We start from the raw sequence: 55,753 nt of genomic DNA, 5'->3' as shown, positions 1-55,753 counted from the left end.
ACCAGCTGCGCGTCAAGCGGCTGCGCGCGCTCGAGGCGCCGCTGCAGCGGCTCGAGGAGGCGGCGCTGGACCTGTTCGCGTTCGGCCGCGTGCGCGAGCTCGACGAGGTGCTCGCGCGCATCGATGCCGTCGACGCCGCGCAGGTGCGCGCGACGTTCGAGCGGCTGCTCGCCGACGGGCTGTCGGCGGTCGCGGTGGGCAGCGTCGGCCGCGCCGCCGGCGAGCGGCTGCGCCGCGCGCTCGCCCGATGACGGCGGCCGCCCCCCGGGACCCGCGCGACGAGGACGCCGCGCTGCGCGCGGCGCTGATCGTGATCGCCGCCGGCGTGGGCGGCGCGCTGCACGTGGGCAAGCTGCCGCCGGCGATCGCCGCGCTGCAGCAGGCGCTCGGGCTGACGCTGGTGCAGGCCGGCTTCCTGCTGTCGCTCGTGCAGTTCGCCGGCATGGCGCTCGGCGTCGCGTTCGGCGTGCTCGCCGACGGGCTGGGCCTGAAGCGCAGCATGGTGCTGGGGCTCGCGGTGCTCGCGCTGGCGAGCGCCGCGGGCGGCGCGGCCGACGGCGTCGCCGCACTGATGGCGCTGCGCGCGATCGAGGGCTTCGGCTTCCTGCTCGTCGCGCTGCCGGCCCCGGGGCTGATCCGCCAGCTGGTGCCGCCGCAGCGCGTGAGCCTGATGCTCGGGCTGTGGGGCGCCTACATGCCGCTGGCCACCGCGCTGGCGCTGCTCGCCGGCCCGCTGGCGATCGCCGCGTTCGGCTGGCGGCCGTGGTGGGGGCTGCTGGCCGCGGTGTCGGCGCTGGCCGCCGTCGTCGTTGCCCGAGCGGTGCCGGCGCCGCCACCCCCGGCCGGCGGCACCGCGCGCGGCGGCACGACCGCGTGGACCGCGCGCCTCGCGCACACGCTGGGCGCGCGCGGGCCGTGGCTCGTGGCGCTCGCGTTCGCGATGTATTCGGGCCAGTGGCTGGCCGTGATCGGCTTCCTGCCGACGATCTACACCGCCGCCGGCGTCGCAGCCGGCGCGACCGGCCTGCTGACCGCGCTGGCGGCCGGCGTCAACACGCTGGGCAACGTCGCCGCCGGCCGGCTGCTGCACCGCGGCGCGCCGCAGCCGCTGCTGCTGGCGGCCGGCTACGTCGCGATGGCGCTCGCGGCGGCGCTGGCCTTCGCCGGGCCGGCCGACGGCGGCGCGCCGCCGTGGCTGCGCTACGTGGCGGTGCTCGCGTTCTCGATGCTCGGCGGCATGATCCCGGCGACGCTGTTCTCGCTCGCGGTGCGGCTCGCGCCGGGCGAGCACACGCTGTCGACGACGGTGGGCTGGGTGCAGCAGTGGTCGTCGTTCGGCCAGTTCGCCGGCCCGCCGCTGGTGGCGTGGGTGGCCAGCCGCGCCGGCGGCTGGCACTGGACCTGGGCCGTCACCGGCGCGTGCTCGCTCGCCGGGCTGGCGCTGGTGGCGGCATTGCGGCGCGAGATCGCCGCCGCGCCGACCCGCTGAGCGCGGCAACGGCGCGCTTGGCTACCATCCGCGCCGCACGAAGACGAAGCGACAACGACGTGAGGGTGGGGTGAAGACGATCGAACTGTTCCTGGAGCGCACGATCCTGGCCGGGCGCTGGCTGCTCGTCATCTTCTACATCGGACTGGGCGTGGCACTCGCGATCTACGCGGTGTCGTTCATCGCCAAGCTCGGCAAGGTGGCGGCCAACGCGCTCGTCTACAGCGACGCCGACATGATCCTCGCGATGCTGGCGCTGATCGACTCGGCGCTGGTGGCCAGCCTGATCGTGATGGTGATGATCGCCAGCTACGAGAACTTCGTCAGCCGCTTCGACGAGGGCGAGAGTGACATCGCGTGGCTCGGCAAGCTCAACGCCGGCAGCCTGAAGATCAAGGTCGCGTCGTCGATCGTCGCGATCTCGTCGATCCAGCTGCTGCAGGTCTTCCTCAACGCCGCGCAGTACGACGACACGAAGATGATGTGGATGACGATCATCCACGTGACCTTCGTCGTCTCGGCGCTGCTGCTGGGCTACCTCGAGCAGGTGATGGCCAAGCTCAAGTGAGGCCGCGCACCGTGGCGCGGCCCCTCAGCGCCCGGTCGGCAGCGCGATGCCCGACGACGGCGACTCGTGCTTCTTGGCCGAGCTCAGCGGCTCGCCCGACGGCGGCCCGAAGATCTCGCCGAGGTTACCGAACAGCGGCTTGCGTGCGGCCGGCGCAGGTGCCGCCGCGGGCGCCGCCGACGGCGCCGTCGCGGCCCGCGTCGTCGAGCCGGCGGGCACCGCCACCGGCGTGCCCCAGCCCGACGTGGGCGCAGCGGCATTGCCCGCTGCACCGGGTGCGCCAGCCGCCGGCGCGGCCGGCGCGGGGGCTGCCGCCGCGGCCGGCTCGGACTTGCGACCGAAGTCGAACAGCGTGATGCCGCCGGTGCCGTGGATCACGTCGGAGCGCGCGTCGTTGAGGGAGCGCGGACGCTCCTGCGCCACGGCCACGCCGGCCGTGGCCAGCGCGAGGCCCGCAACGAGGAGGAGGGACGACGACTTCATGATGGACGTGCTCGCGGTGGGGTGGGAGGAAGCCATACCGGCGACGTCGGATCGGCCGGTGATGCCGGGGCCTCGATGGCCGCACGCCGTCGGCCGCGCGCCGATTATCCGCCCCGGGGGTCAGCGCCGGGTTGGAGGCCCGAACCGCACCCGGGTTCCGCCCGCCGTCGAGGTGCCGGTGGCGCGGCCATAAACCGGCCCTTCGTGCCGGCAATTCGACATCTCACCGTCACACGCGCCGCGCACAATGCGGGCATCGATGGCGACAACCGGCCGCAACACTGGGCGGACCCCGGAACCCGTACCCGGCGCCTGAGATCCCGTCGCGACCTGCGGGTCGTGTCCGGTCGCAGCAAGGGCCACGCGAGTGGCCCTTGGCGTTTGAGGCGATGGGCCCGCCGCATTCGGGCCGTCGCAGGCCCGATCGGAAGCGGTCACCCGGGCCGAGACTGGGGGCACGGACCGGGCGACGCCGCGATCCGGCGCGCCTGCATCGCGGCCCGCCAGGGGCGTCAAGCCGACCCGCCCGTTGGGCTCGCTGTGCGTGCGATCAACCGATCGTGAGCTTCGGCAGCCAGGTCGACAGCGCCGGCACCGCGGCGATCAGCACCAGGCAGGCCAGCACGGCGGCCAGGAAGGGGACGGTCGCCCTGAACAGCGGGCCCATGCGGATGTCGGCCGCGACCATCGCGATGTACAGGCCCGGGCCGACCGGTGGCGTCACCAGGCCGATCACGGTGGCCACCGTGCAGACGACGCCGAAGTGGATCGGGTCGATGCCCAGCCCCGTGACCACCGGCATCAGCAGCGGCACGACGACGATCAGCACGCTGATGCTCTCGAGGAACATGCCCAGCACCAGCAGCACCGCGATGACGAGCAGCAGGAACGCGGTCGGCGACGTCGTCAGCCCCGACATGAACTCGACCAGCCGGTCGGGCACGCCCTGGAACGCGAGCGCCCAGCTCAGCACCGAGGCCGCCGCGATCAGCCCGGTGATCGTCGCCGTGCTCAGCGCCACCGCGAGGAAGATCGGCCCGAGGTCGCGCAGCCGCAGCTCGCGGTACAGGAAACCGAGCACGAGCGCGATGATCGACGCGACCGCGCCCGACTCGGTCGGCGTCATCACGCCGGCCATGATGCCGACGATGACCACCAGCGGAATCAGCGCCGGCGCGAGTCCCTCGACGAGGATGCGGCCCTTGCTGCCCAGCTCGCGGCCGACGCCCGAGGGCAGCCCCCTGACGACGCCGATGACGAAGATCACCAGCGCGAGCGCGACCACGATCAGCAGCCCCGGCACGATGCCGGCGATGAACAGCGGCGCGATCGGCTGCACCGCGACGACGCCGTAGATGATCATCAGCATCGACGGCGGGATGATGGGCCCGAGCAGCCCGGCCGACACGGTGACGGCGCCCGAGAACGCGCGGTCGTAGCCCTTGCGCTCCATCTCGGGGATCATGACCTTGCTCATCACGCCGATCTGCGCGACCGCCGAGCCGAGGATCGACGCGGCCATCGCGTTGGTCACGAGGTTGGCGTAGGCCAGACCCCCCTTGAGGCCGCCGACCAGCACCTCGGCGACGGCGACGAGCCGCTTCGTCAGCCCGGCGCGATTCATGATCTCGCCGACCAGCATGAACAGCGGAATCGCGAGCAGGCCGTTGATCTCGAGCGCGCCGTAGAGCTGGATCGGGATCGAGTCGTACAGCGCCGCCAGGTCGTTCGTCGCGAGGAAAACGATCGCGCCGGCGAGGATGACGCCGAAGATCGGCAGGCCCGCGAACAGCAGGCCGAAGAACACCGCCAGCGTGATCATCCCGACGCTCCACCGGGCTGTCGCAGCCCACCGAGGTGCCGCACGATCGCCGCGACCTGGTGCCACGCCATGCAGGCGAGCCCGACGGGCAGCACCGCATACGTGGTCCAGCGCGGCAGCTGCGTCGTGGCCGAGAGCTCGAGCCGCACGTCGGGCCGCGAGATCCAGCCCCACGCGAGCCAGGCGACGAAGACGACGATGGCCAGCATCACCGCGCCGAGCGCGGCCATCAGCGTGTGGTGCGCGCGCGGCGACAGCGCACGCGGCACGAAGTCGATGCTCACAAGGTCACCGCGGCGTGTCAGCAGCGACAGCCCGAACACGCTGGCGAACACGAGCAGCTGCACCGAGATCTCCTCGGCCCAGAACAGCGGCGCACCGAAGAAGTAGCGCAGCACGACCTGCGCCATCATGATCGCCGTGATGCCGCCGGTCAGCAGCACCACGAGGATCTGCTCGAGCAGGGCCAGTGCGGCGTCGAGGCGCTCGACGAGCGTCGGGGCGGACATCGGCCTCTCCTTCGATGGCAGCGTCGCGCCGCGGGCTCAGGGCCCCTGCACCTGCTTGTAGAAGTCGGCGATCAGCGGGTTCTTCGCGACGTACTTGTCGCGCACCGGCGCCGCCGCGGCCTGGAAGGCCTTGAGGTCGAACGTGACGACCTTCGTGCCGTCGGCCTGCGCTTTCTTCAGGTTGCTCGCTTCGGCGTCGATGGCCGCCTGCACGCCCCACTTCTCGGCGTCGGCGACGACTTTGCGGATCTGCTCGCGCTCGGCGTCGGTGCGCGCGTCCCACCACTTCTTCGACACCGCGATGACGCCCGGGAACGCCATGTGGTTGGTCAGCGTCAGGTTGGGCGCCTGCTGGTAGAACTTCAGGCCGACCAGGGCGTCGAGGTCGATGTCGACGGCGTCGAGCAGCTTGGTCGTCAGCGACGGCGCGACTTCCGACAGCGGCATCGCCGTCGGCGCGGCGCCGTTGGCCAGCCACCAGTCGTTGTAGACCGGGCTCGGGAACGCGCGGATCTTCTTGCCGGCAAGGTCTTTCGGCGTCGTCACGGGGTTCAGCGACAGCACGTGCCGCATGCCGGCGAACGTGTAGCCCAGGCCGACGAGGCCGCTCGCGTCGAGGCGCTTGAGCATTTCGCGCGCGGCCGGCGTGTCGGCGGCGCGTGCGGCGTGCGCGACGTCCTTGAACACGTAGGGCAGCGACCAGCCGAGCAGCGATTCCTCGCGGTTGGCCAGCCCGCCGACCGTGAACACGGCAAACTGCACCGCGCCGGCCTGCATCAGGTTGACGACCTGCGCTTCGTTGCCGAGCTTCTGCAGCGGGCTGACGGCGATCTTCATCTTGCCGCCGCTGGCCTGCTCGAGGTCGGTGGCGATCTTCTCCGACACCTGGTGCCAGACGTGCGTCGGCGGCGTGATGTGCGCGAGCTTGAGCGCCTGCGCGCGCGCGGCCGGGGCAGCGGTGAGGGCGATCGCGGCGATGGTGGCCGCGGCGAGGCCGGGCAGCGTTTTGAGGACGGGGTTCATCGCAGTCTCCTGGGTGAGGTTCGACCGGCGGGCGGCCGGTTTCGGGGTGGGCGGTGCGGCGGTCAGGCCGCGTCGGCACCGAAGTCGTGGCGCAGCGCCTCGAGGATGCGCCGGTTGTTGACCGGGTGGATGTCGCAGCCGACGACGGCGGCCAGCGCCCGCACGCGCTGGCGCGCGTCGGCATCGCGCGGCAGCAAGGGCGGCTCGAGGTACCGCTCGTCGAGCCACTCGAGGATCGCCGGCGACTGCGTCAGCACGCGGCCGTCGACCTCGAGCGCCGGCACCAGCCCTTGCGGATTGAGGGCGCGGTACGCGTCGCTCAGGTGCTCGTCGCGCCGCAGGTCCACGGGCACGGTCTCGTACGCCAGCCCCTTGAGGTTCAGCGCGATGTGCAGGCGGTGCGAGGTGCCGCTGCGGAAGAAGCCGTAGAGCTTCACGCGGGCGCTCCTGCCGCGTCGTCGAGTTGCACGCGGTGCGCGTGCAGCGCTTCGAAGATCGGCGCGTCGCCGAAGCGGAACAGGTCCAGCGCGGTATCGCCGTCGGCCTGCGCGGAGAACGGCACCCAGGACGGCACGACGAACATGTCGCCGCGACCCACCGTCCACGTGTGCTCGCCGACGCGCACCGTGCCGCGGCCGTCGAAGACCTGGTAGACCGACGAGCCCACCTCGCGCCAGGTGCGCGTCGAGGCGCCGGCGCGCAGGCGGTGCATCTCGGTGCGGATCGTCGGCAGCACGTCGCGACCGCTCGTCGGGTTCGTGAAGCGCACCGCCGCGTGGCCAGGGCTCAGCGTTACGGCGTGGCCCTCCTGCTCGAGCGCGAGCTGTTCGGCGAGCGCGCGGTCGGTGTCGACCCAGCGGTAGGCGAGCAGTGGCGTGGCCGGCAGCGCGTCGGGCTGCGAGACCGGGCGCAGGCCCGGGTAGCCCCACACGCGCTCCGAGCGCGAGCGCTCGGGCGTCGTCATCTCGGCGGGCGTGAGCTTCTCGCGGCCGAACTCGAAGAACTGCGACTCGGTGTAGTACGAAAACGGAATGTCGAGCCCGTCGATCCATGCCATCGGCTTCGTTGCGGCGTTGTGGTGCGCGTGCCAGTTCCAGCCGGCCTGCGGCAGGAAGTCGCCGCGCGACATGCGGATCGGGTCGCCACCGACCACGGTCCACACGCCCTCGCCCTCGACGACGAAGCGGAACGCGTGCTGCGTGTGGCGGTGCTCGGGTGCGTCTTCGCCGGGCATCAGGTACTGGATCGCGGCCCACAGCGTCGGCGTCGCGTAGGGCTTGCCGCCCAGCGACGGGTTGGCCAGCGCGATCGCGCGCCGTTCGCCGCCGCGGCCCACCGGCACCAGGTGCCCGGCCTGGTCGGCGAGCGCCACCAGACGGTCCCACCGCCACAGGTGCGCGCTGGCCTTGCTGCGCGGGTGCGGCGGCATCAGGTCGCCGATCTCGGTCCACAGCGGCACGAGCAGCTCCTGCTCGAAGCCGCGGTACAGCTGCTCGAGCGCGGGCGAGGGCTCGGGCTGGCCCGGGCCGGCCTGCATCGTCAGGCGCACGGGCGACAGGGGCGGGTGGGTACTCATCGGCGTGTCTCCTCGCAGCGGTGTCACTCGGCCGCGCCGACGTGCAGCACGATGCGGCCGACGCCCTCGACGCTGCCGTCGATGCGGTCGCCGGCCACGATTGGGCCGAGGCCTTCGGGTGTGCCGGTGTAGATCACGTCACCCGGCTGCAGGTGGTAGTACGTCGACAGGTCGGCGATCAGCTCGCGGATGTTCCAGATCAGCTTGTCGACGTTCGAGCGCTGGCGCGGCTGGCCATTGACGGTGAGCACGATCTCGCCGCGATCGACGACGACGCCGGGCATCGGCACGATCTCGGAGATCACCGAGCCCTGCTCGATGTCCTTGCCCAGGTCCCAAGGCCGGCCCTTTTCGCGCGCGGCAAGCTGCAGGTCGCGCCGCGTCATGTCGAGGCCGCACGCGTAGCCGTAGATCAGCGCGTGTGCATCGGCCTCGGCCACGCGGAACCCGGGCTTGCCGATCACGACCACCAGTTCCGTTTCGTACTGGTAGTCCCTCGTGCGCGGCGGGTACGGCACGGTGGCGCCCGACTCGACGAGCGTGCACGGCGACTTCGTGAAGTAGAACGGCACTTCCTTCGACTTGTCGACCGGGCGGCCCATCTCGACCGCGTGCGCGTGGTAGTTGCGCCCGACGAAGAACAGGCGGTTGACGGGGGCGCGCTCGGCGCAGCCGCGCACGGGCACCGAGGGCACGGCGGGCGGGGTCCAGAGGTAGGCGGTGGCGGTCACGGGGATCCTCGAGGGGGGTGGGGTGGGCAGCGGCGCGCTCAGGACGCGGCGAGGCAGTTGTCGACTTTCCAGCCGTACAGCCACTCCAGCGCGTCGTAGAAGCGCTCGGGTGTGCGGCCCTGCCACAGGGAGTTGCGCACCAGGCGCTCGACGCCCTTGGCGTGATAGAGACGGCCCATCTCGCGCGAGCTGAGCACGATGCGCGCGGTGCGTGCGACACGCGAGCGCTGGTACAGGTCGAGCGCTCGAGTCCAGTCGTTGTCGTGCACACGCAGCGCCTCGCCGAGCGTGACCGCGTCTTCGAGCGCCATGCAGGCGCCTTGCGCCATGTATTGCGTCGTCGGATGCGCGGCGTCGCCCAGCAGCGTTACGCGGCCGTAGGTCCACTGGCCGATCGGCTCGCGGTCGGCAGTGGCCCAGCGCTTCCAGCTCTTGGGCAGGTCGATGAGTTGCCGCGCCTTCGGGCAGATGCCCTGGAGGTAGCTCTGCACTTCCTCCTTGCTGCCCTCGCGCACGCCCCATTCCTCGCGCTCGCGCGAGTGGAACGTGACGACGACGTTGTACTGCTCGCCGCCGCGCAGCGGGTAGTGCACGAGGTGGCAGTTGGGGCCGGCCCAAAGGCTGGCGGCATTCCACTGCAGGTCGACCGGGAAGTCCTTCTTGTCGACGACGGCGCGGTAGACGACGTGGCCGGTCACGCGCGCCGGGTCGCCGACGTACTGCTGGCGCACGACCGACTTGACGCCGTCGGCGCCGATCAGCGCGATGCCGCGGTGCGCACGCCCCTGCTGGTCGAACACGGTGACGCCGCTGTCGTCCTGCTCGACGCGCTCGACGCGCGTGGAGGTCAGGAACTCGACGCGGCCGGTCTCCTGCGCGCCTTCGAGCAGGCTCAGGTGCACGTCGACGCGGTGGATCACGGCGTACGGGTTGCCGAAGCGCGCGCGGAACGCCTCGCCCGTGGGAATGCGGCCGATCAGGGTTTCGTCGATCGCGTCGTGCATCACCATGCAGTCGGTGTAGACGGCGCGGCCGCGCGCCTTCTCGCCGACGCCGAGCGCGTCGAAGGCCGAGAACGCGTTCGGCCCGAGCTGGATGCCCGCGCCGATCTCGCCGATTTCGGGCGCCTGTTCGAGCACCTTGACGTCGAAGCCGCGACGCACGAGGGCCAGCGCCGCAGCGAGGCCGCCGATGCCACCGCCGGCGACGATCACGGGACGATGCGAGGACGAAGGGTTCATCGCGGTCTCCTGTCTTATGTACACTGATGATGTGTGTACTGACGATTAGTGTAGGAATAAAATGAAATCCATTGCATCAGGGTTAACCCCCGATCCACCGATCATGCCTCGTGCCGACCCCCCGGTTGTCGACCTCGGCGAGTTGCCGGGCCACTTCATTCGCCGCCTGCACCAGATCGCGGTGGCGATCTTTCTGCAGGAAACCGAGGCAGCCGGCGTGACGCCGGTGCAGTACGCGGCGCTGCAGGCGATCGCCAACCAGCCGGGCGTCGACCAGCGCACGCTGGCGCGTTCGATCGGGCTGGACACCTCGACGCTGGCCGGCGTCATCGATCGCCTCGAGGCGCGCGGGCTGGTGCAGCGCAATGCCTCGCCTGACGATCGGCGCGTGCGGCTGCTGACCCCGACCGCCGAGGGACTCGAACTGCTGGCGCAGATCGTGCCGGCGATGCACCGGGCGCAGGCCCGCATCCTCGAGCCGCTGCCACCGGCGCAGCGACGCGAGTTCATGCGCATGCTGCGCACGCTCGTGACCGCGAACAACGAGCTCAGCCGCGCGCCCAGCGAAGCAGGCTGACGGCGCGCGGTGGCGTCGCACCCCGCCGACGGCGCCGGTCGAGGCCGAACGCTATATCGTCAGACGTCGATGTTCGCCGCCCGCAGCGCGTTGGTTTCGATGAAGTCGCGGCGCGGCTCGACGTCGTCGCCCATCAGCATCGTGAAGACGCGGTCGGCCTCGATAGCGTCGTCGATCTGCACCTTCAGCAGCCGCCGCACGGCCGGGTCCATCGTCGTTTCCCACAGCTGTTCGGGGTTCATCTCACCGAGGCCTTTGTAGCGCTGGCGCGAGACGCTGGCTTCGGCCTGCTGCATCAGCCACGCCATCGCGGCGCGGAAGTCGGCCACCTGCTGTTCCTTGCGCCGCTCGCCCTCGCCGCGGCGCACGACGGCACCCGGCCCGAGCAGGCCCTTGAAGGTGAGGCCCGCCTGGCTCAGCGCCTCGTAGTCGGCGCCGTGCACGAAGTCGGCGGTGATGACGCTGGCCTTCACGTTGCCGTGGTGGCGGCGGCTGATGCGCAGCTGGTGCTTGTCGACGCGCGCGTCGAACTCGGCGGCCACGTCGGCGTCGTGCAATGCGGCCTTCAGCGCGGCGGCGCTGGCCTCGGCGTCGGCGGCGGTGTCGAGGTTGAGCACCAGCCCGTCGGCGATCGCGCGCAGCGCCTCGACGTCCATCCACGCCGCGAGGCGGCCGATGACGTTGTTGGCGACCACGTAGCGGCGCGCGAGCTCCTCGAGCGCCGAGCCGGTGATGGCCGGGCGGCCGTCGCCGGGGTCGACCTCGGCGCCGTCGAGCGCCACCTGCAGCAGGTACGCGTCGAGCTCGTGGCCGTCCTTCAGGTACTGCTCGTGCTTGCCGTGCTTGACCTTGTACAGCGGCGGCTGCGCGATGTAGATGTGGCCACGCTCGACGAGCTCGGGCATCTGGCGATAGAAGAACGTCAGCAGCAGCGTGCGGATGTGCGCGCCGTCGACGTCGGCGTCGGTCATGATGATGATGCGGTGGTAGCGCAGCTTGTCGGGGTTGAAGTCGTCGCCACCCATGCCCTTGCCGATGCCGGTGCCCAGTGCGGTGATCAGCGTCAGGATCTCGTTGCTCGTCAGCAGCTTCTCGTAGCGCGCCTTCTCGACGTTGAGGATCTTGCCGCGCAGCGGCAGGATCGCCTGAAACTTGCGATCGCGCCCCTGCTTGGCACTGCCGCCGGCCGAGTCACCCTCGACGATGTAAATCTCGCTGAGCGCCGGGTTCTTCTCCTGGCAGTCGGCGAGCTTGCCGGGCAGGCCGAGCCCGTCGAGCACGCCCTTGCGCCGCGTCATCTCGCGCGCCTTGCGCGCCGCCTCGCGCGCCTTCGCCGCCTCGACGATCTTGCCGCAGACGATCTTCGCGTCGGTCGGGTTCTCGAGCAGCCAGTCGGTGAGCTTGGACGCGACGATGTCCTCGACCGGGCCGCGCACCTCGGAGCTGACGAGCTTGTCCTTGGTCTGGCTCGAGAACTTCGGCTCGGGCACCTTGACGCTGATGACGCACGCCAGCCCCTCGCGCATGTCGTCGCCGCTGATCTCGACCTTGGCCTTCTTCGCGAGCTCGTGGTCGTCGATGTACTTGTTGATCACGCGCGTCATCGCCGCGCGCAGCCCCGTCAGGTGCGTGCCGCCGTCGCGCTGCGGGATGTTGTTGGTGAAGCAAAGGACCGACTCGCTGTAGCCGTCGTTCCACTGCATCGCGACCTCGACGCCGATCGTCGTGCCCTGTTCGCTGACCTTCTCGCCCACCGCGTGGAAGATGTTCGGGTGCAGCGTCTTCTTGCCCTGGTTGATGAACTCGACGAAGCCCTTGACGCCGCCGGCGTAGGCGAAGTTGTCCTCCTTCTGCGTGCGTTCGTCGACGAGGCGGATGCGCACGCCGTTGTTGAGGAACGAGAGCTCGCGCAGCCGCTTGGCGAGGATGTCGTAGTGGAAGTCGGCGTTCTGCTGGAAGATCTCGTCGTCGGGCAGGAAGTGCACCTCGGTGCCGCGCTTCTCGGTCTCGCCGATGACTTTCATCGGGCTGACGGCCACGCCGTCGCGCATCTCGATGACGCGGTCCTGCGGCACGCCCTTGCGGAACTCCATGAAGTGGACCTTGCCGTCCCGGCGCACGGTCAGCCGCAACCACTTCGACAGCGCGTTAACGCAGCTGACGCCCACGCCGTGCAGCCCGCCCGAGACTTTGTAGCTGTTCTGGTTGAATTTGCCACCGGCGTGCAGTTCGGTCAGCGCGATCTCGGCCGCCGAGCGCTTGGGCTCGTGCTTGTCGTCCATCTTGATGCCGGTCGGGATGCCGCGGCCGTTGTCGATGACGCTGATGCTGTTGTCGCTGTGGATCGTGACGATGATGTCGTCGCAGTGGCCCGCGAGCGCCTCGTCGATCGAGTTGTCGACGACCTCGAAGACGAGGTGGTGCAGCCCGGTGCCGTCGGAGGTGTCGCCGATGTACATGCCGGGACGCTTGCGCACCGCTTCCAGCCCCTCGAGGATCTGGATGCTGTTCTCGCCGTAGCCGGTGTCGGCGGGTTTCGGGTCAGGACTCTGGGGGTCGGTCATCGGGGGCATTCGAGGCCGCGCAGCGGCCGGGGGTCTGTCTGACGGGCACCCCCGCTCGGCGGGGGGCAGGGGGTGCGGTGGGTTCCGTGCAACGGATCTGAAGCGCCTTGAAGCGCTTCAGATCCGCATCGGCATCACGACGTACTTGAACCCGGACTGGCCGGGCACGGTGATCAGCGCACTGGCGTTGGCGTCCTGCAGCTCGATCTTGACCATCTCGGCGTCGATGTTGGCCAGCGCGTCGATCAGGTACGTGACGTTGAAGCCGATCTCGATCGCGTCGCCGGCGTAGTCGATCTCGAGTTCTTCCTTCGCTTCTTCCTGCTCGGCATTGCTCGACGCGATGCGCAGCAACCCGGGCTCGAAGTTCAGGCGCACGCCCTTGAACTTCTCGCTCGTGAGGATCGCCGCGCGCTGCAGCGCGGCGAGCAGCGGCTCGCGGCCGAGCGTGACGGCGTTCTTGTGGTTCTTCGGGATCACGCGGTTGTAGTCGGGGAACTTGCCCTCTACCAGCTTGGTGACGAACTCCATGCCCGAGAAGCGGAACTTGGCCTGGTTGCTCGCGAAGCGCATCTCGATCGGTGCGACCTCGGCACCGACCTCGTCCTTCTTGTCGTCCTTGAGCAGCCGCTGCAGCTCGAGCACCGTCTTGCGCGGCAGGATGACTTCCTGCTTCGGAATCTCGGCATCGAGCGTGGCCTGCGCAAGCGCGAGGCGGTGGCCGTCGGTGGCGACCAGCGTCAGCGTCTTGCCCTCGGCGACGAACAGGATGCCGTTGAGGTAGTAGCGGATGTCGTGCACTGCCATCGCGAAGTGCACCTGGTTGATGAGCCCGCGCAGCACGGCCTGCGGCACCGAGAACGCCGGGCCGAACTCGGCCGACTCGTTGACGAGCGGGAAGTCCTCGGCCGGCAGCGTCTGCAGCGTGAAGCGGCTCTTGCCGCCTTGCAGCGTCAGCTTGTTCGCGCTCGACGACAGCGTCACCGTCTGGTCGGGCGGCAGCGAGCGCAGGATGTCGATCAGCTTGCGCGCCCCCACCGTCGTCGCGAACGTCCCGTCGTCGCCGCCGAGCTCGGCGCGCGTGCGCACCTGGATCTCGAGGTCGCTCGTCGTCAGCTCGATCGTCGGGCCGTTCTTGCGCAGCAGCACGTTGGCCAGGATCGGCAGCGTGTGGCGGCGCTCGACGATGCCGGCCACCGACTGCAGCGCGCCCAGCAGTTGTTCTTGTGCTGCTTTCAAGACGATCATGTCTTCCTCTTGGACTGGTGGTTCTGGTAGAGCCGCGCCGGATCTGTGGAGAACGTGATTTTCGCCTTTTCCGACAAGGGCTTGGCGTGCGCTGAACGGTGTGGGGCGAGTCGGTATCGGGCGCGCGACGAACGACGACAACTTCGCTGTTCGGCGCGGGGCTGTGGATGAGGGCGGGCTTGTTCGGAAGTTGTCCCCAGCGTCGCCGGCGGCCCGGGTTCAGCCCTTGAGCGTCTGCTCGAGCACGTGCAGCTGCTGGTTGAGCTCGCCGTTCTTCTGTCGCTCCCCGCCGATCTTGCGCACCGCGTGCAGCACCGTGGTGTGGTCGCGCCCGCCGAACAGCTCGCCGATCTCGGGCAGGCTCTTCTGTGTCATCTCCTTGGCCAGGTACATCGCGATCTGGCGCGGCCGCGCGATCGAGGCCGGGCGCTTCTTGCTGTACATGTCGGCGACCTTGATCTTGTAGAAGTCGGCCACCGTCTTCTGGATGTTCTCGACCGAGACCTGGCGGTTCTGGATCGACAGCAGGTCCTTCAGCGCCTCGCGTGCGAGGCCGATGTTGATCTCCTTCTGGCTGAAGCGGCTGTAGGCGAGCACCTTGCGCAGCGCGCCTTCGAGCTCGCGCACGTTCGCGCGCACGTTTTTCGCGATGAAGAACGCGACGTCCTCGGGCATCTCGGTGCCCTCGGCCTGCGACTTCTTGATCAGGATCGCCACACGCATCTCGAGCTCGGGCGGCTCGATCGCGACCGTCAGCCCGGCGTCGAAGCGGCTGGTGAGCCGCTCGTCGATGTCGACCAGTCCCTTCGGGTAGGTGTCGCTGGTCATGATGATGTGCGCACGCTTGGCCAGCAGCGCCTCGAAGGCGTTGAAGAACTCCTCCTGCGTGCGCTCCTTGCCGGCGAAGAACTGCACGTCGTCGATCAGCAGCAGGTCGAGTGCGTGGTACTTCGCCTTCAGTTCGTCGAAGGTCTTGCGCTGGTAGTTCTTGACGACGTCGCTGATGAACTGCTCGGCGTGCAGGTACAGCACGCGCGCGCTCGGCCGGTCCTTCAGCAGCGCGTTGCCCACGGCGTGGATCAGGTGCGTCTTGCCCAGGCCGACGCCGCCGTAGATGAACAGGGGGTTGTACATCTGCCCCGGCGCGCCGGCCACGTGCAGCGCGGCGGTGCGCGCCATCTGGTTCGCGCGGCCGGCCACCAGCGTGTCGAAGGTCAGCGCCGGGTTCAGGCGGTGCGGTGGCAGCGCCGGCACGCTGATCGCCGCGGCGGTAGGTGCCTGCAGCGCGGCGCTGGCCAGCGTCGGTGGCGACGCGGGTGCCGCCACGGCGGGCGCGGCGGCCGGGCTGCGCGCGGCCAGGTTCAGCTCGAGGCGCACCGGCTTGCCGGCGAGCTCGCTCAACAGCCCCTCGATGCGCGCGCCGTACTGCGAACGGATCCAGTCGAGCTTGAAGCGGTTGGGCACGCTCAGCCTGACGGTGGCGGTGTCGCCGTGGTCGGCGACGTCGGCCGGCGGCAGCGGACGAATCCAGGTGTTGAACTGCTGTTCGGGCAGTTCGGCGGCCAGACGGTCGCAACCGCGCTGCCACAGGTCGGCGTGACGGGGGATTTCCAAGCGGCCCTCTTGTCGATCGGGTGGGGTTCGTTCTTGTGGAGAACGCGCGATGTGCAGCAGCGCATTCTATGCCGGCCAGGGTGCCGAAGCCGTGGTTATCCACAGCGCTGCAATCCGCGTCAAGGCCCTCCGAAGCCGCATGCCGTCGTGCAAGTCGTTGACCGATAACGGGGTTTTTGCTGTAATGCGCAGTTTCCCGAAGTCGAGTGCGGCGCCGCGTCGTGTGCGAGCCGCGTGTCCTCGGGCGGCGCCCCGGGGCGGCTTCGCGGTTGCGCATCACGCCGGCATCACGACCGGATGCGGGCCGAGGCGGTCGCAGCGTGTGCCGCTATCGAAGTCCATGGGCGGTGGCCGTCGAACCGGCAATGACTGTCTTGTCTCGACTGCCGTGGCCCTGCGCAGGCGCTGGACGAACCGATTTGCAGCGAAGGAAGCATCATGAAACGCACCTATCAGCCCTCGAAGACCCGCCGCGCACGCACGCACGGCTTTCTCGTGCGCATGAAGACGCGTGGTGGCCGCAAGGTCCTCAACGCCCGCCGCGCCAAGGGCCGCAAACGTCTGGCCGTCTGAGTGCCGCGGCGCGCCGCATGCCCGGCCGCGTCGTCCACAGCGTCGATTTCCAGCGCGTGCTCGCGACGGCTCCGAAAGCGCGAAGTGCTCACTTCGCTGCTCATCACGTGGCCGATGAGCCGTCGCGCGCGCGAGGGCGGCCGCCAACCGTCTCTGCGGAAAAGTTGTCCACAAAGACCGACCGCGACGCTGCCGAACCTGTGGACAAGTTTCGGCCGGGCCAGTGGCTCGGTCTCGTCGTGCCGAGACGCTTCGCGCGTCGCGCCGTGACGCGGCAACTGCTCAAGCGTCAGATGCGTGCGGCGCTGCAGCGGCACGCGGCGGCGCTGCCGGGCGGGTTGTGGGTGTTGCGCCTGCGCAGCGGCTTCGATTCGCAGCGGTACCCGTCGGCGGCATCGACGGCATTGCGTCAGGCGGTGCGCGGCGAACTCGACGCGCTGCTCGTGGCCGCAGCCGCAGCCACGCGGCGCTGAACGCGAGGCGGTTCGCGATGTCACCGCGCCACTGGCCCCGCCAGCTGCTGATCGGCCTCGTGCGGGCCTATCGGCTGCTGCTCAGCCCCTGGCTGGGCAGCGCGTGCCGTTTCTACCCGACGTGCTCGGCCTATTCGCTCGAGGCGCTCGAGCGCCACGGCGCGCTCGTGGGCAGCTACCTGACCGTTGCGCGCGTGCTGCGTTGCCACCCATGGTGTGACGGCGGCTGCGACCCGGTGCCCGAGTCACCCCCGCGCCTGTTCGGCTTCCTGGCTTCCGATCCGAACCGAAAGATCCCATGACGGATATCCGCCGTACCCTGCTGTGGGTCGTGTTCACGATGTCGCTCGTCCTGCTGTGGGACGCGTGGAACAAGCACACCGGTCAGCCTTCGATCTTCGGCGGCGCGCCGCCGAAGCCCGCCGCGACGGCGCCTGCCGAAGGCATGGTGCCCAACGGGGTGCCGGCGCCCGCGTCGTCGGCCTCGCTGCCGGCGCCGGCGGCTGCGACCGGCACCGGCGCAGCGTCGCCTGCGGCGGCTGCCAGCGCTGCAACGCCCGCAGCGGCTAGCGAGCAGGTGACGCTGACCACCGACTTGCTGCGGGCGACCTTCGACAGCCGTGGCGGCGACCTCGTGCGCGTCGAACTGCTGCAGCAGCGCGACCAGAAGGACCGCAGCCGCCACGTCGTGCTGTTCGACCGCAGCGCCGAGCGGCTGTACCTCGCGCAGACCGGGCTGATCAGTGCACGCGCCGGCGCCGCGCTGCCCAACCACCTGACATTGATGAGCGTCGCACCCGGCGAGCGTGAACTCGCCGCCGGCCGCGACACGCTCGAACTGCGCTTCGATTCGCCCGACGTCGGCGGCAGCAAGCTCGTCAAGACCTACACGCTGCGGCGCGGCGAGTACACGATCGACGTGCGCCACGAGGTCGTCAACACCTCGACCGACGCGACGATCGACCCGCAGCTGTACCTGCAGCTCGTGCGCGACGGCAACCCGCCGCCGGGCGAGTCGTCTTTCTACTTCACGTTCACCGGGCCCGCCGTCTACACCGACGCGGGCAAGTTCCAGAAGATCGACTTCAAGGACATCGCCAAGGGCAGTGCCAAGCACGACCGCAGCGCCGACAACGGCTGGATCGCGATGGTGCAGCACTACTTCGCGTCGGCGTGGCTGGTGCCGCAGGGCCAGACGCGCGAGTTCCGCAGCGCCAAGATCGGCGACAACCTGTACTCGATCGCGATGGTGCTGCCCCTCGGCGAGCTCGCGCCCGGTGCGAGCAAGGTCCATGAAGCGACGCTGTTCGTCGGCCCGCAGGAGGAACGCAGGCTCGCGGCGCTGGCGCCGGGGCTCGACCTCGTCAAGGACTACGGCTGGTTCACGATCCTGGCCAAGCCGCTGTTCTGGCTGCTGTACGAGCTGCACGCGCTGATCGGCAACTGGGGTTGGGCCATCGTCGCGCTCGTCGTGCTGCTGAAGATCGCGTTCTACTGGCTCAACGCCAGCGCCTATCGCAGCATGGCCAAGATGAAGGCCATCGGACCGCGCATGATGGAGATGCGCGAGCGCCTGAAGGACAAGCCGCAGCTGCTGCAGCAGGAGATGATGAAGCTGTACCGCGAGGAGAAGGTCAATCCGCTCGGCGGCTGCCTGCCGATCCTGGTGCAGATGCCGTTCTTCATCGCGCTGTACTGGGTGCTGCTGTCCAGCGTCGAGATGCGCAACGCGCCGTGGATCGGCTGGATCACCGACCTGTCGTCGATCGACCCGTACTTCATCCTGCCGCTGCTGATGACGGCGTCGACCCTGTTCCAGACCTGGCTGAACCCGACGCCACCGGACCCGGTGCAGGCCAAGCTGATGTGGATCATGCCGCTGGTGTTCAGCATCATGTTCTTCTTCTTCCCGGCCGGTCTTGTGCTGTACTGGCTGACCAACAACGTCCTGTCGATCGCGCAGCAGTGGTGGATCAACCGGCAGCTCGGCGTGACGAAGTGAGCGCCTGATCGGCGCATGCGGCGAAGCCCCGCCGGTGCCGCCGCGGGGCTTCGCGCTTTGTGATGCCCGCAAAGCCGCGCGACGCCGTGGCGTAGTGCGCGCGCGGTGCGGTTCCCCGCGGCCGCGGGGTGTAATCCGGCGCGGCGATGCCGACAATGGCTTTGCGGGGCAGACCCGGACCGAGACCGCCTCGGCCGGCTCGGGAGTCGCGCCGACGGGCGATGCACCCCGTCGCGCTCCCCCCGCGCCAACACCCTGCGGCACGGCGGCGACAATCCGCTGCCGTGCTGCCGCGCCTGTCGGACCCCATCGTCGCGATCGCCACCGCCCCCGGGCGCGGTGCGGTGGGCATCGTGCGCGTGTCGGGCCGCGATCTGGCGCCGCTGATCGCTGCGGTGTGCGCGCGCCCGCTGCCGCCGCGAAACGCCGTCTACGGCGCGTTCGTCGATGCGCGCGGCGCCGCGATCGACCACGGGCTGGCGCTGCACTTCCCGGCGCCGGCGAGCTACACCGGCGAAGACGTGCTCGAGCTGCAGGCCCACGGCGGTCCGGTCGTGCTGCAGCTGCTGCTCGCGCGCTGCCTCGAAGCGGCTGCTGAGACGGATCCCGCAACCGGGCGCGAGCGGCTGCCGGGGCTGCGCGTGGCCGAGCCGGGCGAGTTCACGCAGCGCGCGTTCCTCAACGGCAAGATGGACCTCGCGCAGGCCGAGGCGGTGGCCGACCTGATCGACGCCAGCACCGAGGCCGCGGCGCGCTCGGCCGGCCAGTCGCTGTCGGGCGCGTTCTCGCGCGAGGTCGAGGCGCTGCGCGAGCGCATCGTGCGGCTGCGCATGCTCGTCGAGGCGACGCTCGACTTCCCCGAGGAAGACATCGACTTCCTGCGCCAGGCCGACGCCGAGGGGCAGCTCGCGGCGATCGTGCACACGCTCGACGCGACGCTGGAGCGCGCGCGCCAGGGCGCGCTGCTGCGCGAGGGCATCCACGTCGTGCTCGCCGGCCAGCCCAACGTCGGCAAGAGCTCGCTGCTCAACGCGCTGGCCGGCGCCGAGCTGGCCATCGTGACGCCGATCCCGGGCACGACGCGCGACCAGATCGGCCAGACGATCCAGATCGAGGGCGTGCCGCTGCACGTCGTCGACACCGCCGGGCTGCGCGAGACCGCCGACGAGGTCGAGCGCATCGGCGTCGCGCGCAGCTGGCAGGCCATAGCCAACGCCGACGCCGTGCTGTTCCTGCATGACCTGACGCGCCGCGGCCAGCCTGACTACGACGCCGCCGAGGCGGCGATCGCGCAGCGGCTCGGCCTGCCCGCCGCCGAGGCCGGCGACGCGCGCGTGCTGCACGTGTTCAACAAGGCCGACGCGGCGCCGCCGCGCGCGCTGCCCGCCGGGGCGATCGCGCTGTCGGCGCGCAGGGGCGAGGGGCTGGCGACGCTGCGCCGCGCGCTGCTCGAGCACGTGGGCTGGCACGCGGTGCCCGAAGGGGTGTTCATCGCCCGCGCGCGCCACGTGCAGGCGCTCAGGCGCACTGCCGCGCACCTCGCGCGCGCAGGCGAGCATCTGCACGCGGCGAACCCGGCGCTGGACCTGTTCGCCGAAGAGCTGCGCCTGGCGCACGACGCGCTCGGCGAGATCACCGGCCGCATGACGCCCGACGAGCTGCTCGGCGAGATCTTCGCGCGCTTTTGCATCGGCAAGTGAGCGCGCGGCGGCGGCGCGGCGGGCCTCAGTGCCCGGCGAACTCGACCAGCGTGTGCACCGCGAGGCCCGCGTCGCGCAGCTTCTTCGAGCCGCCGAGCTCGGGCAGGTCGACAATCGCGGCACCCTCGATCACGGTCGCGCCGAGGCGCTCGAGCAGCCGCTTGCCGGCCATCATCGTGCCGCCGGTGGCGATCAGGTCGTCGATCAGCACGACGCGCGCGCCCGGCTGCACGGCGTCGGTGTGCATCTCGACGGTGGCGTTGCCGTACTCGAGCTCGTAGGTCTCGGCCACCGTCTCGAACGGCAGCTTGCCCTTCTTGCGGATCGGCACGAAGCCGACGTTGAGTTCGTAGGCCACCACCGCGCCGATGATGAAGCCGCGCGCGTCGAGCCCGGCGATCGCATTGGGGCGGGTGTCGAAGTAACGGTGCACGAACTGGTCGATCAGCACACGGAACACGCGCGGCTGCGCGAGCAGCGGCGTGATGTCGCGGAACATCACGCCGGGCTCGGGCCAGTCGGGCACGGTGCGGATCGTCTGCCGGATCAGGGTGCGCGGGTCCATCGCGCCGCGATGATAGGCGCGCGGCGTGCGGCCGCTTCAGGCGAGGTTCAGCCGCGCGAGCACCTGCGGGCGGCCGCCGTCGGTGGCGGCCTTCAGCAGCAGGCCTTCGGACGACGAGGTCGAGTTGCCGGTCAGGTCGCTGAGCACGAACTGGTGCGTGACCCAGACCTCGAAGCGAGCGGCCGGCACCGCGGCGAGCGCGTCGCGCAGCTGCGCCAGGCGGCGCTCGCGGGTCGCGGCGTCGGCGCCGGTCGGCGACGCGAGCGCGTCCCACACCATGTGGCGGCCGAACGCGAGCTGCGCCGTGTCGATGCAGCGGCACCACGGGCTCGATCGCACCGCCGCGGGCTCGAGCTGGCGGGCGCGGAACCACTCGCCGAGCCGGCGCGCCTGCGCGCGGCCTTCGTCGCTCAGGTTGCGCTGCGTCGCGCAGTCGCCGAGGCGGAACTCCGGCGGGTCGAAGGTGCCCGGCGCCAGCGCGTGGCGGAACGCCGCGACGACACCGCCGGCGCCGCCAGTGCTGCCAGCAGCAGCGGGCGGCGCCGCAGCCCGTCAGGCCACCGGCTGGAACGCATAGCCGTTGCCCGACACCGTCTTGCGGCCGAATGCGGGGAACGGGAAGTGGAAGCCGCCGACGAGCGCGTTGTTGGCGGCCACGCGCGCGAGCATCTCGCGGCGCACCTTGCGCGCCGCCTCGGGGTCCATGTCGAACTGCACGGCCCAGTCGGGGTTGCGCGCGAACAGCACCGGCACGTTGGTCAGGTCGGCGAGGTAGGTGAAGACCTGGCCGGCGGACGCGGCCTCGAACAGCGTGTGGCCCGGCGTGTGGCCGAACGCGGCGATCGACGTGATGCCCGGCAGCACCGCGCTGCCCGGCTCGAAGCGCACCAGCTTGTCGGCCGGCATGCCGTCGAACACGCGGCGCGCGCCCTGGAACGCGCCCTTCAGGCCCTCGGGGGCGGCGGCCATCTTCGCGTCGTCCATCCAGAACGCGTGCTCGACCGAGGGCACGTAGACCTTCGCGTTCGGGAACGTCCAGCTGCCGTCGCGCTTGCGCAGGCCGTTGATGTGGTCGCCGTGGTAGTGGCTGATCAGCACGTGCGTGATGTCGCCCGGCTGCAGGCCGGCGGCGGCGAGGTTCGCGAGGAACTTGCCGGCGGTGGGCGGCGCGAACTCGCCCAGCCCGGTGTCGATCAGGATGCGCTCGGCGCCGCGCACGATCACGAACGGCGTGAACGGGATGTCGATGTAGTCGGTCGACAGGTTCTGCGACGCCAGCATCGCCTTCACTTCGCCGATCGGCGCGTTGCGCACGAACTCCTCGCCCAGCGGGCGGCGCGCGACGCCGTCGTTGACGGCGATGACCTCCATGTCGCCGACCTTCTGCCGCGCGAAGCCCGGGTTCGGCAGCGCCGGCGTGCCGAGGTTCGGCGCGTTCTGCGCCCAGACCGGCACGAAGGGCATCGCGGACCAGGCAGCCGTGACGGCGGCCGCGCCGAGGAAGTGACGTCGTTGCAGCATCTGAACCCCCGAGTGTCGATGCAAACGCTAGAGGCTGAATCGAAACCGATCGGCGCGAGGCCGCCCTCGATCAATGCCCAAGGGGTTTTAGGGGTCTTGGTGCGGGGCGGGTATCGCGACCACCGGTCTCGCTGCCGACACGGGCCGGCTCGCCGCTGCGGCACACTGCGCCCCCATGCCGATCCCGCGCGTCCACGTCAATGTCCCGCTCGCGGCCGGCGCACGCGTCGAACTGCCACCGGCCGCCGCGCGGCACGTGCAGGTGCTGCGTCTGCAGCCGGGCGACGCGCTGACGCTGTTCGACGGCCGTGGCGGCGAATGGGACGCACGCGTTGCCGAGATCGGCCGCCGGCACGTGCTCGCCGAGGTGCAGACGCACCGCGCCGTCGAGCGCGAGCTGCACCGGGCCGTGACGCTCGCGCTGGGCATGCCGGCCAACGAGCGGATGGACGCGCTCGTCGAGAAGGCCGCCGAGCTCGGCGCCGCGGCGGTGCAGCCGCTGGTTGCGCAGCGCTCGGTGCTTCGGCTGGCCGGCGAGCGCGCCGAGCGCCGCTGCGCGCACTGGCAGGCGGTGGCCGTCGCGGCGTGCGAGCAGTGCGGGCGCAACCGCGTGCCCGCCGTCGCGCCGGTGCGCGGGCTCGGCGACTGGCTGCGGGCGCTGCCCGCGGTGTCCCCCGACGAGGCCCGCCTGCTGCTGAGTGTCGCCTCCGACGCCATCGCGCTGCCGTGCGCCGCCACGGGTGCCCGCACGCTGACGCTGCTCAGCGGCCCCGAGGGCGGGCTGGATCCCGACGAAGAACGCGCCGCGTGCGAACGCGGCTTCGTGCCGGTCACGCTCGGTGCGCGCGTGCTGCGCGCCGACACGGCGCCGCTCGCGGCGCTGGCGTGGCTGGCGCTCCAGGACCTTGCATGAACCGACACCTGCTGCTGCTCGCGCTGGCCCAAGGGCTGTACCTGACGAACAACGTCGCGTTCATCGCGATCAACGGGCTGGTCGGCCTCGCGCTGGCGCCGGTGGCGTGGATGGCGACGCTGCCGGTCACCGGCTACGTCGCCGGCGGCGCGCTGGCCACCGGGCTCGTCGCGCGCCACCAGCGCCGCTTCGGGCGCCGCGGCGCGTTCCAGATCGGGCTGGCGGTGGCGATCGTCTCGGCCGGGCTGTGCGCGTGGGCGGCGATGACGCGCAACTTCTGGCTGCTGACGGCCGCGACGATGCTCGCTGGCTACTACAACGCCAACGGGTCGCTGTACCGCTTCGCCGCCGCCGAGCTCGTCGCGCCGTCGTACAAGGAGAAGGCGATCTCGTGGGTGCTGGCCGGCGGCATCCTCGGTGCCGTCGTCGGCCCCAACCTCGCGAGTGCGACGCGCGAGTGGTTCGTGCAGCCATTCGCCGGCGTCTACGTCGCGCTGATGGGCGTGGCGGCGCTCGGGCTCGCGGTGATCTCGCTGATCCGCTTTCCGGCGCTGCCCGGCGCCGGGCGCAGTGCGCCGCAGGGGCGGCCGCTGCGCGAGATCGCGCGCCAGCCGGTGTTCGTCGTCGCGGTGGCCGGCTGCGCGCTTGGCTACGGCGTGATGAACCTGCTGATGGCGGCCACGCCGATCGCGATGGCGCAGTGCGCGCACCCGTTCTCGGCCGCGGCGCTCGTGCTCGAGTGGCACGTGCTCGGCATGTTCGTGCCGAGCTTCTTCACCGGCAGCCTGGTCAAGCGCTTCGGCGCGCTGCCGGTGATGACGGTCGGGTTGTTGCTGAACTTCGTCTGCGTCGCGATCGCGCTGTCGGGCGTCGACCTGATGCACTTCCTCGCCGCGCTGTTCGCGCTCGGCGTGGGCTGGAACTTCCTCTTCATCGGCGGCACGACGCTGGCCACCGAGGCCTACCGCCCCGAGGAGCGCACGACGGCGCAGGCCGGCGTCGACTTCTGGGTCTACCTGACGATGACGCTGACCTCGTTCGGCTCGGGCGCGCTGGTGACCACCGGCGGCTGGACCTTCATGAACATTGGCAGCCTGGTGCCGCTGGCGCTGCTGGCGGCCGCGCTCGGCTGGCTCGCGTGGCTGCGGCGTCGCCCGGCGCCGCGCCCCGCCGCCTGAGCGGGCGATGCGCGACGCCGACGACCGCGCGCACGCGCCGTTCACGCCGATCGCGAACCGGGCAGCGCGAGGCGGCGCCGCCGTGATTCGACCGCATGCCGCCGCTCGCGCGGCAGCCCGCGTGACGACAATGCGCGCATGACTGCCGGCGCGCCGCTGCTCGAGATCGACCGCCTGAGCGTACGCTTCGGCGACGCGACCGTCGTCGACGACGTGTCGTTCTCGATCGCCGCGGGCGAGAAGTTCGCGCTCGTCGGCGAGTCGGGCTCGGGCAAGTCGATCACGGCGCTGTCGATCCTGCGCCTGGTCGACGCGGCGACGACGACGGGCGCGATCCGCTTCGCCGGCGAAGACCTGCTCGCCAAGCCCGAGCGCGCGATGCGCGCGATGCGCGGTGCCGACATCGCGATGATCTTCCAGGAGCCGATGACGGCGCTGAACCCGCTGTACACGGTGGGCAACCAGATCGGCGAGGTGCTCGAGCTGCACGAGGGTCTGCGGCCGAACGCGGCGCGCGCACGCGCGATCGAACTGCTCGCGAAGACGGGCATCCCCGAGCCCGAGCGCCGCGTCGACGCGTACCCGCACCAGCTTTCGGGCGGGCAGCGCCAGCGCGCGATGATCGCGATGGCGCTCGCGGGGCGGCCCCGCCTGCTGATCGCCGACGAGCCGACGACGGCGCTCGACGTGACGATCCAGGCGCAGATCCTCGAGCTGCTCGACGCGCTGCAGCGCGAGATGGGCATGGCGCTGCTGTTCATCACGCACGACCTGAACCTGGTGCGCCGCTTCACGCACCGCGTCGGCGTGATGGAGCGCGGCCGCCTCGTCGAGACCGGGCCGACCGCCGCCGTCTTCGACGCGCCGCAGCATGCCTACACGCGGCGCCTGCTCGCGAGCCGGCCGCAGCGCGTCGCGCCGCCGGTGGCCGACGACGCGCCGGTGCTCGTCGAGGGACGGGGCATCGACGTGACGTTCCCGATCCCGCTGGGGTGGTTTCGCAAGCGCGACTTCGTCGCGGTGCGCCAGGCCACGCTCGAGCTGCGGCGCGGCGAGACGCTGGGCATCGTCGGCGAGTCGGGCTCGGGCAAGACGACGCTGGGCATGGCGCTGCTGGCGCTGCAGCCGATCGCTGCCGGCACCGTGCGCCTGGGCGACGTGCGCCTCGACGACGCGCCGCGCGAGACGCTGCGCCGGCTGCGCCGACGGATGCAGGTCGTGTTCCAGGACCCGTTCGCGAGCCTGAGCCCGCGCATGACGGTGGGCCAGATCGTCGGCGAGGGCCTCGCGCTGCACCGCCCCGAGCTGACGCCGGCCGAGCGCGAGGCCGCGGTGCTCGCGATGCTCGACGAGGTCGGCCTGTCGGAGCGCCACGGCGTGCCGCTCGTGCTGCAGCGCTACCCGCACGAGTTCAGCGGCGGCCAGCGCCAGCGCATCGCGATCGCGCGTGCCGTCGTGCTGCGCCCCGAGCTGCTCGTGCTCGACGAGCCGACCTCGGCGCTCGACGTGTCGGTGCAGCAGCAGGTGCTCGCGCTGCTCGCCGACTTGCAGCGGCGCTACGGCATGAGCTACGTCTTCATCAGCCACGACCTGGCCGTCGTGCGCGCGATGGCGCACCGCGTGCTGGTGATGAAGGACGGCGCCGTCGTCGAGGCGGGCGACGCCGAGCAGGTGTTCGCCGCGCCGCGCGAGGCCTACACGCGCGAGCTGCTGGCCGCCGCGCAGCTCGCCTGATCGCGGCGGGCCGCAGGCGACGGCCGATTCGCGTTACCGTACGGCCGACGGACGACGGGGACACACCGATGACGAAGACGACGATGGCGGCCGCCGTGCTGGTGGCGCTGGGGCTCGCGGGCTGTGCCGTGGAGTGGAGCAACCGCGAGGTCGTGCGCGAGGAGGTGCAGCGCATGGCGCCGCCGGGCTCGGTCTACACCGGCTGGCGGGTGTTCCAGGACAAGTGCGCGAGCTGCCACGGCCCGGCGGCCACCGGCACCGCCGGCGGGCCCGACCTGCTGCCGCGCGTGCGCGAGATGGGCGAGCGCCGCTTCGTCGGCCTCGTGCTGCAGCGCTACGACTGGGGCATGCCCGGCGAGACGGCCCGCGCGAGCGGCCCGGCGCAGGACGCGCTGGTCGAGGACGTCGTGCAGCGCCGCGCCGGTGCGCTCGTGATGCCGGCGTGGCAGAACGAGCCGCGCGTCAATGCGCACATCGTCGACTTGTACGCGTACCTGTCGGCGCGCGCGGCCGGCACGCAGGGCCCCGGGCGGCCGCAGCCTTGACGGCGGCCGCGCCGCGCCCGGGGCGCGCGGCCTACTTCAGCAGGCCCTCGGCGCGCAGTGCTGCCTGCACCGCGGGCCGCGCACCGACACGGGCGACGAAGGCCGTCAGGTTTTGCAGCGGCGCGATATCGACGCCGACGTACTTGCCCCAGCCGGCGACGACGAAGAGGTAGGCGTCGGCGACGCTGAACGTGTCGCCGAGCACGTAGGGGCGGCCGGCGAGTTCGCCGTCGACCCACTGCAGCCGCTGCAGCAGGCGCGTGCGCGCGGCGTCCTTCACCGTGTCGGGCATGGCCGGGTTGAACAGCGGGCTGAAGCCGCCCTTGTGCAGCTCGGTGGCGGTGAAGTTGAGCCACTCGATCAGCCGGTAGCGCGCCATCGTGCCCCAGGCCGGCGCGAGTTGCCGCTGCGGCACCTGGTCGGCGACGTACTGCACGATCGCCGGGCCCTCGCGCAGTCGCTGGCCGTCGTCGAGCTCGAGCAGCGGCACGTAGCCCAGCGGGTTGATCGCGGTGTAGTCGCGCCCGTCGGGCAGCTTCTTCGTCTTCGTCGGCGCGGGCACCGCCTCGAACGGCAGGCCCGACTCGTGCAGCACGATGTGCGGGCTCAGCGAGCAGGCGCCGGGGCTGTAGTACAGCTTCATCGTTCGGTCCGGAAGTGGCAGGGGATGCGAAGATAGTGCAAGCCGCGGCGCCGTGCCGGCGCGTGGCGGCCACGCCTTTCAGGAGACATCGGCATGCCGCGTGCGGTCCTCGACGAATCGAAGCTCCACCCGGCGATCCGCGAGCGCGTCGCCGGGCTGCACGCCGACCTCGTGCGCGAGGTGCAGCAGGCGCTCGCGGCGCACGCGGTGGTCGTCGTCGGGATGGGCGGCAACCCGTTCGTCAGGAAGGCGCGCCGCGCGCTCGATGCCGGCGGCATCGCGCACCACGACCTCGACTACGGCAACTACCTCGGCCCGTGGCGGCGGCGCAATGCGCTGAAGATGTGGACCGGCTGGCCGACGTTTCCGATGGTGTTCGTGCGCGGCACGCTGATCGGCGGCGCGGCCGAGACCGAGGCGCTGCTGGCCAGCGGCGAACTGCAGCGCCTGCTCGCGTGAGCGGTGCGCGGCACTGGCGCGGGCTCGCGGCGGCGGCCGGCGCGGCGCTGCTCGCCGGGGCCGCCGCGGCGCAGACGCTGACGCTGGCGCCGTGCCGCCTGGCCGGCGTCGAGCACGAGGCGCGCTGCGGCCGCCTCGCGCGCCCGCTCGACCCGGCGCGCCCCGACGGGCCGTCGATCGAGCTGCACGTCGCCGTGCTGCCGGCGCTCGCGCGCCATCCGCGGCCCGACCCGGTGCTGTTCCTCGCCGGCGGGCCGGGACAGAGCGCGATCGAACTCGCCGGCCACGTGCAGCGGCTGCTCGGCCCGCTGGGCCGGCGGCGCGACCTCGTGCTCGTCGACCAGCGCGGCACCGGGCGCAGCGCGCCGCTCGCGTGCAGCCGCGGGCCGGGCGAGCTGGCCGGCGTCGACGCGCAGGTCGCGCACCTGCTCGCGTGCCGCGACGCACTCGCGCAGCGCCCCGAACTCGGCGGCCCCGACGGCTTGCGCCACTTCACGACGCCGCGCGCGGCCGAAGACCTCGACGCGGTGCGTCGCGCGCTCGGCGCCGGGCAGGTCAACCTGGTGGCGGTGTCGTACGGCACGCGCGTCGCGCTCGAGGTGATGCGCCGCTTTCCGCAGACGGTGCGCCGCGCCGTGCTCGACGGCGTCGCGCCGCCCGACATGGCGCTGCCGCATGCGTCGGCGCTCGACGCGCAGGCCGCGCTCGACGCGCTGTTCGACGCCTGCGCCGCCGACACCGCGTGCCAGACCCGCCACCCGGCGCTGCGCGCGCAGTGGCAGCGCGCGCTGGCGCGGCTGCCCGCGACGGTGACGCTGGCCGACGCGCGCACCGGGGCGCCGACGCCGACGTGGCTGACACCCGATGCGGCGCTCGCGGCGCTGCGGCTTGCGCTGTACTCGCCGCTGCTCGCGTCGGCGCTGCCGTTCGCGATCGACGAGGCCGCGCAGGGCCGCTGGCAGCCGCTGCTCGGCCTCGGGCAGGCGCTGAGCGCCGGCGCGCGCCAGCCGGTCGTGGCCGCCGGCGCGCACTTCGGTGTCGTCTGCGCCGAGGACGCGCCGCGCGCCGCCGCGCTGCCGCCGCCGGCGACGGCGCTGGGTGCCAGCGTCGCGCGGCTGTACGAGCGGGTCTGCGCGGCGTGGCCGCGGGGCGACCTGCCGGCCGGCTTCGACACGCTCGCGCCGGCGCCGGCACCGGTGCTGCTGCTGTCGGGCGGGCTCGACCCGGTCACGCCGCCGCGCCACGGCGAGCGCGTGCGCGAGGCGCTCGGGCCACAGGCGCGCCACGCGGTGGTGCCGAACGCGGGCCACGGCGTGCTCGCGCTGCCGTGCGTGCGCGATGCGGCGCAGCGCTTCGTCGACGCGACGGGTGCGGCGCAGGCGCTGGCGGTCGACGTCGACTGCGCACGCGCGGTGCCGCGCCCGCCGGTGTGGGCACCCCCCGCGGCGGAGACGTCGCCGTGATCGAGGTGCACGGGCTCGTCAAGCGTTTCGGCGGCACGCGGCGCACGCCCCCGGTAGCCGCCGTCGACGGCGCCACCTGGCGCGCCGACGACGGCCGCATCACGGCGCTGCTCGGCCCCAACGGCGCCGGCAAGACGACGACGCTGCGGCTCGTCGCCGGGCTGATCGCGCCCGACGCCGGCGGCGTGCGCATCGACGGTATCGACGTCGCGGCGCAGCCGGCCGCGGCGCGCGCGCGGCTGGGCGTGCTCGGCGACGCGCGCGGGCTGTACCCGCGGCTGACCGCGCGCGAGAACATCGTCTACTTCGCACGGCTGCACGGCATGGCCACCGCGGCCGCGCACGCGCGCGCCGAGGCGCTGGCCGCGCAGCTGGGCATGGTCGAGCTGCTCGACCGTCGCACCGAGGGCTTCAGCCAGGGCGAGCGGATGAAGACGGCGCTCGCGCGCGCCCTGGTGCACGACCCGCCGAACGTCGTGCTCGACGAGCCGACCAACGGGCTCGACGTCGTCGCGACGCGCGCGCTGCGCGACGTGCTGCGCCGGCTGCGCGACGAGCTGGGCAAGTGCGTCGTCGTCTCGACGCACGTGATGCAGGAGGTCGAGCGGCTGGCCGACCGCGTGATCGTGATGGCGCGCGGCCACACGGTGGCCGAGGGCAGCGTCGCCGCGCTGTGCGCGCGCGCCGGCGAGCGCGACTTCGAGGCGGCTTTCGTGCGGCTGGCCTACGGCGACGCCGCAGTGGGCGGGGAGGCGCGATGACGGGCGCGGTGTGGACCGTGTGGCGCAAGGAGCTGCTCGACGCGTGGCGCGACCGGCGCACGCTGTGGACCGTGCTCGCCAGCGCGGTGGCCGTCGGCCCGCTCGCACTGGTGCTGCTGTCGACGCTGGTCGCCGACCTCGAGGCGCGCGCGCAGGCGCGCGAGGTGTGGGCGGTCGGCCTCGGCCACGCGCCGACGCTGCGCAACTTCCTCGAGCGCCAGACCTGGACGGTGCACGACGCTCCCGCTAGCTATGAGCCGGCGCTGCGCGAGCAGCGGCTCGCGCACCCGGTGCTCGTCGTCGGCGACGACTTCGAGGACGCGCTGGCGCACGGTCGCGCGCCGGTCGTCGAGGTCGTCTCGGCCAGCGGCAACGCGCGCGCCGAGGCCGGCGCGGCGCAGCTGCTGCAGCTGCTCGCCGGTTTCAACCAGGAGCAGGCGACGCTGCGGCTCGCGGTGCGAGGCGTTCCCGCCTCGATGCTCGAGGCCGTGCGCGTGCAGCCGCGCGACGTCGCCGAGCCCGGGCAGCGCGCCGCGCAGCTGACGGCGATGCTGCCGTTCTTCGTGCTGCTGGCGGTGCTGTACGGTGCACTGAACGCCGCGCTCGACACGACGGCCGGCGAGCGCGAGCGCGGCTCGCTCGAGCCGCTGCTGGCCAACCCGGTGCCGCCGCTGTCGCTGGTGGTCGGCAAGTGGGCCGCGGTGACGACGGTGGCCGTCGTGCTGGCGCTGCTGGCCGCATTCGGCTTCCTGCCCGGGCAGTGGCTGCTCGCGAGCGACGCGCTGGCGGCGCTGCTGCGCTACGGGGCCGGCGAGGCGCTGCGCTTCGTCGCGCTGCTGGTGCCGCTGGCCGCGGCCGCGTCGGCGCTGATGATGGCGGTGGCGATCCGCAGCCGCAGCGTCAAGGAGGCGCAGGCGAGCACGACGCTGGTCGTGCTCGCGATCTCTCTGCTGCCGCTGGTCACGCTGTTCGGCCAGCGCGGCGAGCAGCCCTGGCACCTGTGGGTGCCGGGGCTCGCGCACAGCGTGTTGATGACGCGCGTGCTGCGCGGGCAGGCGCTCGCGGCGCCCGACGTGCTGCTGCCGGCCGCGGTGTGCGTCGCGCTGACGGGCGTCGCGCTGGCGTCGGTCGCGCGGGCACTGCGCGGCGGCAGCGCGTTGCGCTGAGCCGGTCGCACCTACCGGGGGATCGGCACCGGCGTCGCGGTCGCGGGCAGGGCGCGCCGTCGCGGGGCCGGCACGGCTGCGCGGTCACCGCCCCCCTCGAGGGTGCGGTGGACCTCGCGCTGCCACGGCAGCGCGACGACGATCGCATTGAGGTGGCGCGCGGCCTGCCACGCGGTCAGCACTTCGCCGGCGTCGCCGAGCAGCTTCAGGTTGGTCAGCACGGCCATCGGGTCGAGCATCGCGACGACGCCGCGCGAGACCTGCACCCAGTCCCACGCGACGCCGACGTGGCCGTCGTCGCAGGGCCACACCCACATCGTCTGGCCGGCCGGCGTGCGCGCGTGCGCGTCGGTGGAGAAGACGTGGGTGCCGTGGTGCTCGAAGTGCCGCGGCAGCGGCTGGCCGACCGCCCGGTACACCGGGGGCCAGGCACGCAGGGTCCAGGCAGGGGGCATGTGTCGGTCCTCGCTCGCGCGTCGGCGCGCATCCGTGTCGGTATAGTCTTGCGAAGCCCTGCCTGTTCACAACCTGTAAAGGCTTGCAGGTCGCCCGCTGGGGAACCGACCCGACGACGCCACCTCGATGCTGCAAAGCGAGTTCCGTTCGGTGCTGGCGGCCAACGACCGCGAGTCGTTCCGCGAGGCGGTCGTGCGGGTCGCCGAGCGGCTGGGCTTCACGACGGTGTCGGCGATCGCCGTCGTCGACCGCGGCCGCGACACCGAGTTCGTGTCGGTGGGCAACATTCCGTCGGGCTACGAGAACGTCTACGTCGACGTCCAGGCGTGGCGGCGCGATCCGGTGATGCAGCACCTGCGGCGCAAGTCGGTGCCGATCCTGTGGAACCAGGCGACCTACACGCGCGAGGGCGCCGGCGATCTGTGGGAGCAGCAGGCGGCCTTCGGTTTTCGCACCGGCATCGCGATGGCGCTGCACCTGCCCGAGGGCAACCACTTCGTGCTCGGCGTCGACCGCGACCAGCCGCTGCCCGACGACGTGGACGAACTCACGCGCATCGTCGCGCACCTGCAACTGTTCGCGGTGCACGCGCAGGACGCGGCATTCCGCGTCCTCGTGTCGGCCGAGCACCGGCCGCAGACGCCGAACCTGACGCCGCGCGAGCTCGAGGTGCTGCGCTGGACGATGGAGGGCAAGACGGCGTGGGAGGTCGGCACGATCCTGGGCATCAGCGAACGCACGGCCGTGATGCACCTGAGCAATGCAACGCACAAGCTCGGCTGCACGACGAAGCATCAGGCCGTCGTCAAGGCGCTGCGCCTGGGGCTGATCGACTGACCGGCGGCGCGACCCTGTAAGAGTTGACAGTTTCGCGCCGCGGGCGGCGCTGCTTGAATGACTTCGGTTCCACCGAAGCCACGTTCAAGGAGGCGCCATGTTCAAGTCCCGTTCCAAAGTCAAGACCCCTGACCGCGTGCGCGACGCCAAGCCGGCGGTCGAGACGCCCAAGCACGAGTCGCGCGAGTCGCAGCCGCGCACGCTCGAGCTGCAGGACCTGACCAAGGTCGCCGGCGGCCTGCTGCCCAAGGGCGGATGGGGACAAAGGTAAGCGGCTTCGGCTCCATCTTCCGCCCCGAGGCGGTCGAGCACCAGCGACAGGCTTGGCTCGGCAGCATCCAGCTGGTGCGGCCGCTGTCGCTGAGCGTGCTGACCGGCGCCGTCGTCGTCGCGCTCGGGCTGACGCTGGCCACGCTCGCGTGGGGCGAGTACACGCGCAAGGCGCGCGTGGCCGGCGTGCTGGTGCCCGAAGCGGGTGTGGCGCGTCTGGTGCCGCCGCAGGCCGGCGTGGTGCTCGAGCGGCGCGCCGGCGAGGGGCAGCGCGTGCAGCGCGGCGACGTGCTGTTCGTGCTGTCGCTCGACCGTGCGACGGCCGGCGGTGACGCCCAAGTGCAGGTGCAGCAGGCGCTGGCGGCGCGCGAGCGCAGCCTCGCGGAGACGGCGCAGCGGCAGCGCGAGCGGCTCGAGGTGCAGCGCACGGCGCTGCAGAGGCGCCTGGTCGAGATGCAGCGCGAGGCCGCGCAGCTGGCGGCCGAGGCGGACCTGCACCGCCAGCGGCTCGCGCTCGCACAGCAGTCGCTCGCGCGGCTGCAGGACCTGCAGCGCGAGCAGTTCATCTCGTCGGCGCAGGTGCAGGCACGGTCGGAGGAGGTGCTGGGGTTGCAGGCGCAGCTGCAGGCGCTCGCGCGCACGCGCGCCGCGCACGAGCGCGAGATCGCCGCCGTCGAGGCCGAGCTTCGCGAACTGCCGCTGCGCCAGCGCGAGCGCGACGCCGAGATCGCGCGCGAGCGGGCGCTGGTGCAGCGCGATGCGATCGACAGCGAAGCGCAGCGGCGGCTGCTCGTGCGCGCACCGCACGACGGCGTGCTCACCGCGGTGCTCGCCGAGCCGGGGCAGGCGGTGTCGCCGTCGCAGGCGCTCGCGAGTGTCGTGCCCGCCGATGGCGCGCTGCTCGCGCACCTGTACGCGCCGTCGAGCGCGATCGGTTTCATTCGCGCCGGGCAGCCGGTGCGGCTGCGCTACGAGGCCTTCCCGTTCCAGAAGTTCGGCCACCACGAGGGTCGCGTGCTGCAGGTGTCGCGCACGCCGCTGCCGCCCGGCGAAGTGCCCGCCAGTGCCCGTGACGAGCCGATGTACCGCATCACGGTGGCGCTCGAGCGGCAGACGGTGCGCGCCTATGGCAGCGAGCAGCCGCTTGCGGCCGGCATGCAGCTCGAGGCCGATGTGCTGCTCGAGCGCCGGCGGCTGATCGAGTGGATCTTCGAGCCGCTGCTGTCGGTGGCCGGTCGCCTCTGAAGATGGCGATGCGGCCGCTGCGGGGACGTCGTTGGGGACACGCGTGAGCGCCGGCGCGCGCTGGCACCTGGACTTGGCGCTGGGCCTGGGCCTGAAGCGCGTGCCGATGGTGCTGCAGACCGAGGCCGCCGAGTGCGGCCTCGCGTGCCTGGCGATGGTCGCGGCCGCGCACGGTCACGACACCGATCTGGCGACGCTGCGCCGGCGCTTCGCGCTGTCGCTCAAGGGCGCGACGATGGCCGACCTGGTGCGCTTCGCCGACCAGCTGCGCTTCCAGTCGCGCGCGCTGCGCGCCGAGATCGAGCATCTGGCGTCGCTCGCGACGCCGTGCATCCTGCACTGGGACCTGAACCACTTCGTCGTGCTCGTCGAGGTGCGGCGCGGCGTGGCCGTGATCCACGACCCGGGGCGCGGCATCCGGCGCCTGAAGTTCGACGAGGTGTCGCGGCACTTCACCGGCGTCGTGCTCGAACTCGCGCCGATGGCCGACTTCGCGCCGCGGCAGGAGCGCCAGCAGGTGCGCGTGGCGCAGCTGCTCGGCCACGTGACCGGGCTGAAGCGCTCGCTGGCGCAGGTGTTCGTGCTCGCGCTCGCGCTCGAGCTGTTCATGCTGCTGAGCCCGTTCTACCTGCAGTGGGTCGTCGACGGCGTGCTGGTCAGCGCCGACCGCGACCTGCTGCTGACGCTCGGCGTGGGCTTCGCACTGCTGGTGCTGATCCAGGTCGGCACGGCGGCGATCCGCTCGTGGGCGGTGCTGGTGCTGTCGGCGACGCTGAACCTGCAGTGGCTGGGCAACGTGTTCGCGCACCTGATGCGCCTGCCGGTGGCGTGGTTCGAGCGCCGCCACACCGGCGACATCTGGTCGCGCTTCGGCGCCGTGCAGCAGATCCAGAAGACGCTGACGACGAGCTTCATCGAGGCGCTGCTCGACGGGCTGCTCGTCGTGCTGACGCTCGCGATGATGACGATCTACAGCGTCACGCTGACGCTGATCGCGATCGGCGCGGTGGCGCTGTACGGCGGCCTGCGCTGGCTCTTCTTCCGTCCGCTGCGCGACGCGACCGAAGAGGCGCTGGTGCACGAGGCCAAGCAGTCGAGCCACTTCCTCGAGTCGCTGCGCGGCGTGCAGGCGATCAAGCTGTTCAACCGCCAGGCCGACCGCCAGTCGCGCTTCATGAACCTCGTCGTCGACGCGATGAACGCCGACCTCGCGACGCGCAAGCTCGACCTGGGCTTCCACGTCTCGCACCGGCTGCTGTTCGGCCTCGAGCGCGTCGCGGTGGTGTGGGTCGGCGCGCTGCTGGTGCTCGACCAGTCGCTGTCGGTGGGCATGCTGTTCGCGTTCCTGGCCTACAAGGAGCAGTTCGCGCAGCGCTTCTCGGGCCTGATCGACAAGGCCGTCGAGCTGAAGATGCTGCGCCTGCAGGGCGAGCGGCTGGCCGACATCGTGCTCGCCGACCCCGAGCGCGAGTCCGACCTGCCCGCGGCGCAGCGGCGCGACGTGCCGGCGCGCCTCGAGCTGCACGGCGTGCGCTTCCGCTACTCCGACACCGAGCCCGAGGTGCTGCGCGGCGTGAACCTGCTGATCGAGCCGGGCGAGTCGCTGGCCATCGTCGGGCCGTCGGGCGGCGGCAAGACGACGCTGCTCAAGCTGATGGTGGGCATCCACGCGCCGACGACGGGCGAGATCCGCGTCGGCGGCAAGCCGCTGGCGCAGCTCGGGCTGGCGCGCTGGCGCACGATGATCGGCACCGTGATGCAGGACGACCAGCTGTTCGCCGGTTCGATTGCCGACAACATCTGCTTCTTCGACGCCGAGCCCGACCACGGCTGGATCGAGGAGTGCGCGCGGCTGGCGGCGGTGCACGACGAGATCGAGGCGATGCCGATGGGCTACCACACGCTCGTCGGTGACATGGGGGCCAGCATCTCGGGCGGGCAGAAGCAGCGCATCCTGCTCGCGCGCGCGCTGTACAAGCGCCCGCAGGTGCTGCTGCTCGACGAGGCCACCAGCGCGCTCGACGTCGACCACGAGCGGCTCGTCAACCAGGCGATCCGCAGGCTCGAACTGACGCGCATCATCGTCGCGCACCGGCCCGAGACGATCGCCAGCGCGGCGCGCGTGATCGTGCTGCATGACGGGCGCGTGTCGCAGGACCTGCGTTCGATGCCGACCGGGCGCAGCCTTTGACGTCGCTGCGGCGCTTCAGCGCTGCGGCGCCGTCAGCAGTTCCCAGCGTCGCAGCGTGGCCATCGCTTCGGCGGGCGAGGTGCCGCACATCGCCTGGGCCGGCTGCAGCGACGCACACACGGCGGGCCGCCGCGGGTCGCCGAACAGCGTGCAGCGCCGCTCGTCGCTTAGGTGCGGGCACGGCGCACCGGCCGGCTTGCCGGCGGGCCACGCCGGCAGCGGCGACGAGATCGACGGTGCGATGCAGCAGGCACCACATCCGGGGCGGCAGTCCATCGCGCGATTGTCGGGAGCGCGGCGTGGTGGCGATCGAAGCCGAGTATTGACGTTATCTATTGAAGCGGGCATGACGATCGCCATATGATGAACACGAATCGTTCTCAACAAGAGGTCGCCATGGTCAAGTCGCTGAGTTTCGGCATCGTCCACCTCGGCATCGCGTTCGGTGTCAGCTACGCGCTGACGGGCGACGTCGCCATCGCCGGCGCGATCACGCTGGTCGAGCCGGCGGTCAATACCGTCGCGCACTACCTCTTCGACCGCTGGTGGGGCCACCCGGTGTGGAAGCGGTGGGCGCAGGGACTTCGGCGACGCCGGTGGGCGGCGCGGGAGGCGGCCGCCTAAAATTGCGGCACTCTCCGCTCTGCGCCGCCCGGCGGCGCCTCCCCGCGCCGTGCTGTACCCGAAGGAATTCGACGTCATCGTCGTCGGCGGTGGCCATGCCGGCACCGAAGCCGCGCTGGCCGCGGCACGCATGGGCTGCGCGACGCTGCTGCTGACGCACAACATCGAGACGCTCGGCCAGATGAGCTGCAACCCGTCGATCGGCGGGATCGGCAAGGGCCACCTGGTCAAGGAGGTCGACGCGCTCGGCGGCGCGATGGCGCTGGCTGCCGACGAGGCCGGCATCCAGTTCCGCATCCTCAACTCGAGCAAGGGTCCCGCGGTGCGGGCGACGCGGGCGCAGGCCGACCGCGTGCTCTACAAGGCGGCGATCCGTCGCCGGCTCGAGAACCAACCCAACCTGTGGCTGTTCCAGCAGGCGGTCGACGACCTGATGCTCGAGGGCGACCGCGTCGTCGGGGCGGTGACGCAGATCGGCCTGCGCTTTCGCGCCCGCGCGGTGGTGCTGACGGCCGGCACCTTCCTCGACGGCCGCATCCACGTCGGGCTGCAGAACTACAGCGCCGGCCGCGCCGGCGACCCGCCGGCGGTGACGCTGTCGGCGCGTCTGAAGGAGCTGAAGCTGCCGCAGGGGCGCCTGAAGACGGGTACGCCGCCGCGGCTGGACGGGCGCACGATCGACTTCTCGAAGCTCACCGAGCAGCCGGGCGACCTCGACCCGGTGCCGGTGTTCAGCTTCATGGGTGACCGCACGATGCACCCGCGCCAGGTGCCGTGCTGGATCACGCACACCAACGAGCGCACGCACGAGATCATCCGCAGCGGCTTCGACCGCAGCCCGATGTTCACCGGCAAGATCGAGGGCGTCGGCCCGCGCTACTGCCCGAGCATCGAGGACAAGATCAACCGCTTCGCCGACAAGGCGAGCCACCAGATCTTCCTCGAGCCGGAGGGGCTCAGCACGAACGAGTTCTACCCGAACGGCATCTCGACCTCGCTGCCGTTCGACGTCCAGCTCGCCGCGGTGCGGTCGATGCCCGGGCTCGAGCAGGCGCACATCCTGCGCCCCGGCTACGCGATCGAGTACGACTACTTCGACCCGCGCGCGCTGACGTCGAGCTTCGAGACGCGCTCGATCCGCGGCCTGTTCTTCGCCGGCCAGATCAACGGCACGACGGGCTACGAAGAGGCGGCCGCGCAGGGCCTGTTCGCCGGCGTCAACGCCGCGCTGCAGGTGCTCGGGCGCGAGCCTTGGCTGCCCGGGCGCGACGAGGCCTACCTCGGCGTGCTCGTCGACGACCTGATCACGCGCGGCGTCAGCGAGCCGTATCGGATGTTCACGAGCCGCGCCGAGTATCGGCTGCAGCTGCGCGAGGACAACGCCGACCTTCGGCTGACCGAGACCGGGCGCCGGCTCGGCCTCGTCGACGATGCTCGCTGGGACCGTTTCTGCCGCAAGCGCGACGCGATCGCCCGCGAAAGCGAGCGCCTGAAGTCGACCTGGGTGCACCCCGGCATCGTCGACGCCGCGCTGGCCGAGCGGCTGCTGGGCAAGCCGATCGAGCGCGAATACGCGCTGGTCGATCTGCTGCGTCGGCCCGGCGTCGGCTACGACGCCGTCGTCGCACTGCACGCCGATGCCGTCGCCCGGCGTGGCGGCGAGCCGCAGCCGACGGTTTCACGTGAAACGTGGCGCGCCGAGCTCGGCACCGACCTGGCCGACGCCGTGATCGAGCAGGTCGAGATCGCGACCAAGTACGCCGGCTACATCGACAAGCAGCAGGCCGACGTCGCGCGCGCCGCGGCGCTCGAGCACCTGTGGCTGCCGCCGGACCTCGACTACGACCAGGTCACCGCGCTGTCGTTCGAGGTGCGCCAGAAGCTCAGCCAGCACCGCCCGCAGACACTGGGGCAGGCGTCGCGAATCTCGGGCGTGACGCCGGCGGCGCTGTCGCTGCTGCTCGTGCACCTGCGCAAGGGCCGCTGGAAGGAGTGGGCGGCGAACGACACGCCTGGCGCGGCCAGCGACGCCGCGGCGTGAGTGCGGCCGAACCGCGGCCTGGCATCGACGCCGCGGCCGTCGCGCGGGTCGCGGCCGCGCTCGGGCTGGCGCCGACGCCGGCCCAGTGCGAGAGGCTGGCGGACTTCGGGCAGCTGCTGCTGCGCTGGAACCGCACCTACAACCTGACCTCGATCCGCGAACCGTCGCAGGTGCTGACGCACCACCTCGCCGACTGCCTGGCGGCCGTGCCGCCGCTGCAGCGCTGGCTGGCGGTCCGCGGGGACGGTGCGCCGGCGCGCGTGCTCGACGTCGGCAGCGGCGGCGGCCTGCCGGGCGCCGTGTGGGCCGTGATGCTGCCGGCGCTGCAGGTCGTCTGCGTCGACACGGTGGGCAAGAAGGCGGCGTTCGTCCAGCAGGTGGCAGCCGAACTGCGGCTGCCGAACCTGCGCGGCGTGCACGCGCGCGTCGAGGCGCTCGACGGCCGCTTCGACGTCGTCGCGTGCCGCGCGTTCGCGACGCTGGCCGACTTCGCGGCGCTGACGCGTGGGCGCCTCGCCGCCGGCGGCGTCTGGCTCGCGCTGAAGGGGCGCCGTCCCGACGACGAGATCGCCGCGCTGCCGCCCGACATCGACGTGTTCCACGTGGAACCGCTGGCGGTGCCCGGCCTCGACGCCGAGCGCTGCCTGGTGTGGATGCGTCCGCGCCACACGGGAGCCGGCTGACGACGCCCACCGGCCGGTTACGGCGCCGCGACGCGCCGGCGCAGCCCCGAAACGCGATACCCTCGCAGCGCCCGGCGCGCGGCGCCGGCCCTCCCTCCGTACTTGAAGGTCTTCACGATGTTCGGCATCGCCGACTACCCCGCGTTCTGCCTCGCGATCCTGGTCTTCCTCGCACTGCCCGGGCCGGGCACGTTCGCGCTGCTGACGTCGACCGGCAAGGGCGGCTTCAGGGCCGGCGCGGCGGCGACGGCCGGCGTCATCGTCGGCGACCAGATGCTGCTCTGGCTCGCGGTGGCCGGCGTCGCCGCGCTGCTTGCGGCGCACCCGGCACTGTTCCAGGCGGTGCAGTACCTCGGCGCCGCGTACCTGGCCTGGATTGGGCTCAAGCTGCTGTTCGCCCAGCCCGGCGCGAGCTCGCCGGTCGCGATCCATGCCGGCCACTACGCGCGGCAGGCGTTCCTGATCACGCTGCTCAACCCGAAGGCCATCGTGTTCTACATGGCCTTCTTCCCGCTGTTCATCGACCCCGCGACGCACCGTGGCGTGCCGACCTTCGCCGCGATGGCCGTGACGATCGCCGTGCTCACCGCCGCGTACGGCCTGCTGCTGTGCGCATTCGCCCGCGCCGTCAGCGCGCAGGTGCGCCGCCACCAGCGGCTCGCGCGCGGCCTCGAGCGCGCCGCCGGCGTCGCGCTCGTCGGCTTCGGCCTGCGCCTGGCCGCGCCCTGACCCGCCTTTCCTCCGAAGCCCCCGCAGCCCCCTGTCCATGTCCTCGCGCATCTTCTGCATCGCCAACCAGAAAGGCGGCGTCGGCAAGACGACGACCACCGTCAACCTCGCCGCCGGGCTCGCGCGGCTCGGGCAGCGCGTGCTCGTCGTCGACCTCGACCCGCAGGGCAATGCGACGATGGGCTCCGGCATCGACAAGCGCACGCTCGAGTCGAGCGTCTACGACGTGCTGCTCGAGACGGCGACGGTCGCCGAGGCGGGGCGGCGCGCCGATGCCGCCGGCTACGACCTGCTGCCGGCCAACCGCGAGCTCGCCGGCGCCGAGGTCGAGCTCGTCGGGCTCGAGCACCGCAACGAGCGGCTGCGCCGCGCGCTGGCGGAGTCACGCGACGACTACGACGTCGTGCTGATCGACTGCCCACCGACGTTGAACCTGCTGACGATCAACGGGCTGGTCAGTGCGCACGGCGTCATCGTGCCGATGCAGTGCGAGTACTTCGCGCTCGAGGGGCTGTCGGACCTCGTCAACACGATCCGCCAGATCCACGCCAACCTGAACCGCGACCTGCAGGTCATCGGGCTGCTGCGCGTGATGTTCGACCCGCGCATCACGCTGCAGCAGCAGGTCAGCGACCAGCTCAAGGCGCACTTCGGCGACAAGGTGTTCGACACCGTGATCCCGCGCAACGTGCGCCTCGCCGAGGCGCCGAGCTACGGCCAGCCCGGCGTCGTGTTCGACCCGGCGGCCAAGGGGGCGCAGGCCTACCTCGAGTTCGCGCGCGAACTGGTGCAGCGTCTGGCGACGCTGAAGTGACGGGCCGCCGCCGGGCGCCGGCGGCGGCCTCGTCCCTATCGTTCTAGCTGTCGTTTCCCAGGAGGTTGTTCACCCGAGGTCGAGGAAGATGGAGGTTCTCAAGCCGGCCAGCTTCCTTCGGAGAACCTCGGATGAACGTGCACAAGAATGCCTCAATGACGCCCAAGGGTCGAGCCCACTTGGTCAAGGAAATCGAGCGCCTGGGGCTTGCGGCGGCGGCCGAGGCCGCCGGCGTGAGCGTGCGCACCGCGCGCAAGTGGCGACGCCGTTACGCCGCCGTGGGTGAGCCGGGTCTGCTCGATGGCAGCTCGCGGCCGCACCGCAGCCCTGCGCGCAGCGACGCCACCAAGATCGAGCGCGCCGTCGCGCTTCGCCGCACGCAACGGCTGACCTACGAGCGCATCGCCGAGCGTGTGGGCCTGTCGCGCAGCACCGTGGCGCGGGCGTGCCAAGCTGCGGGCCTGGCCAAGCTGCCGCCCTTACAGCAGCGGCGTGCAGGACCGCGCTACGAGCGCAGCAGCGCGGGCGAGCTTCTGCACCTGGACACCAAGAAGCTCGGGTGCTTCCGCCGCCCCGGCCATCGCGTCACGGGCGATCGCACCCAGTCCTCGGCCAACGCCGGATGGCAGGCGCTGCACGTGGCCATTGACGACCACTCCCGCGTCGGCTTCAGCCAGGTGCTGGCCGACGAGACCAGCCGCAGCGCCTGCACCTTCCTATTGGCCGCATTGCGCTACTTCGCCAGCCTGGGCGTGCGCGTGCAGTCGGTCATGACCGACAACGGCTCGGCTTACACGTCGCGCCGCTTCGCCAAGCTGCTGCACCGCCTGGGCCTGAAGCACCTGCGCACCCGGCCATACACGCCGCGCACCAACGGCAAGGCCGAGCGCTTCGTCCAAACGCTGCTGCGCGAGTGGGCCTATGCCTACGTCTATCCCACTTCCCAACACCGCACCGAGGAATTGCCCCATTGGATATGGTACTACAACTTCCATCGGCCGCATAGCGCCACCGGTGGCAGACCCCCCGTCACTCGCCTCGGCCTGTGCGGGAACAACGTCTTGAGAAACTACATCTAGCCGAGTCCCAGGCCCTCGTCGAGGCCGAGGTGCACGTTCATGCACTGCACCGCGGCGCCGCTCGCGCCCTTGCCGAGGTTGTCGAGGCGCGCGACGAGCAGCGCCTGGTCGGCAGCGCCGAAGACGAAGATGTCGAGGCGGTTCGTGTCGTTGCAGCCCTGCACGTCGAAGAAGCCGTCGGCCAGCGTCGCCGGGTCCGACAGCGGCATCACGCGCACGAAGCGCTCGCCGGCGTAGCGGTGTTGCAGCGCCGCGTGCAGCGCCGCGGCGTCGACCCCACCCGGCAGTTGCGTGTAGTGCAAGGGCACACTCACCGCCAGGCCCTTGTAGAACGGGCCCACGACGGGCAGGAACATCGGCCGCGCGTGCAGCCCCGTGTGCGCCACCATCTCGGGGATGTGCTTGTGCGCGAGCGACAGCGCGTACGGGCGCGGCGCCTGCAGCCGCGCGTCGCCGCCGGCGGCGTACTGCTCGATCATCTTCTTGCCGCCGCCCGAGAACCCGGTCAGCGACGTGGCCGCCACCGGCAGTGCGTGCGGCACCAGCCCGGCGTCGACGAGCGGGCGCAGCAGCGCGACGAAGGCCGTCGCGTGGCAGCCGGGGTTCGCGATGCGCTTGCCTGCGCGCAGCCGCTCGCGCTGGCCCGGCGCGAGTTCCGGGAAGCCGTAGACCCAGCCGGAGGCGGTGCGGTGTGCGGTGCTGGCGTCGATCAGGCAGGTGCGCGGGTTGGTCACCAGCTCGACCGCCTCGCGCGCCGCGGCGTCGGGCAGGCACAGGAACGCGACGTCGGCCGCGTTGAGCAGGCGCGCGCGCTCGGCCGGGTCCTTGCGCCGCTCGGGGTCGATCTTCAGCAGCTCGACGTCGTCGCGCTGCGCCAGCACCTCGTGGATGCGCAGGCCCGTCGTGCCTTCCTGGCCGTCGACATAGACCACGTGCTTGCTCGCCATCTCCCGTCCTTCGCTGCGGCTGAGTGCCGCCAGGCGGCGAGCATAAACCGCGCGCGGCGATCCCCGACAATCGACGCATGGCGACGAAGAAACCCAAGGGGCTCGGGCTGGGCCTCGAAGCGCTGCTCGGGCCCAAGGTCAGCGATGCGCCGGCGCCCACCGGCGCGCCGTCGACGCTGAAGCTGTCGCAGCTGCAGCCGGGCAAGTACCAGCCGCGCACGCGCATGGATGAGGGCGCGCTGTACGAGCTGGCCGAGAGCATCCGCAGCCAGGGCGTGATGCAGCCGATCCTCGTGCGCCCGGTCGCGCCGCACGGCTACGAGATCATCGCCGGCGAGCGGCGCTACCGCGCCGCGCAGCTCGCCGGCCTCGACGAGGTGCCGGTGCTCGTCAGGGACGTGCCCGACGAGACCGCGGCCGTGATGGCGCTGATCGAGAACATGCAGCGCGAGGACCTGAACCCGCTCGAAGAGGCGCAGGGCCTGCAGCGGCTGGTCGGCGAGTTCGGCCTCACGCACGAGCAGGCGGCGCAGGCGGTCGGGCGTTCGCGCAGCGCAGCGACGAACCTGCTGCGCCTGCTGAACCTGAGCGCGCCGGTGCAGCAGATGCTGCTCGCCGGCGACCTCGACATGGGCCACGCGCGCGCGCTGCTCGCGCTCGACGCGGCGCAGCAAATCCTCGCGGCGAACCAGATCGCGGCCAAGAAGCTGTCGGTGCGCGAGGCCGAGCAGCTCGTCGCGCGCATGCAGGCACCGCCGCGCGCCGGCGCCGCGGGCCGTCAGCCCGCCAAGGCCGCTGCGGCCAAGCCGCGCGATGTCGTGCGGCTCGAGGAGCAGCTCGCCGACCGGCTCGCCGCACCGGTCGAGATCCGCCTGCAGCGCAAGGGCAAGGGCCGCCAGGCGGGCGAAGTGGCGATCCGCTTCGGCTCGCTCGACGAGTTGCACGGGCTGCTCGAGCGGCTCGGCGTGCACGAGGGCTGAGTTGCCTCGCGTGTCGCGGCGGCGGTGCCGTCGAGCCGAGGGGCATTTTCGGTGAGTGTGCGCTGGCTCTGGCACTGGCCTTTGCCGGCGCTGACGGCTTGGTTGCTCGCGTGGGCCGGTTATGCGGCGCTGGCGCTTGCCGGTGCGGCGCCGGCCGTGGCGCTGGCGGGCGGCACCGTGATCGGCGGCCTGTTCGCGCTGACGGTGGGCACGCGCTGGCGCCGGCTGATCGTCGCCGGGGGCTTCCCGCTGTCGCTGGCCGCCAGCGGCGCGGCGCTGCCGGGCTGGGCGTGGCTGCTGCCGTTGGCGCTGCTCGTGCTGCTGTATCCGCTGCGCAGCTGGCGCGATGCGCCGCTGTTTCCGACGCCGCGCGGCGCACTCCACGGGCTGGCGGCGGCCGCGCCGCTGCCGAACGGCGCGCGCGTGCTCGACGCCGGCTGCGGCGTCGGCGACGGGCTGCTCGCGCTGCGCGACGCGTACCCACATGCGGCGATCACCGGCATCGAGTGGAGCCGCCCGCTGGCGGTGCTCGCGCGGCTGCGCTGCCGCTTCGCCGACGTGCGCCGCGGCGACCTGTGGGCGGCCGACTGGTCGGGCTTCGACCTCGTCTACCTGTTCCAGCGCCCCGAGAGCATGCCGCGCGCCGCGGCCAAGGCGGCACGCGAGCTGCGCCCCGGCGCGTGGTTCGTCAGCCTCGAGTTCGCGGTTCCCGGCTGGCGCGCGGCAGCGCAGCTGCAGACGGTGCCCGGCAAGCCGGTGTGGGTGTACCGGATGCCGCCGGCGGCTACGCGCTGACGGGGTCCCCGACGGCGGCCTCGGCGTCGTCGAGCCAGGCCTGCATCGCATCCGGAAAGGTTTCACCCGGCGCCAGCCGCCAGCGGCGCCGGGCCAGCCGGCCGATCGCGCGCAGCTGCCACGCGGCCTCCTCGGCCAGCAGCGACAGCTCGAACGCGAGCTCGCGGTCGACGCCGCCGGCCACGAGCATCGGCAACTGTTCGGGTGCGGCGCCGGCAGCGGCCAGCATGCGCACCAGCGCGTGGCAGCGCTCTTCGATGTCGCGCACGACCTGCTGCCGCTCGGCGGAAAGGCCGGCCGGGCCCGGCGGCCAGCTCGACAGCACCTGCTGCAGCGTCTGCAGCCGCTGCACGACGGCGTCCAGCGGCACGTCGCGCGCTGGCGCGCCGCCGGGGGCGAGCAGCGGGAACAGGCGCCGCACCAGCGTCGCGTCGAGGCGGCGGTAGCTCATGCGCAGTTTCAGCGACAGCCGCGACTCGAAGCGGTCCGGGGCGAGCGCGTGCTGGGCGGCCACCAGGTCGGCGGCGCCGAGCACGCGGCCCCAAGGCGTGATCGCGTCGCCCTCGAGCTGCCGCGGGTAGCCCGAGCCGTCGAGCGCCTCGTGGTGCTCGAGCACCGCGCGGATCAGCTCGCGCGAGAAGGGGTGGTGCCGCTCGAGCAGCATCGCGCTGACCAGCGGATGCGCATACAGCTGCCGCCGCTGATCGCGCGACAGCGGCACCGCCGGCTGCAGCAGCACCGGGTCGATGTGCATCATCCCGAGGTCGCGCAGCAGCGCCGCGGCGGCGATCTGCGTGAGGTCCTGCTGTGTGGCCAGCCCTTCGTCGCCGAGCCATGCCGCCGTCAGCGCGCCGGCCACGGCGTGCTGGAACAGCGCCGGCTGCAGCTCGTGCATCAGCGTCAGCTGGAACGCGATCGGCCGCGGCAGTGGCACGGCCTCGATCGCGGCGAGCAGCCGGTCGCGGCGCAGCGGCTGCGCGACCATCCGCTCGAACAGCGGCTGGCGCGCGATCAGCGCGAGCGTGGCGCGCCTGAGCACCGCCCCATTGACGCTGGGCTCGGTGCCGACCGACTCCTCGAGCGGCGTGGCGAGCTGGTGCGCCAGCAGCCGCTCGTAGACCCGCTCGTCGACGGCGACCCCGGCCTCGATGACCTTGATGCCCTGCGTGTTGTAGATCGCCTTCGAGACGATCACCGGGCGTCGGCGTCCGAGTTCGGCAACCGCGCGCGCCAGATGCTGCGGTGCCGGCGGCACGAAGCTCATGGTCGCTCATTATCGACAGGCCCGCGCGCGGCGTGCCGAGCGCCACCGCCGCGTGCCGAGGCATCTGCACGCGGGCGGGGTGCGCCTGCGACGGGCAAGCGTGCGACCGGCGACGGGCTCGGGAATCGACGGCGTGACTTCGCATCACGGACCATCGCGGTGCATCCTGACGCCGCTCGCCCCGACGCGTCGGGCGGCATGTTCCGCGATGGTGCTGTCAGCCCCGGGGTGGGGCGCTGCGTTAACGCCTCAGGGGTCACGCTCTTGACGTCGGGTACGTTGGCAGGGCATGGTCCTTGCTGACGCAACGCCAGGAACTGGCGGCTTATGCCGCCACTCCTTGTGGGATCGCTCTGCGGCGGATCGACGAAGCTGGAGACGACGCCATACTGAACCGCACATGCCGTTGACCGGAAAGCTCTGATGGCGCCCGGGCCTGTACAGCCGGGACTTCATCAGAACTTCCCAGACGCGCGGGGGGCAGGCACCCGCCCGCGCGCCGTCCGAACCAGGAGGTCCGCATGGACGTGATCAGCCGGCTGAAAGATCGCTACGAGCGCTTGCGCGAGGAAGAGCTCTCGCTCGAGGAGTACCTCGCGGAGTGCAAGCGCAACCCGCTCGCCTACGCCACCGCCGCCGAGCGCATGCTCAAGGCGATCGGCGAGCCGCAGATGGTCGACACGCGCAACGACCCGCGGCTGTCGCGCATCTTCGCGAACAAGGTCATCAAGATCTACCCGGCGTTCGCCGAGTTCTACGGCATGGAAGACGCGATCGAGCAGGTCGTGTCCTACTTCCGCCACGCGGCGCAGGGGCTCGAGGAGAAGAAGCAGATCCTCTACCTGCTCGGGCCCGTGGGTGGTGGCAAGAGCTCGATCGCCGAACGGCTCAAGCAACTGATGGAGCAGGTGCCCTTCTATGCGATCAAGGGCTCGCCGGTCAACGAGTCGCCGCTCGGCCTGTTCGACCCGGCCGAGGACGGGCCGATCCTCGAGAAGGAATACGGCATCCCGCAGCGCTACCTCAACCGCATCCTGAGCCCCTGGGCCGTCAAGCGGCTCGAGGAGTTCGGCGGCGACATCCGCAAGTTCCGCGTCGTCAAGCGCTACCCGTCGATCCTCAAGCAGATCGCGATCGCGAAGACCGAGCCCGGCGACGAGAACAACCAGGACATCTCGTCGCTCGTCGGCAAGGTCGACATCCGCAAGCTCGAGACGTATGCGCAGGACGACCCCGACGCGTACAGCTACTCGGGCGGCCTGTGCCTCGCGAACCAGGGGCTGCTCGAGTTCGTCGAGATGTTCAAGGCGCCGATCAAGGTGCTGCACCCGCTGCTGACGGCGACCCAAGAAGGCAACTTCAAGGGCACCGAGGGGTTCGGCGCGATCCCGTTCGACGGCGTGATCCTCGCGCACAGCAACGAGAGCGAGTGGAAGGCCTTCCGCAACAACAAGAACAACGAGGCCTTCCTCGACCGCATTTACATCGTCAAGGTGCCGTACTGCCTGCGCGTCAGTGAGGAGATCAAGATCTACGAGAAGCTGATCCGCAACTCGTCGCTCGCCGACGCGACCTGCGCGCCGGGCACGCTGAAGATGATGGCGCAGTTCAGCGTGCTCACGCGGCTGAAGGAGCCCGAGAACAGCTCGATCTTCAGCAAGATGCTCGTCTACGACGGCGAGAACCTGAAGGACACCGACCCGCGCGCCAAGAGCATCCAGGAATACCGCGACTACGCCGGCGTCGACGAGGGCATGAGCGGCATCTCGACGCGCTTCGCGTTCAAGATCCTGTCGAAGGTCTTCAACTTCGACAGCACCGAAGTCGCCGCCAACCCGGTGCATTTGATGTACGTGCTCGAGCAGCAGATCGAGCGCGAGCAGTTCCCGCCCGAGCTCGAGCAGAAGTACATCGGCTTCATCAAGGAGCAGCTCGCGCCGCGCTACGCCGAGTTCATCGGCAAGGAGATCCAGACCGCGTACCTCGAGAGCTACAGCGAGTACGGTCAGAACATCTTCGACCGCTACGTCACCTACGCCGACTACTGGATCCAGGACCAGGAATACCGCGACACCGACACCGGCGAGGTGTTCGACCGCGCGGCGCTCAACGCCGAGCTCGAGAAGATCGAGAAGCCCGCAGGCATCGCGAACCCGAAGGACTTCCGCAACGAGATCGTCAACTTCGTGCTGCGCGCGCGCGCGAACAATCAGGGCAAGAACCCGAACTGGACCAGCTACGAGAAGCTGCGCACCGTGATCGAGAAGAAGATGTTCTCGAACACCGAGGAACTGCTGCCGGTGATCAGCTTCAACGCCAAGGCCAGCGCCGACGAGGCCAAGAAGCACGAGGACTTCGTGCAGCGCATGGTCGCCAAGGGCTACACGCCCAAGCAGGTGCGGCTGCTGTGCGAGTGGTACCTGCGCGTCAGGAAGTCCAGCTGAGTCCCGAGCAGGAGATCCGATGGCCTTGCAGAGCATCATCGACCGGCGTCTGGCGGGCAAGAACAAGTCGATCGGCAACCGCGAGCGCTTCCTGCGCCGCTACAAGGACAAGATCCGCGAAGCGGTCAGGCGCGCGGTCGACGGCCGCGGCATCCGCGACATGGAGCGCGCCGAGGACATCTCGATCCCGAAGAAAGACTTGTCGGAGCCGGTGTTCCACCACGGCCCCGGCGGGGTGCGCGAGATCGTGCACCCCGGCAACCGCGAGTACCTCAAGGGCGACCGCATCGAACGCCCGAAAGGCGGCGGGGGCGGCGGCAGCGGCAAGGGGCAGGCGAGCGACTCGGGCGAGGGCGAGGACGACTTCGTCTTCACGCTCAGCAAGGAAGAGTTCATGCAGGTCTTCTTCGAGGACCTCGCGCTGCCGCACCTCGTGCGCACGCAGCTCGCCGAGACGCCGGAGTGGAAGTACCACCGCGCCGGCTTCACGAGCGACGGCACGCCGAACAACCTGCATGTCGTGCGCTCGATGCGCGGCGCGATCGGCCGCCGCATCGCGATCGGTTCGGGCAGCCGGCGCGAGCTTCGCGAGATGGAGGCGCGCCTGGCCGAACTGCAGCGCTTTCCCGATGGCCGCGACGAGGAGATCGCCGCGCTGAAGGTCGAGATCGAGGCGCTGCGCCGCAGGCTCGAGCGCATCCCCTACCTCGACCCGATCGACCTGCGCTACCGCAGCCGCGTGCGCGTGCCGGTGCCGACGTCCAAGGCCGTGATGTTCTGCCTGATGGACGTCTCGGGCTCGATGGACGAGGCGCGCAAGGACCTCGCGAAGCGCTTCTTCATCCTGCTGTACCTGTTCCTGACCAAGCACTACGAGAAGATCGACATCGTCTTCATCCGCCACCACACGCAGGCGCAGGAGGTCGACGAGCAGAACTTCTTCCACGCCACCGAGACCGGCGGCACCGTCGTGTCGTCGGCGCTGGTGCTGATGGAGGAGATCATCCGCTCGCGCTACAGCCCGAGCGAGTGGAACATCTACGGCGCGCAGGCCAGCGACGGCGACAACTGGCACCACGACAGCGGCCGCTGCCGCGAGCTGCTGGCGCAGAAGATCCTGCCGCTGTGCCGGTACTACGCCTACGTGCAGGTCGCCGAGGAGGAGCAGAACCTGTGGGAGGAGTACACGCAGCTGCTCGCGACGCACCCCCACTTCGCGATGCGCAAGGCCACCGACGCGTCGCAGATCTACCCCGTGTTCCGTGACCTCTTCAAGAAGGAGCAGGCCGCGGCCTGAGACACGCCATGACCGATCTCGGCATCGAACGCCGCCGCGCCAGCGACCCGTCGCGCATCCCGCCCATCGGCGACCGCCGCCACGCCGGCGCGCGCCTGCAGGCGCCGCGGCCGTCGCCCGGTCGCGCCGCCGAGCCGCTGCCGGGGCCGAGCGACTGGACGTTCGAGCTGATCGAGCGCTACCACGACGTGATCCGCGCGACCGCCGAGCGCTACGGCCTCGACACGTACCCGAACCAGCTCGAGATCATCACCGCCGAGCAGATGATGGACGCGTACGCGTCGGTCGGCATGCCGGTGAACTACCGCCACTGGAGCTACGGCAAGGAGTTCATCGCCACCGAGAAGCAGTACCGCCGCGGGCACATGGGCCTCGCGTACGAGATCGTCATCAACTCGAACCCGTGCATCTCCTATCTGATGGAGGAGAACACGCTGGCGATGCAGGCGCTCGTGATCGCGCACGCGGCCTATGGCCACAACAGCTTCTTCAAGGGCAACTACCTGTTTCGCATGTGGACCGACGCGTCGGCGATCATCGACTACCTGGTCTACGCGAAGAACTACGTCGCCGAGTGCGAGGAGCGCCACGGCCTCGACAAGGTCGAGGAGTTCCTCGACTCGTGCCACGCGCTGGCCAACCACGGTGTCGACCGCTACCGCCGCCCGCAGCGCAAGACGCTGGCGCAGGAGCTCGCCGAACGCAAGGACCGCGAGGCCTACGCGCAGCAACAGGTCAACGACCTGTGGCGCACGCTGCCGCGGCGCGCCGAGAAGGAGGCCGTGGGCACCGACAGCCGGCGCTTCCCCGAGGAGCCGCAGGAGAACCTGCTGTACTTCATCGAGAAGAACGCGCCGCTGCTCGAGCCGTGGCAGCGCGAGATCGTGCGCATCGTGCGCAAGATCGCGCAGTACTTCTACCCGCAGCGCCAGACCCAGGTGATGAACGAGGGCTGGGCCACGTTCTGGCACTACAAGCTGCTCAACACGATGTACGACGACGGCTGGCTCACCGACGGCGTGATGATCGAGTGGCTCAAGTCGCACACCAACGTCATCTACCAGCCGCCGGTGGGGCACCGCGCGTACTCGGGGATCAACCCCTACGCGCTCGGCTTCGCGATGTACAACGACATCCAGCGCATCTGCGAGGCGCCCACCGACGAGGACCGTCACTGGTTCCCCGACATCGCCGGCAAGCCGTGGCTGCCCACGCTCGACCACGCGATGCGCAACTTCAAGGACGAGAGTTTCATCGGGCAGTACCTGAGCCCGAAGCTGATGCGCGACTTCCGCCTGTTCGCGATCACCGACGACGAGGACGAGCCCGAGCTCGAGGTCAGCGCGATCCACGACGACAGCGGCTACCGCCGCGTGCGCGAGGCGCTGTCGCGCCAGTACGACCTCGGCTCGCGCGAGCCGAACATCCAGGTGTGGAACGTCAACCTGAGGGGCGACCGGTCGCTGACGCTGCGCCACATGCAGCACAACGACCGCCCGCTCGCCGACAGTGCGCACGAGGTGCTCAAGCACGTCGCGCGGCTGTGGGGCTTTCCGGTCTCGCTAGAGAGCGTCAACGCGCGCGGCGAGGTGACCAAGCGCTGGTCGGTGCCCGCGCCGCCGCACGGGTGAGCCGGCGCCGCGCCAGCCTACAATCCGTGCACCGATGGCCGGCGGAACGACGGGGTCGCACCGTCTCCCACGCGCCACCTGCCATCGCCGAGCCGCCCAGAAGTCAGTGCAGTGCCCGCACGGGGCCAAGGATGCTGTCGGGTCCGGCCGCGATCGGGTCGTCGGGCGCGTAGCCATGCGTGCTGCGGCACGCTCGAAGCGAGGGCTGAGCCTTGACCTCCCGTGACGGCGACCACGCCGACCTGTCCGTCCTCTCCGCCTGGGCGCCCGAGCTGGCGCACACGTTCGCGTCGCTGGCGGGAGACATCGCGCTCGTCGTCGACGCCGACGGCACGATCCGCGTCGTCGCGCAGGGCGGGCGCGAGCCGATCGCGCCGGCCGCGAGCACCGAGTGGGTCGGCCGCCGGTGGGCCGACACCGTCACCGACGACACGCGCGCGAAGATCGAGCAGCTGCTCGCCGAGGTCGGTCGCACCGGCCGCGCCCGTGCGCGCGAGGTCAACCACCCCGGCGCCGCCGGCGGCGCGATCCCGGTGGCCTACACCGCGGTGCGGCTGGGCGAGAGCGGCCCGGTGCTCGTCGTCGGGCGCGACCTGCGCGCGATCACCGCGATCCAGCAGCGCTTCCTCGACGCGCAGCGCGAGCTCGAGCGCGGCTACTGGCGCACGAGGCAGGCCGAGGCGCGCTACCGCCAGCTGTTCCAGGTCGCCACCGACGCCGTCGTCGTTGTCGACGCGCAGACGCTGCGCGTGATCGAGGCCAACCCGTCGGCGGCGCAGCTGTTCGACCTGGCGCCGCAGGCGCTGCCGGGGCGCCGCATCGGGCAGCTGTTCGCGCGCACGTCGCGCCTAGCGGTCGAGCACCTGCTCGTCAGCGCACGGGCCAGCGGCCGCGAGGCCGAGGTCCACGCGCAACTGGTCGGCCGCGTCGGCCGTGTCGCGGTGTCGGCGACACCGTTTCGCGCCGACGACGCGATGCGGCTGCTCGTGCGCGTGCGCGCCGACGAGCGGCAGCGCGACGCGGTCGACGTCGCGAACGCGATCGCGCGCCTCGTCGACGGCACGCGCGACGGCGTCGTCGTCACCGACTCGGGCGGGCGCATCCTGCATGCGAATCCCGCGTTCGTCGCGCTCGTCGGCGAGCCGGCGGAGGACGCGGTGCGCGGTCAGCCACTGTCGGAGTGGCTGGTCGGCGAACGCGGCGAGCCCAGCGGTGTGCTGGCGGCTGCGCGCGCGCAGGGCGTCGTGCGCCGCGTCGCGGCCGCGCTGCAGGGCGCGCAAGGCGCGATGACACCGGTCGAGGTCTCGGCGGCGCTGCTGACCGAGGGCGACCGCGAGTGCATCGGCGTCGTGCTCAACACGCGTGGCACGCACCAGATGCTCGACGTCTGGCCCGGCGACGCGCTGCGCATGGCGCTCGACCGGCTGGTCGCGCAGGTCGGCGAGACGACGCTGCCGGCGCTGCTGCGCGAGGCGAGCGACCTCGCGCAGCGCCACTTCATCGCGCTCGCGCTGCAGCAAGCCGGCGGCGACGCGGCAGCGGCGGCGCGGCGGCTGGGCATCAGCCGCGCGAGCCTGCGCCGCCGCCAGCGTCGGCTCGCGGGGGCGGCCCCGGCGCCCGCCGACACTCCGGCGAGCGACGGCCAGACGCCGTGACGACGAGCCCGCCGTTCGGCCAGGCCGACCTCACGAACTGCGAGCGTGAGCTGATCCACCTCGCCGGCTCGGTGCAGCCGCACGGCTTCCTGCTCGTGCTGCGCGAGCCGGCGCTGCGCATCGTGCAGGCCAGCGCGAACGTCGAGCAGCACCTGGGCCTCGCGGCCACGGCGCTGCTGGGGCGCCCGCCGAGCGAGCTCGGCGGTGACTTCGACGCCGTGCTGCGCGCGCTCGCCGGCACGGCGCTCGACGAACCGGTGCCGCGGGATTGCCGCCTCGCGCCCGACGGCCGCGAGCGCCGCTTCGAGGTCGCGGTGCATCGCGTCGCCGACGCGCGCGGCTCGGTGCTGGTGGCCGAGTTCGAGCCGGCCGACGCCGACGCGGCCGACGTCGTCGACGTGCCGGCGCCCCAGATCGTCGAGCACCTGACGCGCGCCGTGCAGCGCTTCGGGGCCACGACGACGATCGGCACGCTGGCCGACGCCGTCGTGCGCAGCGTGCGCGCCCTGACCGGCTACGACCGCGTGATGGTCTACAAATTCGATCCCGACGGACACGGCCAGGTCATCGCCGAGGCGCGCGACGCGAGGCTCGAGCCGCTGCTCGGGCATCACTACCCGGCCACCGACATCCCGCAGCGTGCGCGCGAGCTGTACCTGCGCAACCGCCTGCGTGTGCTCGTCGACGTGCACTACACGGCGTCGCCGCTGGTGCCGGTGCGCGATCCGGACACGGGCGCCGACCTCGACATGTCGATGTGCCAGCTGCGCAGCATGTCGCCGCTGCACCTGCAGTACCTGAAGAACATGGGCGTGACGGCCACGCTGGTGGCCTCGCTCGTGCGCGAGGGCACGCTGTGGGGGCTGATCGCGTGCCACCACTACCGGCCGCGCAACCTGCGGCTGCCGGTGCGCGCGGCGTGCGACCTGATCGCCGAGGTGGCCTCGACGCGGATTGCCGCGATCGAGCACTACGCGCACGCGCAAGTCGCGATCCAGGTGCGACGGCTCGAGCAGCGCCTCATCGAGGCGACATCGACCGAGGGCGACTGGCGGCTCGCGCTGTTCCGCACGCCGCAGGCGCTGCTGCAGCCGCTCGACGCCACCGGCGCCGTGCTGTACTACGAGGGCGAGCTGCTGACCGCCGGCGAGTCGCCGTCGACGCCCGAGCTGCGCGCGCTGTTGCAGTGGATCGACGGGCAGGTCGGCGCGCAGCCGCCCGCCGCGCCGTTCGCGTGTTCGTCGCTCGCGCGCGCGCAACCGGCGCTCGATTCGCTGACGCCCACCGCCAGCGGCGTGCTCGCGGTCAAGCTGTCGACGACGCGTCCCGACTACCTGCTGTGGCTGCGCAAGGAGCAGCTGCACAACGTCACCTGGGCCGGCGATCCGTCCAAGCCGATGGCTGCCAACGACCCGCTGCAGCTGTCGCCGCGGCGCTCGTTCGCGGCGTGGTCGGAGATCGTGCGAGGCACCGCGCAGCCGTGGACGCGCAGCGAGGTCGCGATGGCGCGCGCCTTCGGCGCCGCGCTGGCCGACATCATCGCGCAGGTCAACGCGGTGCGGCTGCTGATCGTCGAGCACCAGCGCGCGCAGGTGCTGGCCACCGTCGCCAGCGCCGTCGAGCCGGTGCTGGTGGCCGATGCCGATCGCCGCGTGCTGTTCGCCAACGACAGCCTGCGCCGCCTCGCGCGCCGCGACATTGCTGCCGGCACGCCGCTCGCCTCGATCGCCGACTGGTTCACCGACATGCGCGCCGCGGGCCGCATGCTCGAGACGGTGTGCCACGGCCACGCCCCCTGGCGCGGCGAGCTGGCGCTGCGGCTGCCGGCGCACGGCGGCGACGCGGCGGTCGAGCTGCCGGTCGAAGTGCGCGCCGAGGTCGTCCCCACCCGCGACGGGCGCCCGCTGGGCTTCATCCTCGTGTTCGACGACCGCAGCGGCCCGCACCGCGCGGCCGACGCGCGCGCCCACCTCGAGGAGGCGCTGGTGCGCGCCGGCTTCGGCGCCGCCGCGGCGCCGGCGCGCGATGCACTGACGCAGGCGATCCTCGCCAACGCGAGTCTGGCGGCGATGGACATCGCCGACGCCGACGCGGCGTCGCCGGTGCCCGCGTTGCTGGCCGAGCTCGAGACCTCGATGCAGCGGGCGACGGCGCTGGTCGCGCGCATCCGCGACTTCGCGCGCGGCGCCTGAGAGCGTGAGAGTTTTTCGTCCGCTGCCCTCGTGCTGGCATGTCTCTGGCTTGCTGTTGGGCATGAGCGATCCGAAGCACCAAGACAGCGTGGCCGGGGTTTTGTTCGAGGACTTGGCGCCCGTCGATGAGCAAGCAGCGCAGGCCGCCGCGCAAGCGCGAGCCTTTGCGCTGCGCGCGCAGCCGCCGCGGCTGCTGCAGCCCAACCGCAAGCAGATCGAACTGCGGGCATCGGACCTGGAGTCGCTGCTGGGCGAGGACCACCGAGCGCGGCTGGTATGGGGCTACGTCGAGCGGCAGGACCTGAGCCGGCTGACCGATGCGATCAAGGCGCGCGGCAGCAATGCCGGACGCGCGGCGATCGACCCGCGCATCCTGTTTGCGCTGTGGCTGTACGCCACGCTCGAAGGCGTGGGCAGTGGACGCGAGCTGGCGCGGCT

At 71.6% G+C, this 55,753-nt stretch carries 53 protein-coding genes and 1 pseudogene (1 of these 54 cut by a window edge); 35 read left to right on the top strand and 19 right to left on the bottom strand.

The genetic code is table 11. The annotated features are described in order from the left end of the window. From DRV96_RS09530 to DRV96_RS09520, 3 genes are all read left to right on the top strand, one after another. Positions 1-251: the end of a M16 family metallopeptidase gene (locus DRV96_RS09530; protein ID WP_119290299.1), read on the top strand. Its footprint begins 1,030 nt before the window's first position; the window shows 251 of its 1,281 coding nt (coding positions 1,031-1,281); the start codon falls outside the window, past its left edge; it ends in the stop codon at positions 249-251. Then, positions 248-1,489: an MFS transporter gene (locus DRV96_RS09525; protein ID WP_119290298.1), complete on the top strand. Its 1,242-nt coding sequence runs from the start codon at positions 248-250 to the stop codon at positions 1,487-1,489. Before DRV96_RS09530 ends, DRV96_RS09525 begins: the two co-directional genes overlap by 4 nt. 70 nt (positions 1,490-1,559) lie before the next feature. Continuing rightward, the gene (locus DRV96_RS09520) at positions 1,560-2,057 is read left to right on the top strand and encodes a TIGR00645 family protein (RefSeq protein ID WP_119290296.1); all 498 of its coding nucleotides are present in this window, start codon (positions 1,560-1,562) and stop codon (positions 2,055-2,057) included. A 24-nt stretch (positions 2,058-2,081) separates the two neighbouring features. Here DRV96_RS09520 and DRV96_RS09515 read toward each other — a convergent pair whose 3' ends face one another. The 8 genes and pseudogenes from DRV96_RS09515 to DRV96_RS09480 all read right to left on the bottom strand — a co-directional run bounded on the left by DRV96_RS09515 (position 2,082) and on the right by DRV96_RS09480 (position 9,442). Then, the gene (locus tag DRV96_RS09515; RefSeq protein ID WP_119290294.1) at positions 2,082-2,540 is read right to left on the bottom strand and encodes a hypothetical protein; all 459 of its coding nucleotides are present in this window, start codon (positions 2,538-2,540) and stop codon (positions 2,082-2,084) included. Between the two features lie 550 nt (positions 2,541-3,090). Beyond that, complete coding sequence (locus DRV96_RS09510) at positions 3,091-4,362, bottom strand: TRAP transporter large permease (RefSeq protein WP_119290292.1); 1,272 nt, start codon at positions 4,360-4,362, stop codon at positions 3,091-3,093. Beyond that, positions 4,359-4,871: a TRAP transporter small permease gene (locus DRV96_RS09505; protein ID WP_119290290.1), complete on the bottom strand. Its 513-nt coding sequence runs from the start codon at positions 4,869-4,871 to the stop codon at positions 4,359-4,361. Before DRV96_RS09505 ends, DRV96_RS09510 begins: the two co-directional genes overlap by 4 nt. A 36-nt stretch (positions 4,872-4,907) precedes the next feature. After that, positions 4,908-5,894 (bottom strand): TRAP transporter substrate-binding protein, encoded by a 987-nt coding sequence (locus DRV96_RS09500; protein WP_119290288.1) that lies wholly within the window; start codon positions 5,892-5,894, stop codon positions 4,908-4,910. Between the two features lie 65 nt (positions 5,895-5,959). Then, positions 5,960-6,331, bottom strand: a pseudogene (locus DRV96_RS09495) (glutathione S-transferase N-terminal domain-containing protein); the annotation flags it as partial. Then, complete coding sequence (locus tag DRV96_RS09490; protein ID WP_119290284.1) at positions 6,328-7,470, bottom strand: cupin domain-containing protein; 1,143 nt, start codon at positions 7,468-7,470, stop codon at positions 6,328-6,330. The gene DRV96_RS09490 and the pseudogene DRV96_RS09495, both read right to left, overlap by 4 nt. A gap of 23 nt (positions 7,471-7,493) precedes the next feature. After that, positions 7,494-8,201 carry a fumarylacetoacetate hydrolase family protein gene (locus DRV96_RS09485; RefSeq protein ID WP_119290282.1) on the bottom strand — a complete coding sequence of 236 codons (708 nt, stop codon included), beginning with the start codon at positions 8,199-8,201 and terminating at the stop codon, positions 7,494-7,496. Between the two features lie 38 nt (positions 8,202-8,239). Continuing rightward, positions 8,240-9,442 (bottom strand): 3-hydroxybenzoate 6-monooxygenase, encoded by a 1,203-nt coding sequence (locus tag DRV96_RS09480; protein ID WP_119290280.1) that lies wholly within the window; start codon positions 9,440-9,442, stop codon positions 8,240-8,242. A 103-nt stretch (positions 9,443-9,545) separates the two neighbouring features. Here DRV96_RS09480 and DRV96_RS09475 point away from each other — a divergent pair, with 103 nt between their 5' ends. Then, complete coding sequence (locus DRV96_RS09475; protein WP_119290277.1) at positions 9,546-10,019, top strand: MarR family winged helix-turn-helix transcriptional regulator; 474 nt, start codon at positions 9,546-9,548, stop codon at positions 10,017-10,019. Positions 10,020-10,078: 59 nt separating this feature from the next. Here the strand turns inward: DRV96_RS09475 and gyrB are convergent, their stop codons facing one another. The 3 genes from gyrB to dnaA all read right to left on the bottom strand — a co-directional run bounded on the left by gyrB (position 10,079) and on the right by dnaA (position 15,445). Continuing rightward, a complete protein-coding gene (gene gyrB / locus DRV96_RS09470; protein WP_210757009.1) occupies positions 10,079-12,583 on the bottom strand; it encodes a DNA topoisomerase (ATP-hydrolyzing) subunit B in 2,505 nt (834 codons plus the stop codon). Positions 12,584-12,700: 117 nt separating this feature from the next. Further along, entirely contained in the window at positions 12,701-13,831 is a 1,131-nt protein-coding gene (dnaN, locus tag DRV96_RS09465; RefSeq protein WP_119290272.1) for a DNA polymerase III subunit beta, read from the bottom strand. A 219-nt stretch (positions 13,832-14,050) separates the two neighbouring features. Continuing rightward, positions 14,051-15,445, bottom strand: coding sequence for a chromosomal replication initiator protein DnaA (gene dnaA, locus DRV96_RS09460; RefSeq protein WP_210757008.1), 1,395 nt, complete (start codon positions 15,443-15,445; stop codon positions 14,051-14,053). A 438-nt stretch (positions 15,446-15,883) separates the two neighbouring features. Here dnaA and rpmH point away from each other — a divergent pair, with 438 nt between their 5' ends. The 5 genes from rpmH to mnmE all read left to right on the top strand — a co-directional run bounded on the left by rpmH (position 15,884) and on the right by mnmE (position 20,193). Further along, a complete protein-coding gene (rpmH, locus tag DRV96_RS09455; RefSeq protein WP_119290270.1) occupies positions 15,884-16,018 on the top strand; it encodes a 50S ribosomal protein L34 in 135 nt (44 codons plus the stop codon). Between the two features lie 17 nt (positions 16,019-16,035). Beyond that, entirely contained in the window at positions 16,036-16,491 is a 456-nt protein-coding gene (locus tag DRV96_RS09450) for a ribonuclease P protein component (protein WP_119290268.1), read from the top strand. A 17-nt stretch (positions 16,492-16,508) separates the two neighbouring features. Then, on the top strand, positions 16,509-16,793 hold the full coding sequence (gene yidD, locus DRV96_RS09445; RefSeq protein ID WP_119290265.1) for a membrane protein insertion efficiency factor YidD: 285 nt from the start codon (positions 16,509-16,511) through the stop codon (positions 16,791-16,793). After that, on the top strand, positions 16,790-18,493 hold the full coding sequence (yidC, locus tag DRV96_RS09440; protein WP_119290262.1) for a membrane protein insertase YidC: 1,704 nt from the start codon (positions 16,790-16,792) through the stop codon (positions 18,491-18,493). The genes yidD and yidC overlap by 4 nt, the downstream gene beginning before the upstream one ends. Before the next feature lie 284 nt (positions 18,494-18,777). Continuing rightward, the gene (gene mnmE, locus DRV96_RS09435) at positions 18,778-20,193 is read left to right on the top strand and encodes a tRNA uridine-5-carboxymethylaminomethyl(34) synthesis GTPase MnmE (protein WP_119290260.1); all 1,416 of its coding nucleotides are present in this window, start codon (positions 18,778-18,780) and stop codon (positions 20,191-20,193) included. A gap of 25 nt (positions 20,194-20,218) precedes the next feature. Here the strand turns inward: mnmE and DRV96_RS09430 are convergent, their stop codons facing one another. The 3 genes from DRV96_RS09430 to DRV96_RS09420 form a co-directional block, all read right to left on the bottom strand. Further along, on the bottom strand, positions 20,219-20,758 hold the full coding sequence (locus DRV96_RS09430; protein WP_119290258.1) for an adenine phosphoribosyltransferase: 540 nt from the start codon (positions 20,756-20,758) through the stop codon (positions 20,219-20,221). A gap of 36 nt (positions 20,759-20,794) precedes the next feature. Then, positions 20,795-21,172 carry a histidine phosphatase family protein gene (locus DRV96_RS09425; RefSeq protein ID WP_235823357.1) on the bottom strand — a complete coding sequence of 126 codons (378 nt, stop codon included), beginning with the start codon at positions 21,170-21,172 and terminating at the stop codon, positions 20,795-20,797. Between the two features lie 138 nt (positions 21,173-21,310). Next, positions 21,311-22,279 (bottom strand): MBL fold metallo-hydrolase, encoded by a 969-nt coding sequence (locus tag DRV96_RS09420; RefSeq protein WP_119290253.1) that lies wholly within the window; start codon positions 22,277-22,279, stop codon positions 21,311-21,313. Positions 22,280-22,454: 175 nt separating this feature from the next. Between DRV96_RS09420 and DRV96_RS09415 the strand changes: the two genes are divergently transcribed. The 4 genes from DRV96_RS09415 (at position 22,455) to DRV96_RS09400 (ending at position 26,649) form a co-directional block, all read left to right on the top strand. Beyond that, positions 22,455-23,192: a 16S rRNA (uracil(1498)-N(3))-methyltransferase gene (locus DRV96_RS09415; RefSeq protein ID WP_210757007.1), complete on the top strand. Its 738-nt coding sequence runs from the start codon at positions 22,455-22,457 to the stop codon at positions 23,190-23,192. Next, positions 23,189-24,370 carry an MFS transporter gene (locus tag DRV96_RS09410; protein ID WP_119290251.1) on the top strand — a complete coding sequence of 394 codons (1,182 nt, stop codon included), beginning with the start codon at positions 23,189-23,191 and terminating at the stop codon, positions 24,368-24,370. The genes DRV96_RS09415 and DRV96_RS09410 overlap by 4 nt, the downstream gene beginning before the upstream one ends. Before the next feature lie 138 nt (positions 24,371-24,508). Beyond that, on the top strand, positions 24,509-26,104 hold the full coding sequence (locus DRV96_RS09405) for an ABC transporter ATP-binding protein (protein WP_119290249.1): 1,596 nt from the start codon (positions 24,509-24,511) through the stop codon (positions 26,102-26,104). Positions 26,105-26,172: 68 nt separating this feature from the next. Beyond that, entirely contained in the window at positions 26,173-26,649 is a 477-nt protein-coding gene (locus DRV96_RS09400; protein ID WP_119290247.1) for a c-type cytochrome, read from the top strand. A gap of 31 nt (positions 26,650-26,680) precedes the next feature. On the opposite strand, the gene gstA is transcribed toward DRV96_RS09400, so the two are convergent. Then, positions 26,681-27,292 carry a glutathione transferase GstA gene (gene gstA, locus DRV96_RS09395; RefSeq protein WP_119290245.1) on the bottom strand — a complete coding sequence of 204 codons (612 nt, stop codon included), beginning with the start codon at positions 27,290-27,292 and terminating at the stop codon, positions 26,681-26,683. A gap of 93 nt (positions 27,293-27,385) precedes the next feature. Here gstA and DRV96_RS09390 point away from each other — a divergent pair, with 93 nt between their 5' ends. The 4 genes from DRV96_RS09390 to DRV96_RS09375 are packed head-to-tail and all read left to right on the top strand — an operon-like array spanning position 27,386 to position 31,141. Next, positions 27,386-27,751, top strand: a complete 366-nt coding sequence (locus DRV96_RS09390; RefSeq protein ID WP_119290242.1) for a glutaredoxin — start codon at positions 27,386-27,388, stop codon at positions 27,749-27,751. Then, a complete protein-coding gene (locus DRV96_RS09385; protein ID WP_119290240.1) occupies positions 27,748-29,214 on the top strand; it encodes an alpha/beta fold hydrolase in 1,467 nt (488 codons plus the stop codon). The genes DRV96_RS09390 and DRV96_RS09385 overlap by 4 nt, the downstream gene beginning before the upstream one ends. Then, entirely contained in the window at positions 29,211-29,975 is a 765-nt protein-coding gene (locus DRV96_RS09380) for an ABC transporter ATP-binding protein (protein WP_119290355.1), read from the top strand. Before DRV96_RS09385 ends, DRV96_RS09380 begins: the two co-directional genes overlap by 4 nt. Beyond that, positions 29,972-31,141 (top strand): ABC transporter permease, encoded by a 1,170-nt coding sequence (locus tag DRV96_RS09375; protein WP_119290238.1) that lies wholly within the window; start codon positions 29,972-29,974, stop codon positions 31,139-31,141. Before DRV96_RS09380 ends, DRV96_RS09375 begins: the two co-directional genes overlap by 4 nt. An 11-nt stretch (positions 31,142-31,152) precedes the next feature. Here DRV96_RS09375 and DRV96_RS09370 read toward each other — a convergent pair whose 3' ends face one another. Beyond that, positions 31,153-31,596: a hypothetical protein gene (locus DRV96_RS09370; protein WP_162911003.1), complete on the bottom strand. Its 444-nt coding sequence runs from the start codon at positions 31,594-31,596 to the stop codon at positions 31,153-31,155. A 127-nt stretch (positions 31,597-31,723) separates the two neighbouring features. On the opposite strand from DRV96_RS09370, the gene DRV96_RS09365 reads away from it, so the two are divergent. The 4 genes from DRV96_RS09365 (at position 31,724) to DRV96_RS09355 (ending at position 36,140) form a co-directional block, all read left to right on the top strand. Beyond that, positions 31,724-32,434 carry a helix-turn-helix transcriptional regulator gene (locus DRV96_RS09365; RefSeq protein ID WP_119290234.1) on the top strand — a complete coding sequence of 237 codons (711 nt, stop codon included), beginning with the start codon at positions 31,724-31,726 and terminating at the stop codon, positions 32,432-32,434. A 97-nt stretch (positions 32,435-32,531) separates the two neighbouring features. Further along, positions 32,532-32,705: a hypothetical protein gene (locus tag DRV96_RS18030; RefSeq protein WP_162911002.1), complete on the top strand. Its 174-nt coding sequence runs from the start codon at positions 32,532-32,534 to the stop codon at positions 32,703-32,705. Further along, entirely contained in the window at positions 32,690-33,949 is a 1,260-nt protein-coding gene (locus DRV96_RS09360) for an HlyD family secretion protein (RefSeq protein ID WP_119290232.1), read from the top strand. The genes DRV96_RS18030 and DRV96_RS09360 overlap by 16 nt, the downstream gene beginning before the upstream one ends. 31 nt (positions 33,950-33,980) lie before the next feature. Beyond that, on the top strand, positions 33,981-36,140 hold the full coding sequence (locus DRV96_RS09355) for a peptidase domain-containing ABC transporter (protein WP_235823355.1): 2,160 nt from the start codon (positions 33,981-33,983) through the stop codon (positions 36,138-36,140). Positions 36,141-36,155: 15 nt separating this feature from the next. Here the strand turns inward: DRV96_RS09355 and DRV96_RS18025 are convergent, their stop codons facing one another. Beyond that, positions 36,156-36,416, bottom strand: a complete 261-nt coding sequence (locus DRV96_RS18025) for a YkgJ family cysteine cluster protein (RefSeq protein ID WP_162911001.1) — start codon at positions 36,414-36,416, stop codon at positions 36,156-36,158. A 120-nt stretch (positions 36,417-36,536) separates the two neighbouring features. Between DRV96_RS18025 and DRV96_RS09345 the strand changes: the two genes are divergently transcribed. The 6 genes from DRV96_RS09345 to DRV96_RS09320 all read left to right on the top strand — a co-directional run bounded on the left by DRV96_RS09345 (position 36,537) and on the right by DRV96_RS09320 (position 42,110). Continuing rightward, positions 36,537-36,764 (top strand): DUF2061 domain-containing protein, encoded by a 228-nt coding sequence (locus tag DRV96_RS09345; RefSeq protein ID WP_119290228.1) that lies wholly within the window; start codon positions 36,537-36,539, stop codon positions 36,762-36,764. Positions 36,765-36,813: 49 nt separating this feature from the next. Continuing rightward, positions 36,814-38,805 carry a tRNA uridine-5-carboxymethylaminomethyl(34) synthesis enzyme MnmG gene (mnmG, locus tag DRV96_RS09340; RefSeq protein WP_119290226.1) on the top strand — a complete coding sequence of 664 codons (1,992 nt, stop codon included), beginning with the start codon at positions 36,814-36,816 and terminating at the stop codon, positions 38,803-38,805. After that, entirely contained in the window at positions 38,802-39,488 is a 687-nt protein-coding gene (gene rsmG, locus DRV96_RS09335) for a 16S rRNA (guanine(527)-N(7))-methyltransferase RsmG (protein WP_419187043.1), read from the top strand. Before mnmG ends, rsmG begins: the two co-directional genes overlap by 4 nt. Before the next feature lie 117 nt (positions 39,489-39,605). Further along, complete coding sequence (locus DRV96_RS09330; protein WP_119290350.1) at positions 39,606-40,217, top strand: LysE family transporter; 612 nt, start codon at positions 39,606-39,608, stop codon at positions 40,215-40,217. Between the two features lie 37 nt (positions 40,218-40,254). Further along, on the top strand, positions 40,255-41,031 hold the full coding sequence (locus tag DRV96_RS09325; RefSeq protein ID WP_119290224.1) for a ParA family protein: 777 nt from the start codon (positions 40,255-40,257) through the stop codon (positions 41,029-41,031). Positions 41,032-41,162: 131 nt separating this feature from the next. Then, on the top strand, positions 41,163-42,110 hold the full coding sequence (locus tag DRV96_RS09320; protein ID WP_119290221.1) for an IS481 family transposase: 948 nt from the start codon (positions 41,163-41,165) through the stop codon (positions 42,108-42,110). On the opposite strand, the gene argC is transcribed toward DRV96_RS09320, so the two are convergent. Next, positions 42,107-43,057, bottom strand: a complete 951-nt coding sequence (gene argC, locus DRV96_RS09315) for an N-acetyl-gamma-glutamyl-phosphate reductase (RefSeq protein ID WP_119290219.1) — start codon at positions 43,055-43,057, stop codon at positions 42,107-42,109. The genes DRV96_RS09320 and argC overlap by 4 nt on opposite strands. Positions 43,058-43,134: 77 nt before the next feature. Here argC and DRV96_RS09310 point away from each other — a divergent pair, with 77 nt between their 5' ends. Both DRV96_RS09310 and DRV96_RS09305 read left to right on the top strand, forming a co-directional pair. After that, the gene (locus DRV96_RS09310; RefSeq protein WP_119290217.1) at positions 43,135-44,037 is read left to right on the top strand and encodes a ParB/RepB/Spo0J family partition protein; all 903 of its coding nucleotides are present in this window, start codon (positions 43,135-43,137) and stop codon (positions 44,035-44,037) included. Between the two features lie 51 nt (positions 44,038-44,088). Further along, complete coding sequence (locus DRV96_RS09305; RefSeq protein WP_119290215.1) at positions 44,089-44,832, top strand: class I SAM-dependent methyltransferase; 744 nt, start codon at positions 44,089-44,091, stop codon at positions 44,830-44,832. Here the strand turns inward: DRV96_RS09305 and DRV96_RS09300 are convergent. Next, complete coding sequence (locus DRV96_RS09300) at positions 44,822-46,096, bottom strand: HD-GYP domain-containing protein (RefSeq protein WP_119290213.1); 1,275 nt, start codon at positions 46,094-46,096, stop codon at positions 44,822-44,824. The genes DRV96_RS09305 and DRV96_RS09300 overlap by 11 nt on opposite strands. A gap of 521 nt (positions 46,097-46,617) precedes the next feature. On the opposite strand from DRV96_RS09300, the gene DRV96_RS09295 reads away from it, so the two are divergent. The 6 genes from DRV96_RS09295 to DRV96_RS09270 form a co-directional block, all read left to right on the top strand. Continuing rightward, positions 46,618-48,540: a PrkA family serine protein kinase gene (locus tag DRV96_RS09295; RefSeq protein ID WP_119290211.1), complete on the top strand. Its 1,923-nt coding sequence runs from the start codon at positions 46,618-46,620 to the stop codon at positions 48,538-48,540. Between the two features lie 19 nt (positions 48,541-48,559). Further along, a complete protein-coding gene (locus DRV96_RS09290; RefSeq protein ID WP_162911000.1) occupies positions 48,560-49,837 on the top strand; it encodes a YeaH/YhbH family protein in 1,278 nt (425 codons plus the stop codon). 8 nt (positions 49,838-49,845) lie between these two features. After that, a complete protein-coding gene (locus tag DRV96_RS09285; RefSeq protein ID WP_119290209.1) occupies positions 49,846-51,468 on the top strand; it encodes a SpoVR family protein in 1,623 nt (540 codons plus the stop codon). Positions 51,469-51,680: 212 nt separating this feature from the next. Continuing rightward, positions 51,681-53,123, top strand: coding sequence for a transcriptional regulator PpsR (gene ppsR / locus DRV96_RS09280; RefSeq protein WP_119290206.1), 1,443 nt, complete (start codon positions 51,681-51,683; stop codon positions 53,121-53,123). Next, positions 53,120-55,315 (top strand): GAF domain-containing protein, encoded by a 2,196-nt coding sequence (locus tag DRV96_RS09275; RefSeq protein ID WP_119290204.1) that lies wholly within the window; start codon positions 53,120-53,122, stop codon positions 55,313-55,315. The genes ppsR and DRV96_RS09275 overlap by 4 nt, the downstream gene beginning before the upstream one ends. Before the next feature lie 61 nt (positions 55,316-55,376). Further along, a partial coding sequence (locus DRV96_RS09270) for a transposase (RefSeq protein ID WP_473199544.1) occupies positions 55,377-55,753 on the top strand: 377 nt, incomplete at its 3' end.

Source organism: Azohydromonas sediminis (assembly GCF_003574675.1).
In the GTDB taxonomy this organism is placed as follows: Bacteria; Pseudomonadota; Gammaproteobacteria; order Burkholderiales; family Burkholderiaceae_C; genus Calidifontimicrobium; species Calidifontimicrobium sediminis.
This window is presented reverse-complemented; position numbering and strand designations above follow the sequence as displayed.

What these genes read in the sequence shown, in the direction of transcription:
- DRV96_RS09320 (WP_119290221.1), top strand. Translation starts at nt 41,163, where the DNA reads ATGAACGTGCACAAGAATGCCTCAATGACGCCCAAGGGTCGAGCCCAC.
- DRV96_RS09360 (WP_119290232.1), top strand. Translation starts at nt 32,690, where the DNA reads ATGGGGACAAAGGTAAGCGGCTTCGGCTCCATCTTCCGCCCCGAGGCG.
- DRV96_RS09510 (WP_119290292.1), bottom strand. Translation starts at nt 4,362, where the DNA reads ATGATCACGCTGGCGGTGTTCTTCGGCCTGCTGTTCGCGGGCCTGCCG.
- DRV96_RS09300 (WP_119290213.1), bottom strand. Translation starts at nt 46,096, where the DNA reads ATGAGCTTCGTGCCGCCGGCACCGCAGCATCTGGCGCGCGCGGTTGCC.
- DRV96_RS09290 (WP_162911000.1), top strand. Translation starts at nt 48,560, where the DNA reads ATGGCCTTGCAGAGCATCATCGACCGGCGTCTGGCGGGCAAGAACAAG.
- DRV96_RS18025 (WP_162911001.1), bottom strand. Translation starts at nt 36,416, where the DNA reads ATGGACTGCCGCCCCGGATGTGGTGCCTGCTGCATCGCACCGTCGATC.
- DRV96_RS09490 (WP_119290284.1), bottom strand. Translation starts at nt 7,470, where the DNA reads ATGAGTACCCACCCGCCCCTGTCGCCCGTGCGCCTGACGATGCAGGCC.
- DRV96_RS09500 (WP_119290288.1), bottom strand. Translation starts at nt 5,894, where the DNA reads ATGAACCCCGTCCTCAAAACGCTGCCCGGCCTCGCCGCGGCCACCATC.
- DRV96_RS09475 (WP_119290277.1), top strand. Translation starts at nt 9,546, where the DNA reads ATGCCTCGTGCCGACCCCCCGGTTGTCGACCTCGGCGAGTTGCCGGGC.
- DRV96_RS09410 (WP_119290251.1), top strand. Translation starts at nt 23,189, where the DNA reads ATGAACCGACACCTGCTGCTGCTCGCGCTGGCCCAAGGGCTGTACCTG.
- DRV96_RS09505 (WP_119290290.1), bottom strand. Translation starts at nt 4,871, where the DNA reads ATGTCCGCCCCGACGCTCGTCGAGCGCCTCGACGCCGCACTGGCCCTG.
- DRV96_RS18030 (WP_162911002.1), top strand. Translation starts at nt 32,532, where the DNA reads ATGTTCAAGTCCCGTTCCAAAGTCAAGACCCCTGACCGCGTGCGCGAC.
- DRV96_RS09370 (WP_162911003.1), bottom strand. Translation starts at nt 31,596, where the DNA reads ATGCCCCCTGCCTGGACCCTGCGTGCCTGGCCCCCGGTGTACCGGGCG.
- gstA (WP_119290245.1), bottom strand. Translation starts at nt 27,292, where the DNA reads ATGAAGCTGTACTACAGCCCCGGCGCCTGCTCGCTGAGCCCGCACATC.
- DRV96_RS09345 (WP_119290228.1), top strand. Translation starts at nt 36,537, where the DNA reads ATGGTCAAGTCGCTGAGTTTCGGCATCGTCCACCTCGGCATCGCGTTC.
- DRV96_RS09390 (WP_119290242.1), top strand. Translation starts at nt 27,386, where the DNA reads ATGCCGCGTGCGGTCCTCGACGAATCGAAGCTCCACCCGGCGATCCGC.
- yidD (WP_119290265.1), top strand. Translation starts at nt 16,509, where the DNA reads ATGTCACCGCGCCACTGGCCCCGCCAGCTGCTGATCGGCCTCGTGCGG.
- gyrB (WP_210757009.1), bottom strand. Translation starts at nt 12,583, where the DNA reads ATGACCGACCCCCAGAGTCCTGACCCGAAACCCGCCGACACCGGCTAC.
- DRV96_RS09515 (WP_119290294.1), bottom strand. Translation starts at nt 2,540, where the DNA reads ATGAAGTCGTCGTCCCTCCTCCTCGTTGCGGGCCTCGCGCTGGCCACG.
- DRV96_RS09415 (WP_210757007.1), top strand. Translation starts at nt 22,455, where the DNA reads ATGCCGATCCCGCGCGTCCACGTCAATGTCCCGCTCGCGGCCGGCGCA.
- DRV96_RS09365 (WP_119290234.1), top strand. Translation starts at nt 31,724, where the DNA reads ATGCTGCAAAGCGAGTTCCGTTCGGTGCTGGCGGCCAACGACCGCGAG.
- DRV96_RS09295 (WP_119290211.1), top strand. Translation starts at nt 46,618, where the DNA reads ATGGACGTGATCAGCCGGCTGAAAGATCGCTACGAGCGCTTGCGCGAG.
- DRV96_RS09400 (WP_119290247.1), top strand. Translation starts at nt 26,173, where the DNA reads ATGACGAAGACGACGATGGCGGCCGCCGTGCTGGTGGCGCTGGGGCTC.
- DRV96_RS09375 (WP_119290238.1), top strand. Translation starts at nt 29,972, where the DNA reads ATGACGGGCGCGGTGTGGACCGTGTGGCGCAAGGAGCTGCTCGACGCG.
- DRV96_RS09330 (WP_119290350.1), top strand. Translation starts at nt 39,606, where the DNA reads ATGTTCGGCATCGCCGACTACCCCGCGTTCTGCCTCGCGATCCTGGTC.
- dnaN (WP_119290272.1), bottom strand. Translation starts at nt 13,831, where the DNA reads ATGATCGTCTTGAAAGCAGCACAAGAACAACTGCTGGGCGCGCTGCAG.
- DRV96_RS09480 (WP_119290280.1), bottom strand. Translation starts at nt 9,442, where the DNA reads ATGAACCCTTCGTCCTCGCATCGTCCCGTGATCGTCGCCGGCGGTGGC.
- argC (WP_119290219.1), bottom strand. Translation starts at nt 43,057, where the DNA reads ATGGCGAGCAAGCACGTGGTCTATGTCGACGGCCAGGAAGGCACGACG.
- DRV96_RS09450 (WP_119290268.1), top strand. Translation starts at nt 16,036, where the DNA reads ATGCCCGGCCGCGTCGTCCACAGCGTCGATTTCCAGCGCGTGCTCGCG.
- DRV96_RS09420 (WP_119290253.1), bottom strand. Translation starts at nt 22,279, where the DNA reads ATGCTGCAACGACGTCACTTCCTCGGCGCGGCCGCCGTCACGGCTGCC.
- rpmH (WP_119290270.1), top strand. Translation starts at nt 15,884, where the DNA reads ATGAAACGCACCTATCAGCCCTCGAAGACCCGCCGCGCACGCACGCAC.
- DRV96_RS09325 (WP_119290224.1), top strand. Translation starts at nt 40,255, where the DNA reads ATGTCCTCGCGCATCTTCTGCATCGCCAACCAGAAAGGCGGCGTCGGC.
- yidC (WP_119290262.1), top strand. Translation starts at nt 16,790, where the DNA reads ATGACGGATATCCGCCGTACCCTGCTGTGGGTCGTGTTCACGATGTCG.
- DRV96_RS09525 (WP_119290298.1), top strand. Translation starts at nt 248, where the DNA reads ATGACGGCGGCCGCCCCCCGGGACCCGCGCGACGAGGACGCCGCGCTG.
- DRV96_RS09430 (WP_119290258.1), bottom strand. Translation starts at nt 20,758, where the DNA reads ATGGACCCGCGCACCCTGATCCGGCAGACGATCCGCACCGTGCCCGAC.
- DRV96_RS09405 (WP_119290249.1), top strand. Translation starts at nt 24,509, where the DNA reads ATGACTGCCGGCGCGCCGCTGCTCGAGATCGACCGCCTGAGCGTACGC.
- DRV96_RS09310 (WP_119290217.1), top strand. Translation starts at nt 43,135, where the DNA reads ATGGCGACGAAGAAACCCAAGGGGCTCGGGCTGGGCCTCGAAGCGCTG.
- DRV96_RS09285 (WP_119290209.1), top strand. Translation starts at nt 49,846, where the DNA reads ATGACCGATCTCGGCATCGAACGCCGCCGCGCCAGCGACCCGTCGCGC.